The organism is Vibrio sp. A1-b2 (genome assembly GCF_021726015.1).
Classification (GTDB): Bacteria; Pseudomonadota; Gammaproteobacteria; order Enterobacterales; family Vibrionaceae; genus Vibrio; species Vibrio diazotrophicus.
This window is the reverse complement of record NZ_JAKKCI010000007.1, coordinates 173015-227358: the sequence shown is the minus strand read 5'-3', so window position 1 is coordinate 227358 and position 54344 is coordinate 173015. Positions and strand designations below refer to the sequence as shown.

50 protein-coding genes, 2 tRNA genes and 1 riboswitch are annotated in these 54344 nt (G+C 45.4%); of the genes, 32 read left to right on the top strand and 20 right to left on the bottom strand.

The genetic code is table 11. From position 1 onward, the window contains the following. Window positions 1-48: 48 nt before the first annotated feature. The 11 genes from L3V23_RS15965 (at window position 49) to thiH (ending at window position 10231) form a co-directional block, all read left to right on the top strand. Window positions 49-125, top strand: a tRNA-Asp gene (locus tag L3V23_RS15965). Between the two features lie 64 nt (window positions 126-189). Then, window positions 190-266 (top strand) — tRNA-Trp (locus L3V23_RS15960). Window positions 267-936: 670 nt separating this feature from the next. Then, complete coding sequence (locus L3V23_RS15955) at window positions 937-1905, top strand: GGDEF domain-containing protein (protein WP_237292494.1); 969 nt, start codon at window positions 937-939, stop codon at window positions 1903-1905. A gap of 94 nt (window positions 1906-1999) precedes the next feature. Further along, window positions 2000-3376 (top strand): multicopper oxidase family protein, encoded by a 1377-nt coding sequence (locus L3V23_RS15950; RefSeq protein WP_102966503.1) that lies wholly within the window; start codon window positions 2000-2002, stop codon window positions 3374-3376. Window positions 3377-3514: 138 nt separating this feature from the next. Further along, entirely contained in the window at window positions 3515-3898 is a 384-nt protein-coding gene (gene crcB / locus L3V23_RS15945) for a fluoride efflux transporter CrcB (protein ID WP_102954552.1), read from the top strand. A gap of 52 nt (window positions 3899-3950) precedes the next feature. Next, window positions 3951-4049, top strand: a riboswitch (TPP riboswitch). 110 nt (window positions 4050-4159) lie between these two features. After that, complete coding sequence (gene thiC / locus L3V23_RS15940) at window positions 4160-6127, top strand: phosphomethylpyrimidine synthase ThiC (protein ID WP_102966502.1); 1968 nt, start codon at window positions 4160-4162, stop codon at window positions 6125-6127. A gap of 3 nt (window positions 6128-6130) precedes the next feature. Then, window positions 6131-7333, top strand: a complete 1203-nt coding sequence (gene thiE, locus L3V23_RS15935; RefSeq protein WP_102966501.1) for a thiamine phosphate synthase — start codon at window positions 6131-6133, stop codon at window positions 7331-7333. Further along, a complete protein-coding gene (locus L3V23_RS15930) occupies window positions 7323-8126 on the top strand; it encodes a HesA/MoeB/ThiF family protein (protein ID WP_102966500.1) in 804 nt (267 codons plus the stop codon). The genes thiE and L3V23_RS15930 overlap by 11 nt, the downstream gene beginning before the upstream one ends. After that, window positions 8111-8317, top strand: a complete 207-nt coding sequence (gene thiS / locus L3V23_RS15925; protein ID WP_102963061.1) for a sulfur carrier protein ThiS — start codon at window positions 8111-8113, stop codon at window positions 8315-8317. Before L3V23_RS15930 ends, thiS begins: the two co-directional genes overlap by 16 nt. Before the next feature lie 4 nt (window positions 8318-8321). Then, the gene (locus L3V23_RS15920) at window positions 8322-9119 is read left to right on the top strand and encodes a thiazole synthase (protein WP_102966499.1); all 798 of its coding nucleotides are present in this window, start codon (window positions 8322-8324) and stop codon (window positions 9117-9119) included. Next, window positions 9119-10231: a 2-iminoacetate synthase ThiH gene (gene thiH, locus L3V23_RS15915; RefSeq protein WP_102966498.1), complete on the top strand. Its 1113-nt coding sequence runs from the start codon at window positions 9119-9121 to the stop codon at window positions 10229-10231. Before L3V23_RS15920 ends, thiH begins: the two co-directional genes overlap by 1 nt. A gap of 139 nt (window positions 10232-10370) precedes the next feature. Here the strand turns inward: thiH and choV are convergent, their stop codons facing one another. From choV to L3V23_RS15875, 8 genes are all read right to left on the bottom strand, one after another. Beyond that, entirely contained in the window at window positions 10371-11555 is a 1185-nt protein-coding gene (gene choV, locus L3V23_RS15910) for a choline ABC transporter ATP-binding protein (RefSeq protein ID WP_102966497.1), read from the bottom strand. Next, window positions 11555-12400 carry a choline ABC transporter permease subunit gene (gene choW, locus L3V23_RS15905; RefSeq protein WP_042490103.1) on the bottom strand — a complete coding sequence of 282 codons (846 nt, stop codon included), beginning with the start codon at window positions 12398-12400 and terminating at the stop codon, window positions 11555-11557. Before choW ends, choV begins: the two co-directional genes overlap by 1 nt. Before the next feature lie 48 nt (window positions 12401-12448). Next, a complete protein-coding gene (locus L3V23_RS15900; RefSeq protein WP_042490101.1) occupies window positions 12449-13378 on the bottom strand; it encodes a choline ABC transporter substrate-binding protein in 930 nt (309 codons plus the stop codon). A gap of 11 nt (window positions 13379-13389) precedes the next feature. After that, a complete protein-coding gene (betA, locus tag L3V23_RS15895) occupies window positions 13390-15111 on the bottom strand; it encodes a choline dehydrogenase (protein WP_102966496.1) in 1722 nt (573 codons plus the stop codon). Between the two features lie 9 nt (window positions 15112-15120). Continuing rightward, a complete protein-coding gene (gene betB / locus L3V23_RS15890; protein ID WP_102966495.1) occupies window positions 15121-16581 on the bottom strand; it encodes a betaine-aldehyde dehydrogenase in 1461 nt (486 codons plus the stop codon). An 8-nt stretch (window positions 16582-16589) separates the two neighbouring features. Then, window positions 16590-17192 (bottom strand): transcriptional regulator BetI, encoded by a 603-nt coding sequence (gene betI, locus L3V23_RS15885; RefSeq protein WP_042490095.1) that lies wholly within the window; start codon window positions 17190-17192, stop codon window positions 16590-16592. Between the two features lie 265 nt (window positions 17193-17457). Continuing rightward, on the bottom strand, window positions 17458-19245 hold the full coding sequence (locus L3V23_RS15880) for an aminopeptidase P family protein (RefSeq protein ID WP_102966494.1): 1788 nt from the start codon (window positions 19243-19245) through the stop codon (window positions 17458-17460). A gap of 179 nt (window positions 19246-19424) precedes the next feature. Continuing rightward, entirely contained in the window at window positions 19425-20366 is a 942-nt protein-coding gene (locus L3V23_RS15875) for a LysR substrate-binding domain-containing protein (RefSeq protein WP_102941469.1), read from the bottom strand. Between the two features lie 157 nt (window positions 20367-20523). Between L3V23_RS15875 and L3V23_RS15870 the strand changes: the two genes are divergently transcribed. Both L3V23_RS15870 and L3V23_RS15865 read left to right on the top strand, forming a co-directional pair. Then, on the top strand, window positions 20524-21681 hold the full coding sequence (locus L3V23_RS15870) for a multidrug effflux MFS transporter (RefSeq protein ID WP_102966509.1): 1158 nt from the start codon (window positions 20524-20526) through the stop codon (window positions 21679-21681). Between the two features lie 164 nt (window positions 21682-21845). Next, window positions 21846-22127: a hypothetical protein gene (locus L3V23_RS15865; protein WP_042490086.1), complete on the top strand. Its 282-nt coding sequence runs from the start codon at window positions 21846-21848 to the stop codon at window positions 22125-22127. An 84-nt stretch (window positions 22128-22211) separates the two neighbouring features. On the opposite strand, the gene asnC is transcribed toward L3V23_RS15865, so the two are convergent. Further along, complete coding sequence (gene asnC / locus L3V23_RS15860) at window positions 22212-22676, bottom strand: transcriptional regulator AsnC (protein WP_042490084.1); 465 nt, start codon at window positions 22674-22676, stop codon at window positions 22212-22214. Between the two features lie 124 nt (window positions 22677-22800). Between asnC and L3V23_RS15855 the strand changes: the two genes are divergently transcribed. Continuing rightward, window positions 22801-23589: a class I SAM-dependent methyltransferase gene (locus tag L3V23_RS15855; protein ID WP_102954565.1), complete on the top strand. Its 789-nt coding sequence runs from the start codon at window positions 22801-22803 to the stop codon at window positions 23587-23589. A gap of 96 nt (window positions 23590-23685) precedes the next feature. Next, window positions 23686-24081 (top strand): hypothetical protein, encoded by a 396-nt coding sequence (locus L3V23_RS15850; RefSeq protein ID WP_102966493.1) that lies wholly within the window; start codon window positions 23686-23688, stop codon window positions 24079-24081. 84 nt (window positions 24082-24165) lie between these two features. On the opposite strand, the gene L3V23_RS15845 is transcribed toward L3V23_RS15850, so the two are convergent. Together L3V23_RS15845 and uspA are read right to left on the bottom strand one after the other, a co-directional pair. After that, window positions 24166-25053 (bottom strand): carboxylate/amino acid/amine transporter, encoded by an 888-nt coding sequence (locus L3V23_RS15845; RefSeq protein ID WP_102941472.1) that lies wholly within the window; start codon window positions 25051-25053, stop codon window positions 24166-24168. Window positions 25054-25120: 67 nt separating this feature from the next. Next, window positions 25121-25546, bottom strand: a complete 426-nt coding sequence (uspA, locus tag L3V23_RS15840; protein WP_042490075.1) for a universal stress protein UspA — start codon at window positions 25544-25546, stop codon at window positions 25121-25123. 179 nt (window positions 25547-25725) lie between these two features. On the opposite strand from uspA, the gene ftnA reads away from it, so the two are divergent. The 3 genes from ftnA (at window position 25726) to L3V23_RS15825 (ending at window position 28031) form a co-directional block, all read left to right on the top strand. After that, window positions 25726-26253: a non-heme ferritin gene (gene ftnA, locus L3V23_RS15835; protein WP_042490073.1), complete on the top strand. Its 528-nt coding sequence runs from the start codon at window positions 25726-25728 to the stop codon at window positions 26251-26253. Between the two features lie 76 nt (window positions 26254-26329). Then, window positions 26330-26653 carry a universal stress protein UspB gene (uspB, locus tag L3V23_RS15830; protein WP_102941474.1) on the top strand — a complete coding sequence of 108 codons (324 nt, stop codon included), beginning with the start codon at window positions 26330-26332 and terminating at the stop codon, window positions 26651-26653. A gap of 190 nt (window positions 26654-26843) precedes the next feature. Continuing rightward, window positions 26844-28031, top strand: coding sequence for an NAD(P)/FAD-dependent oxidoreductase (locus tag L3V23_RS15825; RefSeq protein ID WP_102966492.1), 1188 nt, complete (start codon window positions 26844-26846; stop codon window positions 28029-28031). A 55-nt stretch (window positions 28032-28086) separates the two neighbouring features. Here L3V23_RS15825 and L3V23_RS15820 read toward each other — a convergent pair whose 3' ends face one another. Further along, window positions 28087-28455, bottom strand: coding sequence for a PilZ domain-containing protein (locus L3V23_RS15820; RefSeq protein ID WP_102966491.1), 369 nt, complete (start codon window positions 28453-28455; stop codon window positions 28087-28089). Between the two features lie 321 nt (window positions 28456-28776). Here L3V23_RS15820 and L3V23_RS15815 point away from each other — a divergent pair, with 321 nt between their 5' ends. Continuing rightward, a complete protein-coding gene (locus L3V23_RS15815) occupies window positions 28777-31134 on the top strand; it encodes a fatty acid cis/trans isomerase (protein WP_102966490.1) in 2358 nt (785 codons plus the stop codon). A gap of 82 nt (window positions 31135-31216) precedes the next feature. Here L3V23_RS15815 and yjfF read toward each other — a convergent pair whose 3' ends face one another. The 7 genes from yjfF to L3V23_RS15780 form a co-directional block, all read right to left on the bottom strand. Next, window positions 31217-32221, bottom strand: coding sequence for a galactofuranose ABC transporter, permease protein YjfF (gene yjfF, locus L3V23_RS15810; RefSeq protein ID WP_102966489.1), 1005 nt, complete (start codon window positions 32219-32221; stop codon window positions 31217-31219). 3 nt (window positions 32222-32224) lie between these two features. Next, window positions 32225-33241 carry a galactofuranose ABC transporter, ATP-binding protein YtfT gene (ytfT, locus tag L3V23_RS15805; protein WP_042487872.1) on the bottom strand — a complete coding sequence of 339 codons (1017 nt, stop codon included), beginning with the start codon at window positions 33239-33241 and terminating at the stop codon, window positions 32225-32227. A 7-nt stretch (window positions 33242-33248) separates the two neighbouring features. Then, window positions 33249-34769, bottom strand: coding sequence for a galactofuranose ABC transporter, ATP-binding protein YtfR (gene ytfR / locus L3V23_RS15800; RefSeq protein WP_237292492.1), 1521 nt, complete (start codon window positions 34767-34769; stop codon window positions 33249-33251). Window positions 34770-34826: 57 nt separating this feature from the next. After that, the gene (gene ytfQ, locus L3V23_RS15795; protein ID WP_042487879.1) at window positions 34827-35786 is read right to left on the bottom strand and encodes a galactofuranose ABC transporter, galactofuranose-binding protein YtfQ; all 960 of its coding nucleotides are present in this window, start codon (window positions 35784-35786) and stop codon (window positions 34827-34829) included. A 566-nt stretch (window positions 35787-36352) separates the two neighbouring features. Beyond that, a complete protein-coding gene (gene araH, locus L3V23_RS15790) occupies window positions 36353-37339 on the bottom strand; it encodes an L-arabinose ABC transporter permease AraH (protein WP_042487882.1) in 987 nt (328 codons plus the stop codon). Window positions 37340-37356: 17 nt separating this feature from the next. Continuing rightward, a complete protein-coding gene (gene araG / locus L3V23_RS15785; RefSeq protein ID WP_237292490.1) occupies window positions 37357-38871 on the bottom strand; it encodes an L-arabinose ABC transporter ATP-binding protein AraG in 1515 nt (504 codons plus the stop codon). A gap of 60 nt (window positions 38872-38931) precedes the next feature. Continuing rightward, window positions 38932-39930 carry an arabinose ABC transporter substrate-binding protein gene (locus L3V23_RS15780; protein ID WP_042487890.1) on the bottom strand — a complete coding sequence of 333 codons (999 nt, stop codon included), beginning with the start codon at window positions 39928-39930 and terminating at the stop codon, window positions 38932-38934. 363 nt (window positions 39931-40293) lie between these two features. Between L3V23_RS15780 and L3V23_RS15775 the strand changes: the two genes are divergently transcribed. From L3V23_RS15775 to L3V23_RS15750, 6 genes are all read left to right on the top strand, one after another. After that, entirely contained in the window at window positions 40294-41997 is a 1704-nt protein-coding gene (locus tag L3V23_RS15775) for a ribulokinase (protein ID WP_102966486.1), read from the top strand. After that, a complete protein-coding gene (locus L3V23_RS15770) occupies window positions 41990-42721 on the top strand; it encodes an L-ribulose-5-phosphate 4-epimerase (RefSeq protein WP_269350081.1) in 732 nt (243 codons plus the stop codon). Before L3V23_RS15775 ends, L3V23_RS15770 begins: the two co-directional genes overlap by 8 nt. 3 nt (window positions 42722-42724) lie before the next feature. Beyond that, on the top strand, window positions 42725-44227 hold the full coding sequence (gene araA / locus L3V23_RS15765; RefSeq protein ID WP_042487899.1) for an L-arabinose isomerase: 1503 nt from the start codon (window positions 42725-42727) through the stop codon (window positions 44225-44227). A 57-nt stretch (window positions 44228-44284) separates the two neighbouring features. Further along, the gene (locus L3V23_RS15760; RefSeq protein ID WP_102954574.1) at window positions 44285-44815 is read left to right on the top strand and encodes a hypothetical protein; all 531 of its coding nucleotides are present in this window, start codon (window positions 44285-44287) and stop codon (window positions 44813-44815) included. 65 nt (window positions 44816-44880) lie between these two features. Further along, complete coding sequence (araC, locus tag L3V23_RS15755) at window positions 44881-45720, top strand: arabinose operon transcriptional regulator AraC (protein WP_042487905.1); 840 nt, start codon at window positions 44881-44883, stop codon at window positions 45718-45720. Between the two features lie 181 nt (window positions 45721-45901). Beyond that, the gene (locus tag L3V23_RS15750; protein WP_042487908.1) at window positions 45902-46726 is read left to right on the top strand and encodes an HDOD domain-containing protein; all 825 of its coding nucleotides are present in this window, start codon (window positions 45902-45904) and stop codon (window positions 46724-46726) included. Between the two features lie 55 nt (window positions 46727-46781). Here L3V23_RS15750 and L3V23_RS15745 read toward each other — a convergent pair whose 3' ends face one another. Next, on the bottom strand, window positions 46782-47681 hold the full coding sequence (locus L3V23_RS15745) for a DMT family transporter (protein ID WP_237292488.1): 900 nt from the start codon (window positions 47679-47681) through the stop codon (window positions 46782-46784). 142 nt (window positions 47682-47823) lie between these two features. On the opposite strand from L3V23_RS15745, the gene rmuC reads away from it, so the two are divergent. From rmuC to tatC, 7 genes are all read left to right on the top strand, one after another. Continuing rightward, window positions 47824-49356, top strand: a complete 1533-nt coding sequence (gene rmuC, locus L3V23_RS15740) for a DNA recombination protein RmuC (protein WP_237292502.1) — start codon at window positions 47824-47826, stop codon at window positions 49354-49356. A gap of 282 nt (window positions 49357-49638) precedes the next feature. Beyond that, window positions 49639-50424, top strand: coding sequence for a bifunctional demethylmenaquinone methyltransferase/2-methoxy-6-polyprenyl-1,4-benzoquinol methylase UbiE (ubiE, locus tag L3V23_RS15735; RefSeq protein WP_042487914.1), 786 nt, complete (start codon window positions 49639-49641; stop codon window positions 50422-50424). Window positions 50425-50433: 9 nt separating this feature from the next. Beyond that, window positions 50434-51066 carry an SCP2 domain-containing protein gene (locus L3V23_RS15730; protein WP_102966483.1) on the top strand — a complete coding sequence of 211 codons (633 nt, stop codon included), beginning with the start codon at window positions 50434-50436 and terminating at the stop codon, window positions 51064-51066. A gap of 3 nt (window positions 51067-51069) precedes the next feature. Next, window positions 51070-52704: a ubiquinone biosynthesis regulatory protein kinase UbiB gene (ubiB, locus tag L3V23_RS15725; protein WP_102954578.1), complete on the top strand. Its 1635-nt coding sequence runs from the start codon at window positions 51070-51072 to the stop codon at window positions 52702-52704. Window positions 52705-52754: 50 nt separating this feature from the next. Beyond that, complete coding sequence (tatA, locus tag L3V23_RS15720; RefSeq protein WP_042487922.1) at window positions 52755-52994, top strand: Sec-independent protein translocase subunit TatA; 240 nt, start codon at window positions 52755-52757, stop codon at window positions 52992-52994. Between the two features lie 3 nt (window positions 52995-52997). Beyond that, on the top strand, window positions 52998-53453 hold the full coding sequence (gene tatB, locus L3V23_RS15715) for a Sec-independent protein translocase protein TatB (RefSeq protein WP_102966482.1): 456 nt from the start codon (window positions 52998-53000) through the stop codon (window positions 53451-53453). Window positions 53454-53533: 80 nt separating this feature from the next. Further along, window positions 53534-54283, top strand: a complete 750-nt coding sequence (gene tatC / locus L3V23_RS15710; protein WP_102966481.1) for a twin-arginine translocase subunit TatC — start codon at window positions 53534-53536, stop codon at window positions 54281-54283. Window positions 54284-54344: the final 61 nt, after the last annotated feature.

Here is a 54344-nt window from a genome sequence, read left to right as displayed (position 1 = left end):
AGTAGGACATCGCCAGGCTTTTATTTAGCACCAAGCGCTAACCAATGCGGAGCGGTAGTTCAGTTGGTTAGAATACCGGCCTGTCACGCCGGGGGTCGCGGGTTCGAGTCCCGTCCGCTCCGCCACTTATTTAAAGAACCTCAGCTGAAAAGCTGAGGTTTTTGCAAATCTAGAGAATAGAAATTCTGCAGGGGTGTAGCTCCAATTGGCAGAGCAGCGGATTCCAAATCCGCGTGTTGGGAGTTCGAATCTCTCCACCCCTGCCATTATTTAAGAAGCCTCAGTCGACAGACTGGGGCTTTTTTACATCTGTCGTTTGGATAGTTGCTGTAATGCTCAATTGGCAGAGCCGCGGATTCCGCCAACACCAAAAATCAGCGCGTGTTAGGTGTTCGAATCTCTCCACCCCTGCCATTATTAGAAGCCTCAGTCGAAAGACTGGGGCTTTTTCACATCAGTCGTTTAGCTAGTTGTTGTAATGCACAATTGGCAGAGCAGCGGATTCCGCCAATGCCAAAAATCAGCGCGTGTTGGGAGTTCAAATCTCTCCACCCCTGCCATTATCAGCCTCAGTCGAAATACTAGGGGGTTCTCACACTGTCATTTGGATAATAGGGATTTCTTGACTAGTAGGTGAGATTAGCCAGTGGAGCGTAGGCTTCTACAACAGTAATGAAAATATGCTTACCTAATTGGTTGCTTTGTTATCATTAATATCGGTGATATTATCGCCCCACTTGCTTATATAAACGCCATACCGTGATTTACTCAGCCTCTGATCTTATTATCTTTGCTAGCGTCTTAAACAATATTCTCTGCAGTGTTGTTGGATGTTTGTTCTTATTACAAATTCGTAGTGGTTTGTCTGGCTATCAGCGACTCTCAGCGTCGTATTTTTTCCTATTTTTTCTGTTGTTAGGTTCTGCTTTTTTTGCAATGGCTATCCGCTCTTGGGTTCCTCTTGGCTATTCTGTATTAATTAATAATGCACTCTATATGAGCGTGGCTTATTTGCTCTTATTTGGCACTCTAAGCTGGTATAAGAAACCAATAAAGTATTGGCTATGGAAGCTTGCTGTTATTCATGTTCTTGCTTACACGGCTGTTCAGTACGTAATTTACTATAACTGGCCCGGAACCCTTCAGTTCAGAGTTCAGTTAGCTTTTTTTAACTTTATTCTGGTTTATCTAGCAGCATGCTGGGTCTGTTATAAGAATCGACATCTGAACGGAAGAGGTGAGCGCATGTTGGCGCTCTCTGCTGTGGTTTGTATGGTTGCCGCTAGCTTTCCAACTATCGCTTTGGGGATAACTAACAGTCCTGATTACTATCGTGTGGCAGTCGTTGTAACTCAGAACATTGTATGTTTCTTTTTGCTTGGTTCATTATTGTCGCTGTTTTTGTTTAAGCAGATCGATTGGCATTACGAGCGCTCTATCCGTGATGAACTGACGGGGTTGTACAATAGGCGCTATATCAATGAACGTATTTCTAAATCTTTATCCAATTCTGGCTCTCGAGGCGTCATCGCGGTTGTTGATATCGACCATTTCAAGAAGGTAAATGACTCTTTTGGGCACGATGTTGGTGACAATACGCTTATTGCAGTCTCTAACATCCTTAAATCATTTATGGGACAGCAAGATCTGATTGGTCGTTACGGTGGCGAAGAGTTTGTTCTTTTTCTTTCTCAGAGAGATTCTGAGAGTGTTAAAACGCTTTTAGAAGAGATGAGTAGGGCTGTTGAAACCAAAGCATCTGTAATGCTTCCTAACCCCGTTACTATCAGTGTCGGCTACAGCGAAGTGAGCAACGAAGACACGCTACATAGTTTATTCAGTAAAGCGGATTCAGCGTTGTATATGGCGAAGCGCAACGGCAGAAACTGCATCATTAAAAAATAGGTGTGTGATAGCAATTTAGTTACCACTATTGTTTACATTGTGATGAGAATAAGTTTTATTAACGCTTTGTTGTGTTGCTTTACCTGAGGCAGAAATGGATATTACTCGTCGTCGCTTTCTTTCAGTTAGTTCAGCTCTTGGGCTATCTACGTTATTACCTGCCTGTTCATTGATCCGGACTGATCAGGAAAGATATGTTTATGAACTTACAGCGGAAGCTTCTTCTGCTGAGATCGTTCCGGGTTATGTCACTCCTGTTCTTGGCTTTAATGGTTCAATACCCGCTCCGACAATACGCTGTCGTCAGGGGGAAAAAGTGACCATTCGCTTTACCAACAAACTTGACGAACCGACAACAATCCATTGGCATGGCTTGCGTATTCCTATTGGTATGGATGGTGTTCCATTTCTAAGCCAGAAGCCGATTATGCCTGGTGAGACGTTCGTTTATGAGTTTACTCCACCGGATGCGGGCACCTTCTGGTATCACCCTCATATGAACAGCGTAAAACAACTGGGTATGGGACTGGTTGGACTTATCGTGGTGGAAGAAGCGCAACCAGTCACTTTCGATGAAGAACATGAGTTAGTTCTTAAACATTGGCATCTTGATAAAAAAGGCCAATGGAAGGACTTGATGATTCCACGCTACAGCGCTCGCATGGGTACTCCGGGGGAGTGGGGAACGGTAAACGGTATTCACAATCCTAGTTACGATGTGCAGAAAAATGCCAGTGTCAGATTGAGAATCGCTAATGTCGACAACACGATTACTTATCCAATTGCTGTTGAAGGTGCTGAAGCGTGGGTAGTGGCTATTGATGGTAATCCGATTAAAACGCCTTATCCTTTAAAAGAGCACAAGATAGGGCCGGGAATGAGAGTGGACATCGCTTTTATTGCGCCTAAGGCTGGAAATGTGGTTTACGTGCGCCAGATGAAAGGAAAATTCCCGTTCCCACTGTGCGAATTTAAATGCCAGCAATCAAAGTTACCCGAAGGCTCCGAGATCCCAGCTTTGCCTCTCAATCCAATTCCTAAGATTGATTTAGCCAATTCTCAATCCATCGACTTCGTTTTTGAGTGGGAAGGTGCCGTTTCTCCTGCTGATGAAAGTGGTCATGCGGTACCTAATTTTTGGCTGATGAACAAACGAGCTTGGGAAGGAATGAGCGCCAATAATATTCCTGCACCACTCGCTAGTTTAGAACTCGGCAAAACGTATATTTTTAATCTCAAAAATGTCACGCAGTATCATCATCCTATTCACTTGCATGGACATACGTTTACCGTGTTAGAGTTGGATGGAAAACCTGTCGATGCTCCTTTTCATACTGATACAGTATTGCTTGGAAAAAATGGCTCGGCGAAGGCTGCGTTCGTTGCCGACAACCCAGGGCGATGGATGTATCACTGTCATGTGATTGAACACATGAAAACGGGTTTGATGGGATACATCGAAGTTGCTTAAAGTGACTCCTGTAACTTTTTAAAACTATTCAGTTATAGAGGGTAATTCCTCTTATTTTGAGAACATTATTTTCATCATTTTTGACTCTTTTGTGCTCAATAAATCAGTACAATGGCTGAAATGATTTTGGGAGGGTACATGGGGCAATTTTCAATTCTGGGTCTTATTGCGATCGGTGGTGCGATCGGTGCGTGTTCTCGATACTTAGTATCAGAAATGTGTGTCACCTTATTCGGACGATCTTTTCCATATGGCACGCTAACTGTTAACGTGGTCGGCTCATTTATTATGGGGCTGCTGATCGCAGCAGTAGAAAATGAGTGGTTGGCTCCTTATCCGTGGCGACAAATTATCGGTTTAGGTTTCCTTGGGGCACTGACCACGTTTTCGACTTTCTCAATGGATAACGTACTTCTTATGCAGCAAGGTGCATTTGTGAAAATGGGTTTTAACGTGCTACTTAATGTACTGTTGAGCATTTCAGCTGCCTGGCTTGCTTATCAATGGTTAATAAAAGGTTGATTAAAAACTCTACTTTTGTTCTTGGTTAACTAAGTTTCTTTATCTATAATCGTTTCACTTGTCGGAGTGCCATAAGGCTGAGACCGTTTATTCGGGATCCGTTGAACCTGATCTGGTTAATACCAGCGAAGGGAACAAGAGAAGAGCCTCTTTCTAGATTGGTTGGCGATAAGCCCCAAACCTAAGATCCGTCTACTCATCTCTTATTGACACATTTTTCCGCCAAGCATTTATCCCTAAAAACAATACAAGGAAAATGCTATGTCGAGTCGCAAACAAGCGAGACTGGAAGCAAAACAGTTTATCGAGAACCTCTCCGTTCAACCTTATCCAAATTCTACTAAGACTTATGTCGTTGGCTCTCGTGCCGATTTACGCGTACCGATGCGTGAGATTTCACTTGCTGATAGCTTAATCGGCGGAAGCAAAGAAGCTCCGATATTTGAGCCTAACGAACCAATTTGTGTTTATGATACTTCTGGTGTTTATACCGATCCTGAACATGAAATAGATTTATATAGCGGGTTACCTAAACTAAGAGCTGGCTGGGTTGAAGAGCGAAACGATACTGAAGTTCTGCAATCGATGAGTTCTGAATACGCTCAAGAGCGTCTATCTGATGAAACATTGGACGAGCTGCGCTATGGCAATTTGCCTTCGATTCGTCGTGCCAAAGAAGGAAAACGCGTTACTCAGCTGCATTATGCTCGTCAGGGTATTATTACTCCTGAAATGGAGTTTATCGCGCTGCGAGAGAACATGGGTAATCGCCGTTACCAAGATGAACAACTCAACCAGCAGCATTCAGGACAGAGTTTTGGTGCAAATCTTCCAAAAGACATCACTCCAGAGTTTGTGCGCAAAGAAGTGGCTGAAGGGCGCGCGGTGATTCCATGCAATATCAACCACCCAGAAGCAGAACCTATGATTATAGGCCGTAACTTCTTAGTGAAAGTAAACGCCAATATTGGTAATTCGTCTGTGAGCTCTTCAATTGAAGAAGAAGTAGAAAAGCTAGTATGGGCGACGCGTTGGGGTGCTGATACGGTTATGGACCTTTCTACTGGCAGAAATATTCACGAAACACGTGAGTGGATATTACGTAACAGCCCGGTTCCGATTGGTACTGTTCCTATGTATCAAGCTCTGGAAAAGGTAAACGGTGTAGCTGAAAACCTGACTTGGGAAGTGATGCGCGATACCTTACTTGAACAAGCGGAGCAGGGGGTCGATTACTTCACAATTCATGCTGGTTTGCTTCTTCGATACGTACCTATGACTGCTAAACGCGTAACCGGTATTGTCTCTCGTGGCGGCTCAATCATAGCTAAATGGTGTCTGGCTCATCATCAGGAAAATTTCCTTTATACCCACTTCAGAGAGATCTGCGAAATCTGTGCGAAGTATGATGTTTCGCTTTCGTTAGGTGATGGTTTACGTCCGGGCTCGGTTGCTGATGCGAATGATGAAGCTCAGTTTGCTGAGTTAAGAACACTTGGCGAGTTAACCAAAATCGCTTGGGAATATGATGTTCAGGTTATTATCGAAGGCCCGGGTCATGTTCCGATGCATATGATTAAAGAGAACATGGAAGAGCAGTTGAAGCATTGCCACGAAGCGCCTTTCTATACTCTTGGTCCTCTGACGACAGATATTGCACCCGGCTATGATCATATTACGTCTGGTATCGGCGCTGCCATGATTGGTTGGTATGGTTGTGCCATGCTTTGCTATGTGACGCCAAAAGAGCATTTAGGACTTCCTAACAAAGAAGATGTAAAAACAGGGCTTATTACTTATAAGCTTGCTGCTCACGCTGCTGATCTTGCTAAAGGGCATCCAGGTGCTCAAGTCCGTGATAACGCTTTGTCAAAAGCACGTTTCGAATTCCGTTGGGAAGACCAGTTCAACCTGTCTCTCGATCCAGTTACCGCACGTGCCTTCCATGACGAAACACTTCCTCAAGAGTCAGGAAAAGTTGCCCATTTCTGTTCTATGTGTGGTCCTAAGTTCTGCTCAATGAAGATCTCACAAGAGGTTAGGGAATACGCGAATAACAAAGAGCAAGTTGCCGCTGACCAAGCCATCGAAATCAAAATGCTGGATGACCCACTGCTATTTGAACAAGTGGATCAAGGTATGCGTCAAAAATCTCAGGAGTTTTTGCAGTCAGGTTCTGAGCTTTACCATCCAGTAGTTAAACAGAACTCTGTCGTTACGGAGGAGTAACTTGTGAAGATACTTATCCCATCTCATTGCCTTGAGTTTACGGGAGAAGTTCAACAAGTTTTGCTGCTCGCAACTGAGCAGGGTTTCAATATCAGTCACATTGAGTTGGGCGTAAGCCCGACCCAATGTATTGAACTTGTTGATACAGAGACGTCTCGTTTACACAGCAATTTATTTGAATCAAGTGGCGACGGTGATCTAGAGAGAGAACTGACGTTTCTCTACGGGGGGCAACCTCAAGAGATTTGTCTACCTAATGTTGTTCAAATTGGCGTTTCTTATGATGAACGTCTGGTAGATAGCTGGCTTCATCTAGATGAAACAACGCTCTTGATTCATAGTCAGACCTTATCTTTGAATCAATCTTGGCATCATTTTTCCTGGGTTGTAGCTTCTCTCGCTCTCGATTTTCCTCTGGAAGATGCCCTTGTTTTGAGTCGGGCTGCAATGAATGTTTCACGTGAAACATGGCCGACACAGTTCCAACATTTTCCGTTTATTGAGCAACCTGCAGTTTCTATTGCTCAAACAGGTTTTACCACTCTAGGTAAACAATCATTGGGTCTATACCCAGTCGTTGACAATGTTGAATGGATTGAAAGATTGCTTAAGTTGGGAATTAAAACCATACAATTACGGATTAAAGACCCAAATGAGCCAAGTTTAGAACAACAAATCGTTAAAGCTATTCGACTGGGTAGAGAAAACAAGGCACAAGTGTTTATTAATGACTATTGGCAGTTGGCTTTGAAGCACAAAGCTTTTGGTGTTCATCTTGGTCAAGAAGATGTATTAGACGCGGATTTGGAGCTTATCGCAGATAGTGGAATGGCATTGGGGTTATCCACTCATGGCTATTTTGAGTTGCTACGTATCCATCAGCTATCACCGAGCTACATCGCCCTTGGACATATATTTCCTACCACTACTAAGCAAATGCCATCAAAACCACAAGGCTTAGTACGATTGGGTCTTTATCAAAAGCTGCTTGATAGTATGCCTTATGGCAAATCCATCGGAGTACCAAGTGTCGCGATTGGCGGTATTGATTTAGACAATATTCAGCAAGTGCTCGATCAAGGTGTTTCAAGCATTGCTGTGGTCAGAGCTATTACCGAAGCAAAAAATGTGGAAGCAAACGTAAAAGAGTTGCAGTCAAAGTTTAGCCGCACCTCGAATAGACAGGAGGTGTTCGATGTTATCTGACAATGCCTTTTTACGATATCAACGCCAAGTATGCTTACCTGAGATCGGTGAATCAGGGCAACAAAAACTGTGCGACTCTTCTGTACTAATCATCGGCTGTGGAGGCTTAGGTAACTCGGCTGCTCTATACCTAGCTGCTGCAGGAGTCGGAAAGCTGGTTCTTTGTGATGATGATGAGGTAGAAGTTTCTAACTTATCTCGTCAAATCGCATTTCGTAATCATCATGTATCAACACCAAAAGTCGAAGCATTGGCGCAACAGCTACGAGCTTTAAATCCAGAGTGTCATATTCGAACGGTACAACGACGAGCTGATAAGAATCTGTTGCCTTTGGAAGTGTCGATGGCGGATGTGGTGTTGGATTGTTCGGATAACCTAGAGACTCGACATCTCATTAATCAGGTGTGCTTTGAGTGTCAGCTTCCACTTATATTAGGCGCTGCTATTGGTTGGAGTGGTCAGGTTATCGCTTTTGATTTTGCCGCACCAAACAAAGCAACTGGCTGCTATGCCTGTATGGTTCCTCGCGACTATACCGATCAACTGGGGAAATGCAGTGACCTTGGGATTATCGGTCCGGTAGTCGGAACTATTGGCAACCTACAAGCCTTGTTGGCTATTCAATATTTGGCTGAGCTGCCTGAGTTTAAAACTCATCAGTTAATGACATTCGACGCTAAACACCTAGATTGGCAAAAGTGGCAGTTGATGGCAGATCCTGATTGTGAAATCTGCGCAGCCAAAGAAGCCAATACCAATAACAATGGGGGGGTGATATGTCCATCACTGTAACCGTTAATGGCATTGTTCAGCAGATCAATCAGCAAACCACGCTTACTTCTTTGCAACAGCAATTAGATTTACCCGCAGTTGGTTGTGTCTTTGCCATCAATGATCAAATTATCCCTAAAGGCTTGTGGTCATCTCAGGTGCTCAATGAAGGGGACCGAATCTCTCTTTTTCAAGCGATAGCAGGAGGCTAACGTTATGTCGAACAACAGTCTTTCAGGTCAAAATTTACTAACAATTGCGGATAAAACATTTCGCTCAAGGCTACTCACAGGTACTGGCAAGTTTTCTAACCGCGATACTATGGCGAAAGCTATTCAAGCTTGCGAATCTGAATTGGTTACTATGGCCCTCAAGCGAGTGAATCTTGAGACTCGTGACGATGATATTTTGTCTCCGCTAGTAGAAGCTGGCGTGAATCTATTGCCAAATACATCAGGTGCAAAATCAGCAAAAGACGCCATTTTTGCGGCGCATTTGGCTCGTGAAGCACTTGGCACAAATTGGCTTAAATTGGAGATTCATCCAGATCCAAAGTATCTGATGCCAGACCCAATAGAAACGTTGTTGGCAGCCGAGCAGTTAGTAAAAGATGGCTTTATCGTATTGCCATATTGTCATGCAGATCCTGTTCTGTGTAAAAGGTTGGAAGAGGTTGGTTGTGCTGCCGTTATGCCGTTGGGTGCGCCTATCGGTACCAACAAGGGATTGGTATCCCGTGAGTTCCTCGAAATTATCATCGACCAGGCGAATGTTCCTATCATAGTTGATGCTGGAATTGGCGCACCGTCAGATGCTGCATTAGCAATGGAACTAGGGGCGGACGCAGTATTGGTGAATACCGCAATTGCTACTGCAGGTGATCCGATTGCTATGGCCAAAGCATTTAAGCTGGCGGTAGAGGCGGGGCGAATTGCTTTTGAAAGTGGATTGGCTGGTCAGGTAAATCACGCTGTAGCGTCAAGTCCGTTTACAGAGTTTCTGGGAGGCGCATGATGAGCTTTCTGGAGCGATTTAAACAACTCGACTGGGATGATATTAAGCTCTCTATATATAGTAAGACTTCTCAGGATGTCGAACTGGCGTTAAGCAAGTCAAAGCGAAATCTTGAAGATTTTAAAGCGCTAATCTCTCCTGCTGCAGAGTCGTACTTAGAGCTAATGGCACAACAGTCTTACCTGAAAACTCGCCAGCGTTTTGGTAATACGATGTCGTTCTATGTTCCGCTCTATCTATCAAATTTATGTTCTAACGATTGTACCTATTGTGGGTTTTCAATGGGCAATCGTATCAAACGTAAAACCTTAACTGATGAGGAGATAGAGGCTGAAGTAGAAGCAATTAAAAAAATGGGATTTGATAGTGTTTTGCTGGTCACTGGCGAACATGAAACCAAAGTAGGAATGGATTATTTTCGAAGAACCGTTCCTCTGATTAAGTCTTCATTTAACTATCTGGCTATGGAAGTTCAGCCCCTAGATCAAGCGGAGTATGCGGAACTAAAAACGTTAGGTTTAGATGCAGTCATGGTTTATCAAGAGACCTATCATCCGTCGACTTATAGCAAGCATCATTTACGTGGTAAGAAGATGGACTTTCAATATCGCCTAGACACACCGGAGCGGTTAGCCAAAGCGGGTATCGATAAAATTGGGTTAGGGGCGTTGATTGGTTTGGAAGATTGGCGAACGGATTGCTTCCATGTAGCCGCTCATATCGACTATCTGGAAAAAACGTATTGGCAAAGCCGATACTCGATTTCCTTTCCACGATTAAGACCGTGTGCCGGAGCCATGCAGCCCAAATCTGTCATGAGTGATAAACAGCTTGTACAGCTCATTTGCGCTTATCGCTTATGGAATGGAGAAGTAGAACTCTCTCTATCGACACGTGAGTCTGCTAGTTTTAGAGACAACGTTTCAGTACTCGGTATCACTAGTATTTCTGCGGCTTCGAAAACTCAACCCGGTGGTTACGCGAATTCGAATGTTGAGCTGGAACAGTTTGCGATTAGTGACGAACGCTCTGCAAATGATGTGGCGCTGGCGATGAAGAGCAAAGGGCTGGAAGCAGTGTGGCAAGATTGGCATTTTGCCTATTCAGGATAAAAGCCACCAGCTGACTATTCGATTTGGGCGATTGAGATCTTGAGATAGAGAGAAGAATAGAGACAAAAGATGTTTCACGTGAAACATAAAAAAGGCGACCGTGAAGTCGCCTTTTTCTTATCGAACTAAATCTACTAATCTAAGCAGCTTGCTCTTGCTGGTACTTACCAAGTAGGGCGTGGTAGAAGTCATGGTCACTTAACGTTCCGACTAACTCTCCATTCTCTATCAGCACAATAGGGTTACCAGTATGGTAGCGAATTTCGATGGCATCACGCATTTCAATATCTGGCGAAGCTACTACAAGTGAATCACTGGTTAATTCCTCGAATTTAGTTTGTTCGTTCCATTCAATCAGCTTCAGTTTTGGCGAAGATGAAACATGCCATTTGTTGTCACTTTTCTCTATCCAAACATCCGCTTGTTGGCATATCTGCCAGCGACCAGATTCTTGCTTAAGTTCATCACAACTGTTCATTAAAGAGCGTCCTTTAAGAACATTTAATGGGTTGGTATGAGACACGAAGTCTTGGACGTATTGAGTCTTCGGCTTGAGAACGATCTCTTCTGGCTTACCATATTGGATCAGCTTTCCTGATTCCATAATGGCGATACGAGACCCAATTTTCAGTGCTTCGTCTAAATCGTGGCTAACAAACACAATGGTTTTGTTTAGGCGTTTTTGTAGGCTGAGTAGCTCATCCTGAAGTTGCGATCGAATCAATGGATCAAGCGCTGAGAAGGGTTCATCCATTAACAGAATATCGCTATCCATAGCGAACGCTCGTGCTAAGCCTACGCGTTGTTGCATGCCGCCAGACAGCTCATGTGGAAGCTTCTCTTCCCATTCTGCAAGTCCAACCATTTCCAGTTTTTCACGTGCGCGAGCTCGGCGTTCCTTTTTAGCTAGTCCCTGCATTTCAAGACCAAAGGCAACATTGTCCAAGACACTTAGCCAAGGCATGAGCGCAAACTTCTGGAACACCATAGAGACTTTATTGGTGCGTAGTTCTCGCAGAGTTGTTTCATTACATGTAGCTAAATCGATGCTTTGCTCTTTGTCCTGAACCACTAGAGAGCCACGAGTAATTGGGTTAAGCCCGTTAATTGCTCGTAGTAAGCTCGATTTGCCGGAACCCGATAAACCCATAAGAACACAGATTTCACCTTGGTTTACATCAAGGCTTACATTATCGACGCCAACAACTAACCCTGTCGCATCGATAATTTCCTGACGAGTTTTACCTTGATCCAGTAGCTCTGTTGCAGCGGCTGTTTGGTCACCAAACACGACGTCCAGATTTTCGATATTAATGGTTTTCATTATGATACCTCTTTGCTGTTTGGTGCTTTACACAGTCGGTCCAGAATGATGGCGACGAGTACAATCGCTAAACCCGCTTCGAAACCTTGCGAAATGTTTACCGTGTTTAATGCGCGAACGACTGGCTTACCTAAACCATCTGCGCCGACTAGTGCAGCAATCACGACCATCGACAGTGATAACATGATGCATTGGGTAATACCCGCCATGATGCTTGGCAGAGCGGCTGGAAGTTCGACTTTGTAGAGCAGTTTTGTACGGTTAGCACCAAACGCTTTACCGGCTTCAATCAGCTCTTCTGGTACACGGGTAACACCCAAGTAAGTCAAACGAATCGGCGCTGCAATGGCAAAGATGATGGTAGATATCAGCCCCGGAACGACACCTAAACCGAACAATACCAGTGTAGGGATCAGATAGACGAAAGTAGGAACTGTCTGCATCAAATCCAAAATAGGACGCATCAGGGTGTAAACCCATGGACGATGTGCCGCCATGATTCCGAGTGGGACGCCAATTAATACGGAAATCGTTGTCGCGGAGAAAACCATAACAAAGGTTTCCAGCATTTCTTGCCAGTAGCCAAGGTTTAAGATCAGCAACAGGGCTGCGATGATAAACACAACTAACGAAACACTGCGGTGCAACCACCACGCAATAGCGGCGGTTAAAAGAATAGGAGCGGCTGGTGGCATCCATTTAAAGACATCAACCAACAACATAATGATGCTTTCAAGTAAGAATGAAATGGTATCAAAGAAACCAGAGGCATTAATGGTGAGCCAGTCGACCCCGGTTTCCATCCAACTTCCTAATGGGATTTTATGCTCAGTAATAATGTTCACGAGAATTCCTTATTTAGTGGCAGGGCATTTAGCCCCGCCAACCGCTTGTTAAGCGTCTTTGTTCAAATATGCGGTTACCGCTTCTATCGCTGGTTTACCGTCTTTAGTAGTGACTTTCTGTAACCACTGCTCGATAGCTTCTGGGTTAGCACGCAGCCATTCCTGAGCCGCTTTTGATGGCTGTTTCTTTTCATTAAGAATGGCTTCCATCAGAACGTTTTCCATATCAAGGCTGAATGACAGGTTGTTAAGTAACTGACCCACGTTCGGGCACTGTGCTACGTAGTCTTTGCGTACGTTGGTATAAACGTTCGCACCGCCGTAGTTAGGGCCGAAGTAGTCATCACCACCCGCCAGATATTCCATCTCAACATTGCTGTTCATTGGGTGTGGCGCCCAACCGAGGAATGCAATCCATTCGTTGCGGCGAACGGCACGCTTAACCTGAGAAACCATACCCGCTTCACTCGACTCAACCAGTTTGAAACCTTTAAGGTCGAATGCGTTGCTATCAATCATTGATTGAATGAGTCGGTTACCATCGTTACCAGGTTCGATACCGTAAATGCGGTCTTTGAATTGATCAGCATGCTTTGCAATGTCAGCAAATGACGTTACGCCTGCGTCATAAACATATTTAGGGACGGCTAGGGTGTATTTCGCGCCTTCAAGGTTGGCGCGAATAGTTTCGACCGTTCCTGCATCACGATATTTGGCAATATCGCCTTCCATTGTTGGCATCCAGTTACCTAGAAAAACGTCGATATCGCCATTGGCCATAGAGGAGTAGGTAACCGGTACTGAAAGTAGGTCAGTTTTGGTTTGGTAGCCCAAGCCTTTTAACAGTTCGGTTGTGACAGCGGTAGTTGCTGTGATGTCTGTCCAGCCGACATCAGCGAAACGAACCGTTTCACAAGTGTTTGCATAGGTGTTGAACGACAGCATAGTTGCTGCTGCAAGAGTGATGACTTTACGCATGTTTTATTTCCTTATTGATCTTTCATTTCCGAAGATTGAAGTGAGTCCAATGAGCGTCGTGGTGCGTTTTCGCGCTGGTCTTTTTGCCAGTTTTCTGCGATCCACACAGGTGCTTGCTCACGAGGAAGAAGAGTTTTACCTAAGATGATGTCTGCCGCTCGCTCAGCAACCATGATGGTTGGAGCGTTAAGGTTACCGTTAGGAATGGTTGGGAAAATCGATGAGTCCACCACTCGCAGTGATTGCACACCGCGTACGCGACATTCGTTGTCGAGCACTGCCATTGGGTCGTCGTCTGCGCCCATTTTACAGCTACAAGAGGGGTGGTAAGCACTTTCTACATTCTGCTTAACCCACGCATCGATCTCTTCATCTGAAGAGATATGGAACCCCGGTTGAATTTCATCACCACGGTATTTATCTAACGCAGGTTGAGCCAAGATCTCGCGGGTTAAGCGGATACAGTCACGCCAATCCTGAATATCTTGCTGCTCTGATAAATAACGGAACAAAATGCCTGGTTTGTCTGCTGGGTCATTTGAACGAATCCAGACCTGACCGCGACTCAGTGGTTTGTTAGGACCAACGTGTACTTGGAAACCGTGTCCGTCAAACGCTGTACGGCCGTCATACCGCATGGCTGCTGGTAAGAAGTGGTATTGAATGTTTGGCCACTTTAAGCCTACGCGAGAGCGTATGAACGCACAAGATTCGAAATGATTTGTCGCACCTAGGCCGCGCTTGGTAAGCAGCCATTCAGCGCCTATCATCCCTTTACTGATAAGGCCTAGCTTGCTGTTTAATGTGATAGGCTCTTCGCAGCGATACTGGAAGTAGACTTCCAAGTGATCCTGCAGATTCTGACCTACACCGGGTAGTTCATGTTTTACTTCGACACCCGCGTTTTCCAGCACATCGCGCGGGCCAATACCAGATAACTGTAACAACTGTACTGATCCAATAGAGCCAGCACTAGAAATCACTTCTTTGTTTGAAAATACGGTTTGGATCTGACCTTTATGTTCAAACTCCACACCTATTGCTTTGCCGTTTTCGATAACAATTTTACGTGTCAGCACATTCTTAAGCAGAGTCAGGTTCGGGCGTTTCAACGCTCGGCGCAGGTAAGCGTTCGAAGTCGAAGCTCGTACGCCTTTATCCACCGTCATATGCATCGGGCCGAAGCCTTCTTGCTGGTAACCGTTGTAATCGTTTGTCGTTGGATAACCGGCTTCTTCTCCGGCATCAATAAATGCCTGATAGAGCGGGTTCAATTCCATATCGTTACCATTACAAGTGGCTAACGGGCCTTGATCGCCACGGTACTGATCGCCGCCATGAATCCAGCTTTCAGCTTTCTTGAAGTAAGGTAAGCAAGACGCGTAATCCCAGCCGTTAGCTCCGTGTTGTTGCCATTCATCAAAGTCGCAAGCATGCCCACGAACGTAAACCATACCGTTGATTGATGAACTACCACCGAGCACTTTTCCTCGAGGGCAGTGCAGTTGGCGGCCATCTAATCCCGGTTCTTCTACAGATTCAAATTGCCATGCATACTTAGGTGTATTCATAGGGTATGAGAGAGCAGTTGGCATTTGGATGAAAATGCTTTTATCGCTGCCTCCGGCTTCCAGTAACAAAACAGAATGCTCGCCACTTTCAGTTAGGCGATCAGCCAAAACACAGCCTGCTGAACCAGCACCGATAACAATATAATCAAAGTGTTGTTTCATCATTCTTCCTTACTCGTAAGCTCCAACATAGTCATCCAGCTCAATCAGGATGCTTTTTGTTTGTGTGTAGTGGCTTAAGGTTTCAATACCGTTCTCACGGCCAACGCCAGAGAGTTTGTAGCCACCTACAGGCATAGGAGCAGGAGAATCACCCCAAGTGTTAATCCAGCAGATACCCGCTTGCAGCTGGTGGATTACTCGGTGTGCGCGGGAGATATTCTGTGTAAATACGCCAGCGGCAAGACCATAGTTGGTCGCATTGGCTCGCTTAATCGCTTCGTCTTCATCGCTAAACTTAATCACAGCCATGACCGGACCAAAGATTTCCTTCTGGACGAAATTCATGTCGTCTTGGCAATCAACAAACACGGTGGGAGCAACAAAGTTACCTTTGGCTAACTCTCCCTCAGTGACTTGATAGCCGCCGGTTAGCAATTTAGCTCCGCTGTTTTTTGCGCTTTCGATGGCTTCAAGAACCTTCGCTAAATGCTCTTTAGAGATAAGAGCACCCACTTGAGTATTCGGATCTTGGGGATCGCCTACGATCAGTTTTTCCGTGCGGGCTTTTAGTTGAGCGATGAAGTCGCCATAGATATTTTCATGAACGAAAACACGAGTACCGTTAGTACACACTTCGCCTTGGGTGTAGAAGTTAGCGGTCATTGCACCTGATACGGCTTGGTCTAACTTTGCGTCGTCAAAAATAATCAGGGGAGATTTGCCGCCCAGTTCCATAGTGACGGATTTCAGACTTTGGGCGCTGGCAGACATTACCGCTTTGCCAGTACCCGTTTCACCGGTGAATGATACTTTTGCGATGTCTGGGTGAGCTGTCAGCATTTGGCCAACACGACCATCACCTTGAACAACGTTAAATACGCCATCAGGTACGCCCGCTTCAGTAAAGATTTCAGCCAGCTTGAGTGCGGTCAGCGGTGTCTCTTCTGAAGGTTTGAATATCATAGCGTTACCTGCAGCAAGAGCGGGCGCTGACTTCCACATGGCAATCTGAATTGGGTAGTTCCAAGCGCCGATACCAGCACAAATGCCTAGTGGTTCTTTACGTGTATAAAAGAACTGGCTTTCGGAAAGCGATTGTTGTTCGCCCTGAAGAGCAGGTGCAAGACCAGCAAAGTATTCAATAACATCTGCGCCAGTCACAATATCAACGCAATTGGCTTCTTGGATTGGTTTACCGGTATCCAATACTTCTAGAAGTGCCAGTTCATCGTTTCGTTCTCTAAGGATTGCCACCGCTTTTAGCAGAATTCTGCTTCGTTCTACGGCTGTCATTGCCGACCAAACAGCAAAACCACGCTTGGCAGAATCTACCGCCGCCTGAACATCTTGTTCACTAGCCTGACCAAGAGTGGCCAAAGGTTCACCGGTTGCAGGGTTATAGCTAATAAAAGTTTCGCCCGATGACGCCTGTTGATAGCGACCATCGATATAAAGTGATGCTTTTTCCATTTGAAGACCTAACGAGTTGTTAGCGCGTGTTGCGCCAGTTGTAGTTCTAAGTAATCGCCAATTAATGCACGCGCCTGTTGAGCGTTGATACCTTCTTGGTTCATTGCGCCGCGTAGCCAAAGACCGTCAATCAGTGCGGCAATACCTTGTGCAACCTGCTTAACCTGTTGATGAGGTAATAGGGCTTTGAGTTCGATTGTGAGGTGAGAAAGGAGTCGCTTTTCGTTCACGCGTTGCAAGCGGTGAAGTTGCGAGTCATGCATTGAGTAAGACCAGAATGCCAACCATGTTTTTGCAACCTTGTTGGATGCTTGGAAATCGGAGAAGTTGGCTTCAACAATTGCATGGATACGCTTTTGATGTTGGTGCTTAGGAATCGCGGACAGCAATTGCATTACCGTTTCAGAGTGCTCGCGCAAGATTGCTCGCATGGTTTCTTCAAGCAAGCCATGTTTACCGCCAAAGTAGTGATTGATGATGCCTGTGGATACACCTGCTTCGCGACTAATTAATGCGATGCTTGCTGCGTGTAAACCGACACGTTCAATCACTGTCATAGTGGCATTGACGAGTTGTGGTTTGCGTATGCTAGGCATTCCAACTTTAGGCACAATCACTCCTTAATTTTTTTAATTGAACGATTAGTTAAATATAAGTTAAACAAAATAATCGTTAGATCTCAAATTAAATTACGGGGGTTTTTGTATGGTTTTGTTTTGGTTTTGTGTTTAATTTAATTAAAATCAGTTGTTTATATGATTTAAAAAATTATTAAATGATTAGAGTAGGATTGTTTTGTTGATTAACGAGTTAGAAATAAAAAATCCCTTAGTGATTTCTCACTAAGGGATTGATTTAAAAGTAAATGAATTGTTATTAATGGGCGATTGGCTGAGTTGCCTGTTTTAGCCACTGCTTAACATCACCTTCAACTAGAGGGCTAACGTCGTCCCACACTTTTTGGTGGTAGTCATTCAGCCAGTTAAGTTCAGGTTTTGTCAGCATGTTGACATTGATAGCGCGAACATCAATAGGGCAGCGAGTGAGTGATTCGAAGCCATGAACATGGAAGTCGCCTTGGGTTTCGACTTCTACAACCAATTCTAAGTTTTCGATACGAATACCAAAGCCGTCAGCTCGGTAGTAACCCGGTTCGTTCGACAACACCATGCCAGGTAGCAAGGCAACGTTGTTAAACACTTTACTAATACGTTGAGGCCCTTCGTGAACACTGAGGAAGTGACCAACACCGTGACCTGTACCGTGATCATAATCGTAGCCGTTTGCCCATAAATGTTGGCGGGCTAAAACATCAAGTTGGTGGCCACAAGTGCCTTTCGGGAATCGAGCTTTAGCCAAAGCAATATGACCTTTTAGAACCAAGGTGAACTGTTGCTTCATTTCGTCACTGACTTCACCAATCGCAATGGTACGGGTGATGTCGGTTGTACCATCAGTATATTGGCCACCTGAATCAACAAGGTAAAGCGTGTTCATTTCTAGCTTACCTGGCTCTGGTTGGTTCATGTGGTTGTAGTGACACATAGCTGCATTCGTGGTTGCTGCTGAAATGGTGTCAAAGCTCAGGTCTGCTAATGTTGGGTCAAGCTCGCGGAATGCTTGAAGCTTATCAGCCAGTTGCGCTTCGTTATGCAGTTTGCCAGCCGCCACTTCGCTGTCTAGCCAAGATAGGAATTTTGCCATTGCAGCACCATCGCGAACATGACACGCTTTCATGCCTTTAATTTCGGTCGCGTTTTTTGCGGCTTTTGGTAACAAGCAAGGATCGGCGTCTTTAATGAGTTCAGCGTTGACATTCTGCAGTGTCAGTGTGAACCAAGCGTTGCTGGTGGCTGGGTCTACAATCACTTTCTTACCTGAAAGTTTCTCCAGTTCTGTTTGCAGCGTATCTGGATGATGAACTCGTACACCTGCACCAACGTGATTCTCAAAGCCTTCGGCTAATCGAGCTGGGTCGAGGAAGAAGTCGACACTTGCGTCAGCATGAACAATCGCGTGCGATAGCAATACCGGTAAGCGTGATACGTCTAGACCACGAATATTCAGCAGCCAACAGATAGAATCTAATTCTGTCAGCACTGCGCTATCTGCTTTTTTAGAACGCAAGATGTCTGCAATACGCTGACGTTTTGTCGCGCTGTTTACACCAACCAGCTCATCACTCATTAAACGCATATCAGAGACAACAGGAGCAGGGCGATCATGCCATAGTTGGTCAATAGCATTGCCTTCGGTTGTAACTAATTCTAGTTCACCGGCAAGTTTGCTTTGAGTCGCAGTCAACCAACTCGCACGGTGCATTCTTGGGTCGTAGCCCACTTTGCTACCTGTAGGCAAATGACTTTGTAGCCAATCTAAATACGGTTCTTCAATCAGGTGACGGTACTCAAACAGTTCTTGTGGAACCTGCTTGCGAACCTGAACGGTATAGCGGCCATCAACAAAAATGGCTGCCGAGGTTTGAGTAATCACAGCGGCACCCGCTGAACCAGTAAATCCAGTTAACCAATGTAATCGTTCGTTGTGTTCTGGTACGTATTCGCCAAGATACTCATCTTCATGAGGAATAATGAGTGCGTCTAAACCGTTACGTGTTAACCAGTTGCGAAGTTCTGTTACACGCTGGGAGATGGATTGGTACATCTTGCTATTCTCCTAATAATTGTCCTTTTGTTCAGCTGATGCCGATATATCCGTTCTCTTGATATACCCACTTTGCCTATCTATGTAGTGCAGGACGTGAACCGATAAGCTACTCGTTTTGTAGTGAGTGTGCAAATGTGCTGAACTTAATCTTATCAATAGTGTTATAGGGCATTTGTTTAACGCAAATGTAAGGTTTTCGTCTGAATGATTTGCCTTAACCAAGAGAGTGCCGGGTCGTTTTCTCTGTCTCTGTGCCAGAACAGCGTATAAGCCATTGGAGGGAACTCAAGAGGCAGTGGCAGCACCACCAAATCGAGATGTTTGGCGACCAGATGCGTGAAATGGCTAGGCGCGGTAAACACAAAGTCTGTGTAGCTGCATAAACTGGCGGCACTGTTAAAGTCGGGGACGGTAATCGCAATATCACGCTGATAGCCTAAGTCAGCCAAGCGGTAGTCCAACAGCCAGCGGTCACTGCCATCACAGCGAACTTGTACATGTCGAAGGGTTAGATAGCGTTCCAAATTCCATGGCTGTTTTAGAACAGGGTGATCTCGTCGAACGACACACATTTGTGAATCGCGATAGATCTCTTGCTCGCAGATATCCTTTGGTGGAAGCATGGTTAACTTAGCATCGTTGATGTCGATGTCTTTGCCTGTGATACCAATATCGAGCTCGCCCATTTGCAGCTTTTTGAAGGTTTGGTCTGTCCAAGAGTGGGTACTGATATTGAGATTTGGGCCCTGCATGAATATCGCTGGCAAAAAGTGGGGCAGGATTAATGGGTAGACACTTTCGACAGCCGCAATATGGAATCGGTATTCACTCGACTGAGGCGAAAACTGCTCTGGCTGAGTAATCAGCTCTAGCTGATCAACCAAGGTTTCCAATTTAGGCTTTAAAAACAACATTTTTGGTGTCGGTTTTAGGCCATGGGAGGTTCGGATGAAAAGTGGATCATCGAATTGTTCGCGTAGTTTCGCCAGCGACTTACTGACCGCAGACTGACTCAGATGCAGCCGGCTCGAAGCGCGTGTAACGCTAAGTTCCTCTCCAAGAACTTGTAAACAAACAAGCAAGTTAAGATCTATTCGCGCTAATTTATCAATGTTCATGTGATTTTCCATTGAGGAATATTACTGATGATTATAAGCCATTTGTTCGAATAACAGCATTCTTCTATCATGCACGCTCTTTGTTATTCAATTTTTGGAACCTATTTTGAGCGTAACTTCTTCTGTGAAAGAGTCTTCTGTGCAAAGCAAACAGCAAATGATTCTGCTGACTTTGTTGGTACTGTTTAGCCCGTTGGCAATCGATATTTACTTGCCTGCGTTGCCACAAATCTCGCAAGCGTTTCACGTGGAACATGCCTTAGCTCAAGATACGATTACTTGGTTCTTATTTGCTATGGGTGTCGGGCAACTGTTTGCTGGCCCTTTGGCGGATAAACTCGGACGTCGAACTGTTGCATTGGCTGGCGTTAGCATCTACATCTTGAGCGCTTTATTGGCGTGGGGCGCTCAGAGTATTGAGTGGATGTTAATGTCTCGTTTGCTACAAGGATTGGGTGCGTGTGCAACGTCTGTAGCAGCCTTTGCGACAGTTCGCGATATCTTTGGCCCTGAGCGCAGTGGCAAGATGATCAGCTACCTTAATGGTGCTATTTGCTTTATTCCGGCGTTAGCGCCTATTCTGGGAAGCTGGTTAACACAGCAATTTGGCTGGCGTTCTAACTTTAGCTTTATGGCAGGCTTTGGTGTATTCGTTGGATTCTGGTTGTTGATTCGTATGAAAGAGACCAATCCAAGTACTGAAAAGCAAGCCGTGTTTAAGCTGGCGCGTTATTGGTCTGTGTTAAAAGTCCCTTCATTTTTGTTCCATGCTTCGCTTTGTATGCTGGCGATGGCGGTTATCTTGGCTTATGTCACTTCAGCCCCTGTGGTTTTGATGGAAAACTTAGGCTTAACCATGAATGAGTTTACTTTCTGGTTTGGCATTAACGCTGTGGTTAACATCGCGGCTTGTTTGTCTGCTCCTAAGTTGATGGACAAATGGGGAACACATAAAATTCTGTTCTCTGGAATCGTGATGTTATTAGTGGCTGGTGGTCTGATGGTAGGAATGAAGTCTCAAGGCACGGCTTTAGCCTTTATGCTGCCAATCTTCTTCTCATCGGTAGGTTTTGCTTGGATTCTGGGTTCAGCTGCGGGTAAAGCACTGGCTCCGTTTGGCGACAAAGCGGGCACAGCCGCGGCACTGTTGGGTTTGTTCCAGATGAGTGGTGCTGGTCTTGTTGTAGGTACGCTACAACGTTTAGAGCTTGAACCGCAGATGATGATTGCACTTCAAATGTTGATTATTGCCCCTGCGCTGATTATTTTGCTGTCTAAAGCGGGCAAAGAGTGGCATCGCTTAGCATTTCAGTGATGTGGTTGGCAGGAATAGGAAATAGCAACGTCGTTCACTCAAAGAAATAGTGAAGAGTTACAAGGTTTTGTAAATAGTCTGACGTGCTATTTTCTAATCAGGGTAACAGGTGTATATTATTTCGCTCACTATCATTAGAAATAGCGTCTTGGAATCGAAATACAGTGTCCCTAACTACCTATGAAATGGCTCGTATTCTCGAGCAGTTAGAAGAATCACCTGAAAAAGTGATGTTTGGTAAGTTACTTAATGAGTTAGGTAATCAAAGCAGTGAACGTGTACGTAGTGCTGCTAAACAAGTCCCACTACCAGTTCTGCGCGATCTCGTTTATCAATTTCAACAAGTGATAGATTCGCGTAAAGGCGAGCAAGTCGATTTGCTGGCTAAGCAATTAGCGCAACAAGGTATCTCAGCAGAAGAGCTGATGAACTACCTGAAAAAATAATTGATGCTATAACAAGAACCCAAGTTTGAAACTTGGGTTTTTTGTCTTTTCTGCTTTTTGAACTTGCTAGCTTTTAGCGTCGATTTAAGGAATCACATTACGGTTGATCGGGTTTTGTAGCGAGATCAGCGTTTCTGTTGACTGAACTTCGTCAATCGCCTGCAACTTGTCGATCAATACAAACTGCAGTTCTTCAATTGAACGGCACATCAACTTAACGAAAATACTGTAAGCACCGGTGGTGTAGTAAGCTTCAACCACTTCATCAAGAGCATTGAGCTTTTCCAGTGCAGAATGGTAATCACGCGCGGCTTTCAGGTTAATACCAATAAAACAGCACACGTCATAGCCGAGCTTTTTGGTATTCACGACAACTTCAGTGCCTTGAATGATATCCGCAGCTTTCATTTTTTCGATGCGTACGTGAATAGTGGCAGGGCTGACATTAAATTGCTTCGCCATTTCTGCATAGGGCGTACGTGCATCATCCATTAAGATTTTCAGAATAGCGCGATCAAGCTCGTCGAGCTTTGTAGAGGCGACTTGCATACAGGTTCCTAGTTCACTTATTCAACGAAGATTCTTCCGCATCTTATCACACTGAAACCTTAGGTTTCTGATGAAAATCCGCTACACTGGCAGCGATTTTTGAAACTCATTATGGAATGACACTTTGCAGCTACAACTGATTTGTGAAGCCCCTGAACGCGCTTCTGAGCTTGATGAAATAGCAACACGCTGGAAGCTTACACACAGTGATGAAAGCGTTTTTGCGCTGGTACTCACCAGCGAGCAATTAGAACTGCGTAAAGTCGATGAACCTAAGCTGGGAGCCATCTTCGTTGATTGGGTCACCGGGGCGGTGGCGCATCGTCGTAAGTTTGGTGGCGGTAAAGGTCAATCCATTGCAAAAGCTGCAGGGCTCAATAAAGGTGCCACACCTACGGTGCTGGATGGGACGGCTGGTTTAGGCCGAGATGCATTTGTTTTAGCCTCTTTGGGCTGCAAAGTACAAATGGTGGAGCGTCATCCTGTGGTTGCGGCATTGTTGGATGATGGATTAAATCGAGCCAAGCAGGACAGTGAAATTGGTGGTTGGGTATCAGAGCGCGTGACGCTACTGCACGCATCCAGTCACGATGCTCTCAATAAATTAGCCAATGACGAAAGCTTCGTTCGCCCAGATGTGGTGTATCTCGATCCTATGTATCCGCATCCTGAGAACAAAAAGAAAAGCGCTTTGGTTAAGAAAGAGATGCGCGTATTCCAATCTCTTGTTGGCGCAGATAACGACGCTGACGCGCTATTAGAACCCGCATTGCAACTTGCGACTAAACGAGTGGTGGTGAAGCGTCCTGATTACGCAAATTGGCTGGCAGAGCAAAAGCCAAGTATGGCAATAGAAACCAAAAAGAACCGCTTTGATGTTTATGTGATTGCAGCGATGACGGGCGAAAAATAACAGGCGAAGACATCTGACGAATAGTAGGCTTGCCTTTTTATTAGCAGAGGGTTATATATAACCAAGAATCATTATCATTTTTGTTTGGTTGTATTTATGGCTCAGCGTTTATGTAAATTAAGTCGTCACGATATCACTGCTTCGTTGTCAGATATTCATCGAATCGTTGCTGCACCTAAGTACTTATGTCGCTCGTGCGCTCGTTCATCTTCCGACAAAAAGAGATTGTGCAAACCTCAGGCTTTTTCTGTGAATGCTCCGGTTGCGAAAGAAAGTACTACCGTTGACAAGAGTGTTGATAAGAGCAGCAAAGCGGCGTTAAAAGTTGCTAAGAAAACGCTAAAAGCGCAGAAAAAGTATCAAAAGAAACTGGAAAAAGTGCTGAAGAAACAACGCAAGCTTGCCAAGAAACAGCAAGCTCTGCAGTTGAAATTTGCCAAGTTAAATCAGGCAACAAGCAGTGAGTATTCACTTACTTCCCAGTATCACTAACGGCTACTTAAAGCCTCAAATACAAAAACGCCCATCGGCTTAACCTGATGGGCGTTTTGCTATGCGATTCTTTCTTACCTGTGATTAAGCGCTTTCGGCTTCTTTGTAGCTTTGAGCAACTTTACGTTTCACCCAAGTTTCGTTAACCCACAGTGAGAACAAAATGATGATGCCGCCAATAGTCAGACGAGCGACATCCACATCGCGGTTCCAAATAACGATATTGACGATTAAACCTGCTGGAACCAAAGCGTTATTCATGATCGCCAATGCACCCGCATTAACCAAACACGCGCCCTTGTTCCACACGAAATAACCCAGACCAGATGCAATCACACCAAGGTAAATCAGAATGCCCCATTGTAGTGAGGTAGTTGGTAGCTTCGCTGGGTTACCTAACAGCGCGAACGCTACGGTTGCCACAACCAGTGCGCCTAAGTAGAAATAACCAAACACCGTGCGCTGAGGAAGCTCTACGCTTTGGTTTTCCATAACATATTTATAAGCCACCTGACCGATTGCAAAACAGAGGTTGGCACCTTGTACAACAAAGAAGCCAATCACGAAGTTCTCATTGATGCCAGCAAACTTAATGAACACCGCACCCGCTACTGCGATAGCGGCTGTAACCAGATACCACGGAGAGAAACGTGCTTTAAGCAAATCGTAAATCAAAGTGACGTAAATAGGTGTGAATACGGTAAACAGTAATACTTCTGGAACAGAGAGCAGTAAAAACGATTGGTAATAGAAGCAATACATCAATCCAAGTTGGATACCACCGATAGACATTAGCTGAACAATCAGTTTTTTTGGTACTTGCTTGAATTTCAAAAACGGCAGGAAGACAACGCTTGCCAGTGCAACGCGCATGAACACTGAGAACCAAGAGTCAACCTGACCCGCCAGATAAACGCCGATCAGGCTAAATGAAAATGCCCAAAGTAGGGTAACTGCAGATAAATAAAACATAATCCCGGATATTTCTATAAGTGGATGTTGGAAATTATCCGCAGTCTATCTGATTTATTATTGCTCGTCAGTCATTAAGTGGTACTACCAACATGTCGACAGGTGAACAATTTATGAGCTGTCTTGTTGAGGAGAGTAACTTGCTCCAAAAATCTTGGTGATGGCCACAAACCACAAGGTCAATATTGAACTCATTGATGGTGTCACAAAGCTCATTACTCAAGTCTCCACTGCCTACTAAAGTGTGGTTAATCGGGTAATTGGCATGATCTGCCAGTTCTTTTAACTGAGTTTGCGATGCTTCCATTGCGTGATGCTGAGTTTCCGCCAAATTGATATCAATTAGTCCGGTATACAGTTCGGCATAGTTGACGTCGATATGGATAAACGAGACAGCAGCATTGAGAGGTGTCGCGAGTGCAACGGCTTTTTCTACCAGCAATTTGCTATCTTCAGATAGGTCAACAGCTACTAAGATGTGTTTATAGCTCATGATGCCTTCTCCATTTAATTGTCCTCAAGTTAGGTTAATTAAACTTTAGCACCTAGTTAGAAACATTTTTGCCATGATGATCTCATATCCATATTGAATGAGAGGGTGGCTCAAACTAACAAATACTAATGATCGTGTTATAGTGACTTCCAGTTTGCACAATGATTTAGGAGCGTTTTATGCTTTCACAAACGATGGTTGATCAATTGAATGATCAAATTAACCTCGAATTTTTCTCATCCAATCTATACTTACAAATGAGTGCTTGGTGTGAAGATAAAGGATTCGAAGGAGCAGCTGAGTTTTTAAGAGTTCATGCAGCTGAAGAAATGCAGCACATGCAAAGACTGTTTACTTATGTCAGCGAAACAGGCTCACTGCCGATTTTAGGCGCGATTGAGGCTCCTCGACATAACTTTGCAAGCTTAGGTGATGTGTTCCGTGAAACCTACGAACATGAGCAAATGATTACAGAAAAAATCAACAAATTGGCTCATGCGGCATTCACATCGCAAGACTACTCAACATTTAACTTCCTTCAGTGGTACGTTGCGGAGCAACATGAAGAAGAGAAGTTGTTTAAAGGGATTTTAGACAAGCTAGAACTGGTTGGTGAAGATGGTAAAGCGTTGTTCTTTATCGACAAAGATCTAGCTGCTTTGGCACAAAAAGGCTCATCTTCGGTAATGGATGCCCCTGCTGCTTAATTGCAGTAAAAAGACTCTGAACACGATCGTCTTTTTCTCCGGGTAGCCCTCTTACTTTGGATGTAGGGAGGAAAAGATGATCAGTGGAGATACCATTCTACTAGCGCTAATGATTGTTACTGGTATTAACGTAGCAAGATACCTTACCGCGCTGCGAGCTCTGATTTATATCATGCGAGAAGCTCACCCGTTGCTTTACCAACAAGTCGATGGACGGGGGTTTTTCACCACACATGGCAACATGTCTAAGCAGGTTCGCCTATATCACTACTTGAAAAGTAAAGAGTACCTTCATCACCACGATGAAGTGTTTACTGGCAAGTGTGATCGTGTGCGTGAGCTTTTCATTCTCTCTTCGTCTCTCGTGGTGTTTACCTCTGTGGTTGCGTTTATGCTCTAGGAGAACTTCTGTGCTTTTTTGAAGAATAGGAGTATTGGATAAACGCATTGGTAAGAGTGAACGTTTACCGTTAAAATGCCGCTTCAAGTGAGTGAGGACGTACCGCTGTACGTCCTTTTTTATTGCCTGTTCTTGCTAATAACATAGTTCTAGACGGGTAGAGTTCTGATTACTGGCATTGGTATGAGTCATGAGTGAAAAAGTAGATGTTGTCATCATAGGCGCCGGAGCGGCTGGCCTAATGTGTGCTGCTCAAGCCGGAAAACGTGGACGCCGTGTGATGGTGATTGATCATGCGAAAAAACCAGGACGTAAGATTCTTATCTCCGGTGGTGGTCGCTGCAACTTCACCAACTACGATGTCTCGGCTCAAAACTACCTTTGCCGCAATCCGCACTTCGTGAAATCGGCGCTTTCGCAGTATACCAACTGGGATTTCATCTCGATGGTGAGTAAGTATGGTATTGAGTTTGAAGAGCGATCTCATGGCCAACTTTTCTGTTTAGACTCAGCGAAAGACATCGTAAAAATGCTGCTTGAAGAGTGCGACCTTCCGAACATTAGTCAGCGCTATCAAGTCGAGACGCTCGATATTCAAAAAACCGAACAAGGTTTCTTGTTGCACACCACACAGGGCGACATTGAGTGTGAGTCTTTGGTTGTGGCAACCGGTGGTCTTTCAATGCCAAAGCTAGGAGCCACACCGTTTGGCTACAAGATTGCTGAGCAGTTTGGTTTGCCAGTTATTTCAACTACAGCAGGCTTAGTACCATTTACCCTGCATGTTGAAGACAAAGACGCATTAGCGGAGCTTTCGGGTATCGCTGTTCCTGCTGAAATTCAGGCAGAATGCGGGAAAAGCTTTAAAGAAGCGCTGCTGTTTACCCATCGCGGCTTATCTGGCCCTTCGGTGTTGCAGGTTTCTTCGTACTGGAAGCCGGGACAAGCGGTTACCATTAACTTAGTGCCTGAAGTCGATGTTGATGAACTATTAACTCGTTCCCGAGAAAAGCACCCGAACCAGACACTCAAAAACACCTTAGCTCGCGTCCTGCCTAAGCGTTTAGTGGAAGTGTTTATCGAACGTAAGTTGCTGGTAGACAAACCTCTCAAACAGTTCAATCCGAAAGAGCTGGAAGCAATAAGAGAGACTTTAGAACAGTGGCGTGTGGTACCAAACGGAACAGAAGGCTATCGAACAGCTGAAGTGACTCTTGGCGGCGTGGACACCGATGTTCTTTCTTCTAAAACGATGGAATGCAAAGACATTAAAGGTCTGTATTTCGTTGGTGAAGTGATGGATGTGACTGGCTGGCTCGGTGGTTATAACTTCCAATGGGCATGGTCAAGCGGCTATGTTGCTGGGCTGAACGTATAAAATCGCTGTTGAAATATTTAAACCCCGCAGAGTGTTATTCAGTGAATTGCGGGGTTTATTTGTTCTCTACCAGTTGAGAGTTCTTGGGAAACACGTTGGGATGGTGCTTACGCATATACCTTTGCTCGCCAATCATTTCTTTGAATGACAGGCCTTCCGATAGCAGGAAAATCACTTCATTACCGACCGTTCTCAGTACTTTACCTTTAACTGGAATATTGGTGTCGAAGGCATTGAGAAGAATTTCACCTTCAACAGTGTCGTTGGGACTAAACAATGAAGTATCACGCACAATCACACGCATGCCCTGTTCCGAAATTTCGCTGACTTTAAATTCTTTGCTTTGAACTCGGAATGTAGGCATGGCGACTTTGGTCTTGTAACTTAGACGAAAATATTGTCTTTGCTCAGTGTGATTCGTCATCTTAGTTAATTTGGCTTTAGCCACTCTTCAAAATTAGGTAAAGACGCAGCAGAACATTTTTCTCTGCTCAGTTAGTTAAAGTTTATCTACTTTTCCTGATTTTTCGAAGCGAGTTCTCTATCAATCAGTCGTTATTTAGGATGTTTGACAACATCGCGAATGATTATTTCATTCAATTGCCTTAAGTAAAAATGATTTGTGTAATAAATAGCGACAGAGCGTAGTCAGAAAGATAGATTTCACATGGTATTTTCGTTTGTATATTGAAAATATAGTACTCTCTACTTTAATTAACGTTGGTTTACATAAACATATAACTATATGAATTTACGAAAACTCTTTTTTGTCTTTTTGGTATTAGTTTTCTCTGGTTGTGCCACTTATGCTGGGCTTAACTACGATGAACTGTTTGGTGCACCTGAAGTTCGAGAGCGTCAGGTGGCTTTAGACTCGCCTCAAGCTCAGTATTTTATGCAAGAGGTGAAACCCATCATCGATAACCGCTGTGTGGTTTGTCATGCCTGCTATGACGCACCTTGTCAGTTGAAACTCTCATCGGTGGAAGGGATTGATCGCGGTGCAAGTAAAACCCAAGTTTATGAAGGGACGCGTTTAAGCGCGGCAACGCCAACTCGCCTGTTTGAAGATGCTCAAACAACCCAAGAGTGGCGTGATTTGGGCTTTCATCCTGTGCTGAATGAACGAGACCAAATCACACGGGCAAACCTTGAAGCGGGTTTGGTGGCAAGACTACTAAAACAAAAAGAGTTACACCCTCAGCAGCAGCAAGATCAGCTGGAAGGGTTCGATTTTTCGATTTATCGAGAGCAGCAATGTCCGACATTAGAAGAGCATGAAGCTTACCAGCAGGATTACCCTGACTGGGGAATGCCTTTTGGCATGCCAAACCTCAATAAGAGTGAGTACAACAAGCTGATGGCATGGTTGGAAAACGGCGCTCAGATGAATGAACACATACCGCTGACAACATCGCAACAGACCCTAGTTGATAACTACGAAACACTGTTAAATGCCGACGGTAAGAAGAACCAGTTAGCGGCTCGCTATATCTATGAGCATTTGTTCTTATTCCATTTATATTTCTCTGATCTGAATGAGAAAACTCCGCGTTTCTTTACGCTTGTTCGTTCTGCAACTCCGCCGGGTGAGCCTGTTAAACGCATTGCAACTCGTCGTCCATATGATGATCCCCAAGTTGACCGCGTTTACTATCGTATTATCCCTGAGCAAGGCACAATCGTTGATAAAACCCATATGCCTTACGCCTTGAATAAGAAGCGTATCCACGATTGGAAAGCTTGGTTTATCGATGCGGACTACAAGATTAACGAACTGCCAAGTTACGAGCCTTCGGTTGCGGCTAATCCGATGACGGCCTTTATCGATTTACCCGTCAATGCTCGTTATCGTTTCTTATTGGATAACGCTCAGAATACCGTCATGGCGTTTATTAAAGGTCCGGTCTGCCGAGGCCAACTGGCGCTAAACGTTATCAATGATGATTTTTGGATCTTCTTCTTAGACCCAGACAAAGCCGACATTACTGAGGTCAACGAGTTTTACCGTTCTCAAGCGGATAACTTAAAACTACCGGCGGAGCGTGAGGACACCATCAACCCAATTTCTACTTGGATTAGCTATGCCAAGCAGCAAGCTCGTTATCTGGAAGAGAAATCTGAGTTCACTGCTAAGCAATTTAAAGATGGCCGCTACGTGACGACGGATTTGATTTGGTCTGGTGATGGTACTAACCCCAATGCTGCGTTAACCATTTTCCGTCACTTTGACAGTGCCTCTGTGGCGCAAGGTTTGGTAGGGCGAAAACCAAAAACCGCTTGGGTGCTAGATTACGCTTTGCTTGAGCGCATTCATTATTTGCTGGTGGCGGGCTTTGATGTCTATGGAAACTTCGGTCATCAGCTCGTGACCCGTATGTTCATGGATTTCTTGCGCTTAGAAGGTGAAAGCAACTTCGTTACCTTACTGCCACAGAAAACACGACACGAGGAACTGTCGAGCTGGTATCAGGATCAAAGTGCGTATTTCACCGAGTTTCTATTGCGTAACGTGAAGCCATTTGATGAGCCGAGTAATATCGAGTACACCACGGATGACCCGAAATCAGAGCTGTTTGATAAGCTACGCGAACATGTCCAGCCAGTACTTAGCCAGCGATATGACATCGTTGATACTGGGTTTACCGCTGATCATGAATATGCACTTAACAGCATCAATTATATTAAGGGAGAGGGCATCCTACCGATCCCTCAGTTAATGATGCTGATGATTGAATCCAAGTCGGGCGAGTCGCAACTGTTTACTCTGATCCACAACAACGCTCACAGCAATATTTCCAGCTTGTTTGATGAAGAGAACAACCGAGTTCCAGAAAACGATACGTTAACCTTGGTAAGAGGTGTTCTGGGCAGTTATCCGGCAGCCTATCTGTCGCTTAAAGAAACGGAAATTCCTGAGCTGGTGGCACGTTTGAAAACACTGGATGGTGAAGAGAGTTATGTTCAGCTACTGGATCGGTTTGCGGTTCGTCGTAGTTCACCAGATTTCTGGTCGTTCAGTGATAAAGTTCATCAGTGGTATAAGCAAGATCAGCCGATTGAATTTGGCTTACTGGATTACAACCGGTTTGAGAACCGATAATCCACAACGAAAGGAAGCCAGTCATACGACTGGCTTCTTTGCTTTTAACTCTGGGATAAAGATGCTTCTAAGTCGAAGATAACTAAGAATCTCCGGTTGCCAGTGAGCCTATCCGGCTGGTATTCACCACTTTGCGGCGTTCGCTCATGATGATCAGCAGACGTTGCAGAGCGATAAAGCTGAACAGCAAAATACCGACGATGATTTTGGTCCACCAAGAGCTCAACGTGCCGTCGAAAGTAATGTAGGTTTGGATAAGTCCTTGGATAAGCACGCCAAATAACGAGCCAAACACAGTGCCGACACCGCCGGATAGCAAAGTGCCACCGATAACCACAGCAGCAATGGCATCCAGCTCAACACCGACAGCAGCGAGCGGATAGCCCGCAGAGGTGTAGATAGAGAACACAATGCCTGCACAGGTGGCTAAGAAAGTGGAAAGCATGTAGATACCGATTGTGGTGCGTTTCACCGGAATCCCCATCAAACCCGCAGAAGTCGCATTACCGCCAATCGCGTACACGTTGTTACCAAAACGGGTGCGGTGAGCCACAAGCATCCCGATCGCAACGACGACAAGCATCACCACGGCCAACAAGCTTAATCGACCACCGCCGATGATGTGCCATGAAAATCGAGACATCTCACGATAGATAGGGTGCTCAATTGGAATGGATTGCTCTGAGATTAAAAAGCTCACTCCGCGCAGAAAGAACATACCAGCCAGAGTGACGATAAAGGCTGGTATTTTTAAGGTATCGATAATCCAGCCCATTAAACCGCCAAACAATGAGCCCATCACCAATACCATGATAATGGCTGTGAAAGGGTGAACGCCCCATTCACCTATCACCGTGGCGAGGAAGATACCGGTAAACGCGACTACCGAACCCACTGACAGGTCAATACCACCAGAGAGGATGACGAAAGTCATACCAACGGCGAGTATGCCTAAGAAGGCATTATCCGTCAGAATGTTACAAATCACCCGAGTGCTAATGAAGGCAGGGAACTCTACCATGCAAAACGCGTAGCCAATCAGGAACACTGCGATGGTGATAAACAGAGGAAAGTTACGTTTTACCATGATCTATTTCCTCTTAATCAATTGAATAACTGTCGGGGATTGCAGTATCAACACGGTTAACACCACAAGCGATTTCACAATGTGGTTCCATTGCGGCTGATAACCTGACAACAGAATACCAGTGTTGATACTTTGGATGATAAAAGCGCCAACCAATGCGAGTAACAGATTAAAACGGCCACCCATCAGAGATGTTCCACCAATAACCACCGCTAAAATGGCGTCCATTTCTAACCATAAACCGGCGTTGTTGGCATCAGCGCCTTTGATATCTGCTGCGACAATGATCCCTGCGATAGACGCCATCACACCACTGATGACATACACAGACATCACAATTGCTGGGGTGTTAATACCTGCGTTTTTGGCAGCTTTGATATTGATACCCACAGACTCGATAAAGAGCCCCAATGCTGTTTTCTTGGTGAGTGCCCAAACAATCAATAAGGCACACGCCAACAACAGGATTGGGGTAGGGAAATAGAACAGTGAACCACTACCAAACCAAGACAAAGTGTCATTGTTAAAGGTGATGATTTGTCCTTCTGTGATGAGCTGTGCGACACCGCGCCCTGCGACCATCAAAATCAAGGTGGCGACAATGGGTTGGATTTTACACACCGCAACAAGGAAGCCGTTCCATAAACCACATGCCACCCCCGCTAGCACTGAACAAAGCAAAATGGTCGCTGGCGCGTAGCCTTGCTCTGCCATACTAGCCAGCACAGCTCCGCTTATCGCCATCACCGCACCGACGGAAAGGTCGATACCGCCCGTTGCGATAACCAGTGTCATCCCGATGGTAAGCAGTGCAACAGGTGCACCGCGGTTAAAAATATCGATGACACTGCCAAACAAACGGTCATCTTGAATGTGAATAGAGAAAAAGTTATCAGCAATCAAACTGTTCACAATGAACAGCAGAATAAGAGCAGCAAGCTGTGGCGTGCCTTTTGGCAGTGTAAATCTATTGCGCTGCTCGGGCTTCTTGACTGACTGCAGTGGATTGAGCGTATTCATAATCACCTCAACTCGCAATCGCTTGCATTATGGCTGGTACGGAAAGTTCTTCAGTGGGAATCTCTGCTACCGATTTTCTGTCTCGTAACACGATGACGCGGTCGGCGTAACCAACCAGTTCTTCGAGTTCGGAAGAGATAACCAACAGAGCAAGCCCGTTAGCACAAAGACTTTCAATCAGACGAATGATCTCGGCATGTGCGCCGACGTCGATACCTCGTGTGGGTTCATCGAGAATCAGGAACTTCGGCTTAGTAAGCAACCATCGAGCAAGTAGAACCTTTTGCTGATTACCGCCAGAGAGGAACTCTACAGGTTGGTCAAGGCTCGGAGTTTTGATGGCTAGCTGGTCGATATAGCGTTGTGCCACCGCTTCCTGCTCTTTACGAGAGATGGGTTTAAACCAGCCGCGTTGTGCCTGTAAAGCCAGAATAATATTTTCACGAACAGAAGCCGCGCCAATGATGCCATCGGTTTTGCGATCTTCAGGGCAGTATCCAAAGCCCAGATGGGAGGCTTGACGAGCTGATCGAACCTGAATAGGGCGCCCCTTCAGAGAGCAGGTGCCGGAATCGCTTGGATCAATACCAAAAATCACTTTCGCAGTTTCGGTACGGCCGGAACCTAATAACCCAGCCAAACCTACAATTTCTCCCGCATGAACTTCGAGATTGAAGGGGTGGATGGTGCCTTTTTTGCCATAGTTAGTGAAGGACACCATCGGCTCATTGTGTTTACGCGTTTTACCCGCACGTTTTAGAGCCGTATCTTCCAGCTCGCGGCCGAGCATCATTTTAACCAGCTCAATTTGTGGTAGTTCACGAGTTTCTTTGGTGCCAACCAACTGACCGTTGCGTAATACGGTAATGCGATCACTGACTTCATAAACTTGATCAAGAAAGTGAGTGATGAAAATCAGGCTCACACCTTTCTCTTTGAGCCCCAGCATTATGTTAAATAACATTTTCACTTCGTTGTTATCAAGGCTGGCTGTCGGCTCATCAAGAATCAGTATTTTGGCCGACAGTGAAATCGCTCTGGCAATCGCAACCACTTGCTGAATCGCAACGGAGAACTGGTTGAGAGGCTGAGTCACATCAATATCTAAGCCATAGCTAGTGACGATTCTACGTGCTTTTTCAGCCATGGTTTTACGGTCAACAAAGCCCCATTTTTTAGGTTCATTGCCGATGAAAAGGTTGTCCATCACGGACATGTTCGGTAGCAGGTTGACTTCCTGATAAACCGTGCCGATTCCAAGATGTTGTGCATGAGCGGTATTCTGTGGAGAGATGGATTGACCATCGAGAGTAATTTCGCCGCCATCACGTTGATACACACCCGTTAAGGTTTTCACTAACGTTGATTTACCTGCGCCATTTTCCCCCAATAACGCCATGATTTCGCCTTTTCTCAGGCTGAAATCGACATTTTCTAGCGCTTTAACGCCAGGGAAATATTTGCAGATCCCTTTGGCGTTCAACACAATATTTTGTTGATTGGTATCTTGCTGATTGTTTAACGGCATAATAACTCCAACAATCTAAACCCTCCCTCCCGAATGGGAGGGAGGGGGATAATAAAATTAATAACCTAAGTCTTTTTTCATTTCTAACTGAGCTTTTGCATCAGCTGGTAAATATAAATTGGACTCGGTAACAATTTTCTTCGGTGGAATTGTGCCTTTATCTTTATAAGCCATTAGTGCATCTAGAGCAGGGCCAGCCATATTTGGAGTAAGTTCAACGGTCGCATTCGCTTCACCGTTCATCATCGCTTTAAATATATCTGGAACCGCATCAATAGAGACAATTAAAATATCGCTGCCCGGTTTTAAACCTGCTTCTTTAATTGCTTGGATTGCACCGATTGCCATATCATCGTTATGGGCGAATACCGCACAAATATTTTTGCCGTTATTCTCTGCTTTAATAAAGCTTTCCATAACTTCTTTACCTTTACTGCGGGTAAATTCGCCTGACTGAGTACGCACAATCTTAATATTGTCGACGGTATCTACAGTGTCGCTGAAGCCTTTTTTACGGTCGATAGCCACACTCGCACCCACGGTGCCTTGCAGTTCAACCACGTTACATGGTTTGCCAGCTACTTTGTCGATTAGCCATTTACCCGCTACAGCGCCTTCCAGCACGTTATCAGCGGTGACCGCAGTCATATAAAGCGAGTCATCTTCTACTGTGATACCACGGTCTAGCAGAAACACGGGAATGCCGTAATCTTTTGCTTCTTCAAGCACTGGTCCCCAACCGGTTTGTACTACAGGTGCGATAAAGATTGCGTCTACACCTTGTGCGATGAAAGAGCGTACCGCTTTGATTTGGTTCTCTTGCTTTTGTTGTGCATCAGAAATTTTCAGTGTTACACCGCGTTTTTCAGCTTCAACTTTGGATACTGCTGTTTCAGCTGCTCGCCAGCCTGATTCAGATCCAATTTGAGAGAAACCAACGGTTAATGAGGCAGCCATTAGTGAACCAGACATTAGGATGGTACTGACAGCAGTTGCTAAAGTGAGTTTTTTTAACATGATTAAATCCCTATCTTGTTTAACTCTCTCTCCGTTCAAGAAACGACAGCGTTTTTATGAATGTACTTACTCCGCAACATAGATGTCATTACATCGGTTCTACGCTAAGGATACCTGTTCACTTTTGCTTGACTGACATTTCAAAGACCTTGAGAAATTCTTGTTTCACGTATTGCTCATTATTAAAAATTATTAAAATAGCCATGAGCAATGAAATATTAAGACGCATAAATTATCGGTGGTTAGATTTTAATCACATAAAAAATTTGGTAGCAAAATAGTCCATTTTATTAGCAACTTATTCCCAAAAAACTAATACCTAAGTGCAATCAAAATATTGCATTTAATTGAGTAGCGATTACGAGCTTTATTTTCTTGAATAAAAAAAGCCCTCTTATAACAGAGGGCAACATGAGAAAGGTATATAAATGGAGGTTTTATTTATCCTTTCTATTTGATATTGTAGTCGTAATGGCTTTCTTTGTTTGCCCAATCACAGAGATTTCTATGATTAATCGGCTCACGCAGATACTTATCTGCAATGCCAAATAGTTTGGTAAATATTTTTACTGAGATTTCTGTTTGTAACGGTCAAAAATAACCGCAGCAAGCAGAATAGCACCGCGAACAACATATTGAGCAAATGGAGACATGTTCAACAAGTTCATCGCGTTTTCTACCGTACCGAGGATTAGGACACCTGCGATAACGTAAGAAACTTTACCAATACCGCCTTTCAGTGAAACCCCACCCAAAACACACGCTGAGATAACCACTAGCTCGAAACCAACAGAAGTCATTGGCTGACCTGAAGTCATACGTGCTGCGAGGATGACGCCCGCCAGTGCAGAGATAAAACCAGAGATGGTGAAAATCATCATCTTGGTTTTGACTACATTCACACCCGCCAGACGTGCCGCTTCTTCATTACCACCAATCGCCAGTGTGTTGCGGCCATATACGGTGCGGTTGAGAAGGAAAGCAAACACACCGAAAGTGATCAGCGTTAACCAGATTGGAGTCGGGATACCCAGAATAGAAGAGTTGCCAAGAGTGAAGAAGCTCTCTTCAGTGATACCCACTGCTTTACCGTCAGAGATGATATAGCCTAAACCACGGGCAATTTGCATCGTTGCCAGAGTCGTGATCAGCGCGTTGATTTGCAGTTTGGCGATAACGAAGCCGTTTAGCAGACCAAATACCACACCAGAAAGCAGGCCAGCACCGATACCGAGAACTACGCTGCTGGTGGCGTTGATAGCCACTGCGGTTACAACGCCAGAGCAGGCAATAATAGAGGCAACGGAAAGGTCCAAGTCGCCACAAGCCAGGCAGAACAACATGGCACACGCTACCATGCCGCTCATTGAAATCGCCAAGCCTAGGCCTTTCATATTGATGAAGGTTGCGAAGTAAGGAACAAACAGTGCGCAAAGCAGAAACAGACCTGCAAACACCATCAGCATTCCAAATTTGTCCCAGATTTTAGAGAAGTGAAATCCGCCGGATTTCTCCTCTGATGCCATCGCTTTAGTAGGGCTAGATAAAGACATAATGATATTCCTCAGGTTTAAGCTGCCGCCGATTCTTTGTCGAGCATTGCAAGACGAAGAGCGGTTTGTTCGTTAAATTCATCTCGTTGAAGTTCGCCCGTTACTGCGCCATCTTTCATGACAAGTATGCGGTCAGATATCCCCAACACTTCAGGTAAATCGCTGGAAACGACCAATACGGTGACTCCGTTTTCCGCCAGCTTAAAAATCAATTCGTAAATTTCAGATTTTGCACCCACATCGATACCGCGTGTTGGTTCATCCAGTAAGATCACGCTCATTGCGGTAGACAGCCAACGACCAAGAATCACTTTTTGTTGGTTACCGCCAGACAGTTTGCCGATAGGCTGTTCAAGTGATGCTGCCTTAACATTCAATGCTTTTTTTTGCTTGGTTGCGTTCTCTTTTTCCCAACCGAAATCGATCAGGCTGTTAAATTTAAGGTGCCATGGACGTGCACTGATGTTGGTGTTTTCTTGCACCGACATGATTGGCACAATGCCATGCGCTTTTCGGTCTTCAGAGCAAAGAGTTATGCCTGCACGAATCGCATCTTGTGGTGTTTTAATGCCAATTTTTACATCGTGAAGATAAATATCTCCTGCCGTTTTACGTTCCGCACCAAACACCAATCGGGTCAGTTCGGTACGTCCCGCGCCGACAAGACCAAACAAGCCAAGAATTTCACCTTGTTTAATATCCAATGAAACCGGAGCAGAAAGCCCTGGACCTTGAATGTTTTCTAGGCGTAAGCCACTTTTGCCCAGTTCTCTTGAGCGGTAGTTGTAGATGTCGTTAATTTCGCGGCCAACCATCAGTTCTACGAGACGATCGTGAGTCAGTTCCGACATGTCTTCAAATGAACGAACGTGTTGACCATCTTTGAAGATGGTAATGGCATCACAGAGATCGAAAATCTCTTCCATACGGTGAGAGACATACATGATGACTTTGCCAGCATCTCTTAACTCACGGATAACCTTGAACAGGTTTTGGATCTCACGCTGAGACAAGCTACTGGTCGGTTCATCGAACGCGATAATTTGCGCGTTGCGGCTAAGGGCTTTGGCGATTTCCACCATTTGCCATTGGCCGATAGATAATTCTTTTAGTTGGCATGCAGGGTCGAAAGTTTCACCGAGACGCTCTAACTGCACACGTGCATTTTTGTTTAGCGTTTCGGTATCCACTCGGCCACCTTTGGTTGGAAGCTGCCCAAGATAAATATTTTCAGCAACGGTTAGCTCAGGAACTAAGTTCAGTTCTTGGTAGATAATTGCGATACCGTGCTCAAGTGCATCGTTGGTTGAGGTAAGGTTGATTTCTTTACCGTCAATCGCGATATGACCTTCTGTTGGCTGGTGGAACCCACTCAAGGTTTTAAGCAGAGTTGATTTTCCTGCACCGTTTTCTCCCATTAAAGCATGAACACTGCCTGCGCTTGCGCGGAAACTGACGTTGTTCAGTGCTTTTACACCTGGGAAGTGCTTCGAAATATTACAAAACTCTATGTAAGAAGGGGACTTCGCCATGACATTCTCTCCGTTAAATCAAGAGGGTGACGGCCAAAGTAGCCGTCACCGAAATTGAGCTTATAGCCCTTTTTTCGCTAGTTCGTCTTTGAAGTTGTCACGAGTGATAAGAACTACGTCAGTAACTTCAACGAATTTACTTGGTTCAACGCCGTCTTTTACCCATTTGTAAAGTGATTCAATACTCTTGTAGCCGTGTACGTCTGGGCTTGGAAGTAGAGAGCCGTAGAAGCCAGTAGCATTTGCTTTAGCCAGTTCGTTCACCGCATCTACACCGTTGATACCAATACCGATAATGTTGTCAGCACCGAAGCCTTGACCTTCAGTCGCACGGATGCCACCAAGAACTGTGTTGTCGTTCATACCAACCACAAGCCATTGCTTAACATTTGGGTATTGAACAAGTAGCGAGTTCGCTGCGTCCAGCGCTCCTGGGATGTCGTTAGTTTTGGTTGGTACGCGATAGATTTGACCTTCTGGGAAACCTGCTTGTTTTAGAGCAGAGATAGAACCATCAACACGACGACGTGCAGTGTCTAGCTCATCAGCAGTGATTGCCATTACACCTGTTGTTGAAACGTCCCAGTTGCGTTTTGTCATTTCTTTATAAAGTTCAGAACCTTGGCGCTCACCGATAGCGGTTGCTGCCATCATAACCAAAGGTACGTCAACCATAGGCTCGCCTTTAGCGTTTAGGAATTGGTCATCAACGGTCACGACTTTAAGATCATAGCTTTTTGCTTTCGCCATGATTGCTGGACCTAATTTAGGGTCAGGAGTACAGATAACGAAACCCTTCGCGCCTTGAGCGGCAAGAGTATCGATAGCGTTCAATGTTTTTTCACCATCTGGCACAGCCATTTTTACCACTTCAAAACCTAAGTCTTTGCCGGCTTTCTCTGCAAATGACCATTCCGTTTGGAACCATGGTTCTTCTGGCTGTTTAACTAGGTAGCCTAGTCGCATGTCGTCGCTTGAACCAAAAAATGCATTGGCAGAAGCGCTAAGTAGAGTCAGCCCTGATAAGGCTGTTGCTGTTATTAAGGTTTTTAGTTTCATTGTTATTCCATCCGCTGGGTAGGGGGTTTGTTTCACCGACATCTTTGAAGATTTAATTTGAAGTTGAAGTGATGGAAATCACACCAAAAAAATGTAGCAATTTTGTCCATTCATTTAGCGGAGGTGAACATGATGGTGATCTCAAATGTTACGTTTTAGTGCATTTCTGATTACTTTTGGGGCAAGTGTAATCATTTACACCCGCGATTTGGCCTTATTTATAAAGGGTTAGAACGTTTTTTAAACAGCTGCACAGAAATATGTATTTGGCGAATTTGTCCATACATCTAGCAGGCAATGTCATGGCTGAATCATCCATGCAGGGGTATAACAAACAAAAATATCACCCTACATGGAGTTGTTATGAAGCATTTAGCGACACAACCTGCACACGTAATTGGTCTGGACTTTGGTTCGGATTCGGTGCGTGCATTATTGGTCAACGCTGTTAGTGGTGAGGAGGTGGCATCTGGTGTCACTTACTACCCACGTTGGATGGAAGGCCAGTATAACGAGCCTGAGCAATCTCAGTTTCGTCACCACCCGAAAGACTACATAGAAGCGATGACTCAAGCGATACGTGAAGCGCTTGAACAAGTTCCTGCGGACATTGCTCAGTCTGTAGTGGGTATCGGTGTCGATACAACTGGCTCTACGCCAGCCCCCGTTGATGCGCAAGGTAATGTCTTAGCGTTGTTACCTGAATTTGCAGAAAACCCGAACGCGATGTTCATTTTGTGGAAAGACCATACTTCAGTATCCAAAGCGGATTTGATTAATGAACTGGCTCACGGTGGCGAGTTCATCGACTACACCAAATACATTGGTGGCATTTACTCATCAGAATGGTTCTGGGCAAAAGCGGCTTGGGTCAGTGAACAAGATGAGCAAGTGGCGAAAATGGCTCATAGTTGGGTGGAACTGTGTGACTGGATCCCAGCGCTGCTGTCTGGCAACGAACACCCAAGCAAGTTCCGCCACGGTATCTGTGCTGCTGGTCATAAAGCGATGTGGCATGACAGTTGGGGTGGTCTGCCGGATCAAAAATTCCTCTCTGCAATCTCGCCAACCCTTGATGGTATTCGTGAGCGTATGTTTGATGAGGTTTATACCTCTGAGGATGTAGCAGGTTACTTAACTTCAGAGTGGGCTGAAACACTGGGCTTGCCTGCTGGTTTAGCCATTGCGGTCGGTGAGTTCGACTGTCATATGGGCGCTGTCGGTGCCGGTGCTGGCAAACATGACTTGGTAAAAGTGATTGGTACCTCTACGTGCGACATTTTAATGGTTGATGCAGACCAAGTTGGCGATCGCACCATTCACGGTATTTGTGGTCAGGTTAAAGGCAGTGCGCTGCCAAGTTTGATGGCACTGGAAGCTGGTCAGTCGGCATTCGGCGATGTTTACGCTTGGTATAAGCGCGTGCTGATGTGGCCAATTCAAGCATTAGCGAAAACCAATCCAGAAGCGGCAAAAGTGATGGAGCAGTTGGATAAAGCGATTATTCCAATGCTTGCGGATTCTGCGCAGCAATATGGATTCAACGACAACTCGCCACTGGCAATGGACTGGCACAATGGTCGTCGTACTCCTTACGCCAACCAACGCCTCAAAGGCGCAGTTACCGATTTGAACTTAGGTTCAACCGCACCAGCGATGTTTGCCGCTCTGGTTGAATCAACCGCACACGGCGCGAAAGCGATTGTTGATTGCTTTGTTGACCAAGGCATGGACGTAGAGCGCGTTATCGCTATCGGCGGTATTTCGCAAAAGTCGCCTTACGTGATGCAGATGTGTGCAGACGTTATCGGCCGCGATATTGCGGTAGCAAGCTCTGAGCAATGTTGTGCCTTGGGTGCTGCTATTTTCGCCGCGGTTGCCGCAGGTATTTACGACGATGCTCAGCAAGCACAGAAAGCGATGGCTAGCCCAATCAGCCAAGTTTACAAGCCGAATGCGGCAGCAAAAGTGCTACGTGAACAACGTTACTCTGCTTACCGTGAACTGGGCCAACACCTAGAGCAAATCTCTGAAGCAAAACATGCTCAGGAGCGTAATCATGGGTGATTTGTTGAATCAACAAGAGCGCCTGAACAAGCTTCGCCATGATGTGTGGCAAGCGAACTTGGATCTCGAACGTCACAAGTTAGTGACGTTCACCTGGGGCAATGTGTCAGCGATCGACCGTGAATCTGGTTTAGTGGTCATTAAGCCAAGCGGTGTGGCTTACGAAGATTTAAGCGCCGAAAACATGGTGGTGGTCGATCTGCAAGGCAATGTGGTGGAAGGCGAGCTGAATCCGTCTTCTGATACCGCAACGCACCTCGTTCTCTACCGTACCTACGCCAAAATCGGTGGTGTGGTTCATACCCATTCACCACAAGCAACCGCTTGGGCGCAAGCGGGTAAAGCGATTCCTGCTTTAGGCACCACTCATGCGGATTACTTCTACGGCAGCATTCCATGTACTCGTGCGCTCACCAATCAAGAGATCGCTTCCGATTATGAATTGAATACAGGTCTGGTGATCGCAGAAACCATCGGCGACAACGACCCAATTGCTATTCCGGGAATTCTCGTCAAAGAACACGCGCCGTTTTGTTGGGGGAAAGATGCCCATCAAGCGGTGCACAACGCAGTGGTGACAGAGGTTGTTGCCGGTATGGCCATGCAAACTCTGCAGATCAATCCTGCGGTGGAATATATCAATCAAGCATTGCTCGACAAGCATTATCTACGTAAACACGGAGCGAATGCTTATTACGGTCAGTCAGCTAAGAATAAAGGGTAAGTCATGAAAGTATTTAATGAAAAACAAGTTTGGTTTGTCACTGGTTCACAAACGCTATACGGACCAAAAGTGTTAGAAAATGTCGCGCAAGACAGCGCGCAGATCGTTGCCAGCTTTAATCAAAGCAACGCTATCTCAGTACCTATGCTAGATAAAGGTACGGTGAAGTCTCCTGATGAAATCTTAAATGTGTGCCGTGCGGCGAACAACGATCCTGACTGTGTTGGTTTGGTGCTATGGATGCACACCTTCTCTCCAGCGAAAATGTGGATTGCGGGTCTATCTCAACTGAACAAACCATTCCTTCATCTGCATACTCAGTTCAATGCGGCACTTCCTTGGGACGACATCGATATGAACTACATGAACACTCACCAAAGTGCGCATGGTTGTCGTGAGTTTGGCTTTATCGGCACACGTATGGGGATTGACCGTAAAGTGGTGGTTGGTCACTGGCAGAATCCCAATGTTCACGCTGAAATTGATGACTGGTGCCGTGCTGCTATCGGTATTAACGCTGGTCAGAATCTAAAAGTGGCGCGTTTTGGTGACAACATGCGCCAAGTTGCGGTCACCGAAGGCAACAAAGTTTCTGCTCAAATCCAGTTTGGCTATGAAGTGAACGCCTACGGCTTAGGTGAACTGACTGAAGCGGTTCAATCGGTTTCGGATGCGGATGTCTCTCGTCTGCTTGATGAATACGCATCGACTTATGAAATGAAGCCAGAGCTGCTGACAGATGCCGCTCTGCTAAAACTGATGCAACACGAAGCACGTCTAGAAATGGGTATGGAACGTTTCTTAACTGACGTAGGTGCCAGCGCATTTACTAACACCTTCGAAAACCTAACCGGTTTGGGTTCTCTGCCAGGCCTTGCAACACAACGTCTAATGGCGAAAGGCTTTGGTTACGGCGGTGAAGGTGACTGGAAGACTTCTGCAATGGTTCACATCATGAAGCAGATGGGTAAAGGTCGCCAAGGTGGTACTTCATTTATGGAAGACTACACCTATAACTTCGGTGCCACTGACCAAGCATTAGGCGCGCACATGCTAGAAGTGTGTCCGTCAATTGCGGCAGCCAAACCTCGTCTCGAAATCCACCGTCATACCATTGGATTGAAGTGTGATGTTCCTCGTTTGCTGTTCAGCGGTAAAGAAGGCAATGCGCTAAACGTGTCTGTGATTGACCTTGGGAATCGCTTCCGCATGGTAGTGAACACGTTGAAAACCGTTGCTCCACCGCAAAGCATGCCTCATCTTCCAGTTGCACACGCGTTATGGGAACCAATGCCAAACCTACAAGTGGCTGCGGCGACTTGGATTCACGCGGGTGGCGCGCACCACAGTGCGTACAGCCAACAGGTGAGTGTGGATATGTTGGCGGATTATGCGGACATTCTGGGAATGGAAATGGTTGTGATCGACGAAAGCACTGAGACTCGTAAGTTCAAGCAAGAGCTGAAAACCAACAGCTTGTACTACCGTCTAGCTTCAGGTGTTTAATCGATAGATTCTCCCTCACAGTGACATGGCTGTGAGGGAGAGGTTGTAGAGGTATTTATGGCGGTTGACGAATCTAAAACAGAGCAGGGCTTCGATGTTCACAGTCCGCTTGATATTAACTACCACCAGTGGACGCTGCGAGTCGCAGGCCAGAATCCGGAGAAGTTTGAACTTCTGTATGCGGATAAGGTGTTGTATCAAGGTAAGCTGGAACTGATTAACAATGGTGAGCCGTTGGATGTTTCTGAGGCTCAGTGGAAGTTTCGTCATCGCCATGATCGAATAGAGCAGTGGTGTCAGTTGCACCATGTCGACAAGCTATCCGTCAACATGAACTACTACTTTCACGATAAAGCAGTGGTGATTGAGTATTTGGCGCGCAATAGTATTCCTACACGTTTAGACATTAGACATGAGATAGTGCCGCTAGATAGCGTGGAGAATGATCAACCGCCACAATCAGAACAACCGGATTGGCAGCGCTGTCGTCATGGTCTTCCTAGTGAATCTATTCGTCACTCCATTAAACCAGACCTGTTTCGCGAAGCTTTTTCCGCGACTCAATGGATCGTATTAGATAAAATGTGATGTCGAAAATCGCAATACTTCCGGGCTCAACATACACTAGAAAAAATTCTAATGATTGTTGGTCTATGCAAAACACAGATCCACTCAAGCCGGGGTATGACTTTGATGCGCATTTAGTCGCGGGTCTCACACCCATTATCGAAGGTGACGAGCTCGACTACACCATTGATCGTCCAAACGGCATGAAAGGGTACATCATCAATATCACCAGCAAAGGTGAAGGCACCATTTTTTCCGGTGAACATGAGTTTCATGTTAAAGCTGGAGACTTACTCTTGTTTCCCCCTAGCGCCGCCCATTATTACCGCCGCAAAGAAGACAACGCTTCATGGTTTCACCGTTGGGTGTATTTCCGGCCGCGTGCATTTTGGAATGACTGGTTAAACTGGCAGGAAGAGCGTAATGGTGTTTATGTCACCAGCGGCTTGTCTGCTCAGGACATCGAACACATTGAAAGCTTGTTTGTTGATATCGAATATACGGCTAAATCGGACCTTCCATATCGGGATGATTTAGCAATCAACTTACTTGAGCAGTTACTGATCCGTTGTAAATCAGTACAACCGGATGTGGTCTGCAAACCGCTTGATCCGCGAATCATTCAAGCGATTAACTATATGACGCAAAACCTCAATCAGGATTTCACTCTTGAGGAAATTGCTGCGCATACCTGCTTGTCGCCATCTCGTTTAGGACACTTGTTCCGTGACGAAATGAAGATGACCATTACCCAATGGCGTGATGATCAGCGAATTAGCCGCGCGAAGCAATTGTTAGTGACTACTCACTATTCGGTTAACCATATTGGTCGAATAGTAGGCTATTCCGATCCCCTCTATTTCTCTCGCGTATTCAAGCGCAAAGCGGGCGTCAGCCCGAAACTGTATCGAGAGAAAATTACCTGATAAATTATCTAAAACAAAGCTGGAGACCTTCTCCGGCTTTGTTTTTACTGGCTAAATAACAATGATGAGAGCAAGTATCTTGAGCTAGATTCCAGCTTTAGCTGTAAAGCGCATGGCATTTTCAACAATGATTATTTCTAAACTATAGTTGATTTGTTGGTTGGCAAAAGGAGTAGCCAGAATGAATCAAGAAGCCTTGCTCTCTCGTTTTAATGAATTACCTCGTATTGAAAGTATTCAACAAGAGCTACTGAACATGGTGAACAGTGAGAACCTCAACTTCAGTGAGCTTTCGCGTAAGATGTCGATGGACCAAGTGCTTAGTGCCCGAGTTTTGCGGATGGCAAATTCAGCCCAGTTTGGTGGCGCGCATGGTGTTTCAACGATTAACGAAGCGATTATTCGTGTCGGCAGCGGTGCGGTGCGAACGCTGATCTCTTCTTCGGTTGTGTCTGGTGTTTTCCCTAAACTCGCCACCCTCAATATCAAAGACTATTGGGCCAATACTTTTGAAATTGCCATGATAGCCAGCAAGCTGGCGCGAGCCGCACGCTTAGACCCGAATGAAGCCTTTACGACCGGAGTGCTACACAATATCGGTGAACTTATGATTCATGCATTAGAGCCAGATATTGCATCACAAATAAAATACCGCGTTGATCATGGTGAGGAGTTGATAGCGGTGCAAAAAGAGCTGCTCGATACTGATGCGCAGGAGCTTGGTGCAAGGCTAGCTCGCGAGTGGCAGTTTCCTTCAGATATGGCGGATGCGATAGAAAATGTGAATCATCCGGGCAAGGCAACGGAAGCTAAACGTCTGGCCTGTGTGCTGTTTTTAGCGCGCGAAATCCATAAAAGATGGGACTCACTGTTTGATGAACGAGAAAAACGTGCGTTTCTCACTCGTCACCCAGCCGCGAAGGCATTGGCGTTATCATCCGATGTTTATATTGAAATTGACCAAGTTAGGGGGCATGGGGTGGAGCTTGCTCACCAATTGTTTTAAGTCGTAAGCAGTAGTCAGTTCGCCCATGCAGAAGCGTGGGCTTTGATGTCAGCGTTTAAGTTGACGGTGAGAGCTTGTTTGAAAACTTCAGCTGTTGCACAACAAGACCAATGATGATCATCACTAAGCCGATTAAGGTTGAAGGATGAATCTCCTCGCCAATGATCGTTGCCAGCAGTATTAGAGAGATAAACGGTGAGGCAAAAATCAGGTTACTGATTCGTGCGGTGTTGTTGGTGCTTTTCAACGCGCCGAGCCAGAGCACAAAGGTAATGCCCATTTCAAATAGCCCTACGTAGGTTACTGCCACCCAACCGTTAAAGGTTATCTGGTTCCAAGGAGCGCTTTCATAAAGGTTCAAACCGATAGTAAACGGAATGGCCACAAGGAACCCAAGTAATACACCGACGACAGGCTCTGCCTGGTTTTTAGTGTTGAGAATCCAGTATCCGGCCCAAAGCAATGTGGAAAGCAGCGCTAAACCGACGCCAAGTGGGCTGTCAAATTTCAAACCCAGTACATCGCCTTTGGTGGCAATGACAATAACGCCTAAGTAGCTGAGAATACAGGCTAGCCAATCTTGCTTTCTGATAGTTTGACCCAAGAAAACCGCTGCCATCAACGTTAAGGTGATTGCCCAGCTATAATTAATGGACTGAGCTTGCGAAGCTGGAAGTAAAGCATACGCTTTAAATAAAATTAAATAGTAAGCCAGAGGGTTAATCAGCCCTAGAAGCAAGTAGTACCAAGGGTTAGCAAAAAAGGTGCTGGCGATCAGATTTAGATGACCTCTTAGGGCGCAAATAATGAATAAAGCCAGTGCTGAGACAATACTTGCGATAGTGAGCATTTGAATCGGCGTGAATTCTGCCAGAGTGAGTTTGAAAGCTGTGGCAACGGTGGACCAAAGCAGAACTGCGGACAGTCCTAGCCCTAATGCGCGACGCTCGTTCATTGGTTTTCCCTAACTTTATTTGACGTTATTTGGCTAGTCTAACGGTGGAATAAATGCGCCACAAACTGGACATTTATCCAGTATGGAAATACCATTTTTGTCAACAGACTTAAGTCACGACTAGACGAAGTAAATCTTTATGATGCAATGGATTATCAACAACATACTGCTTTGGGCTCCTGCACTTGCGAGTGCGATAATATCTGGGGGCGTGATTGGGCTTTGGGTTAAGCAAAAAATGCAAGTCAGAACCCAGCTGCTCGATCAGCAAATTATTAATGATGCTCGCTGGTATCAACAGCAAATCGAGCAACTGAAGGTAAGCTTGAACAACAGTTTGGGTGAGCTGGAAGAGCTGGATCAAGAGCGTGATAAAGCTGAGTTCGAGCTAAAACAACTGCACGGCAAACTGATGGCTGCTATGGAAAAACTGCGCTATTTCGATGCCGTGAAGCTTGAACGAGATCAGTACAACGATGAGTTGAACCACTTACGCGAGCTAAAAGCGCAGCTTGATGTCCAATTGCGTGAGCAAGAAGCGCGTCATCAACAGCAGCTTGAATCGAACTCAGAGAAATTACGTTTACTGGAAACCGCCGAAGAACGTTTGAAACAGCAATTTGAACACCTTGCTAACCAAGTGTTTGAAGATAAAGCGGCAAAAGTGGATCAACAGAACAAACAGAGCCTTGATGGTTTGTTGAGTCCGCTAAAAGAGCAGTTAGAAGGTTTCCGTAAACAGGTGAATGACAACTTCAACAACGAAGCCAAAGAGCGTCACACCTTGGTGCACGAGCTGCGTAATTTGCAAAACCTCAATGAACAGATGGCAAAAGAGGCGTTGAACCTTACTCAGGCACTAAAAGGCGACAACAAGCAGCAGGGTAACTGGGGAGAGGTCGTACTGGCTCGCGTGCTGGCAGAATCAGGCTTGCGTGAAGGCCATGAGTACGAAACACAGGTTAGTTTGCAAAATGATATGGGCAAGCGTTATCAGCCGGATGTGATTGTTCATCTGCCACAAGATAAACAAGTGGTGGTGGATTCGAAAATGGCGCTGGTCGCTTATGAGCGATACTTCCATGCTGAAACCGATGAAGAGCGTGATGCTGCGCTGCGCGATCATTTGCTTGCACTTCGTAATCACATCAAAGGCTTAAGCCAGAAAGACTACCATCAGCTTCGCGGCATTGAGAGCCTCGATTATGTGCTGATGTTTATTCCGGTGGAACCTGCATTCCAAGTCGCGATTCAGGCTGATCCAAGCTTGGTGAAAGATGCGATGGAGCAAAATATTATCCTTGTCAGTCCAACCACATTGCTGGTGGCGCTGCGCACCATTGACAACCTTTGGCGTAATGATCGCCAGAACCAAAATGCTCGTCTCATTGCCGAGCGTGCCAGCAAGCTTTACGACAAGCTACGCCTGTTCGTTGATGATATGGAAGGATTGGGTTCTGCGTTAGACAGAGCCAACCAAAATTATCAGGGTGCGATGAACAAGCTTGTCACTGGTCGCGGAAATGCTATCAGTCAGGCAGAAAGCTTTAAGCAGCTTGGGGTTGAAGTGAAACGTTCTATCCATTCTCAGTGGGCGGAAAAGGCACAAATTGGCGAAGATTTTGAAAATGCCCCTTTAGTAGAAAGACATCAAGGAGAGGATAAAGTAAACTGATTGCCCGCGGCAGTTTAGTCACTTTTTTGAACGCTTTTTTCAAAAGGAAAGTACTTAAACAAAGAGTGCGCTGCATAGCAACCAAATTGAAAAGAAACGAATGATGGCGGGCGCAATATACTCAAACTACTTGGAGTTGCAGGTAGGCGGCAAGTGAGTGAATCCCCATGAGCATAGATAACTATGTGATTGGGGTGACCGAACGTAGCCCCTATACCAAAACATAAAGCGCTGCAGCTTCAAGTAGGAAGAATATAGCGACCACGATGACGGATAGAAACGATGACGGACAGTAGTAGCGTGCAAACGAATACAGCAATGACAGATCAAGACACAACGCATTTCGGTTTCGAAACCGTTCGTAAAGAAGAAAAAGCAACCAAAGTCGCTCAGGTATTTCACTCTGTAGCAGCGAAATACGACATCATGAATGACTTAATGTCGGGTGGTGTTCATCGACTATGGAAGCGTTTTACGATTGATTGCTCAGGCGCACGTCCGGGACAAAAAATTCTCGATCTTGGTGGCGGTACTGGTGACCTGGCTGCGAAGTTTTCTCGTATTGTTGGCGATAAAGGCCACGTTATTCTGGCGGACATCAATAACTCAATGCTTAACGTAGGTCGCGATAAACTGCGTGACCGCGGCATTGTCGGCAACATTGATTTCGTACAAGCGAACGCGGAAGAACTGCCGTTCCCAGATAACCATTTTGACTGCATTACTATCAGCTTCTGTCTGCGTAACGTAACAGATAAAGATAAAGCACTGCGCTCTATGTACCGCGTTTTAAAACCGGGTGGTCGTCTGTTAGTGCTTGAGTTTTCTAAGCCTGTTTTAGATCCGCTTTCTAAAATTTATGATGCCTATTCGTTCCACATTCTGCCAAAAATGGGTGAACTGATTGCTAACGATGCAGACAGCTACCGTTATTTAGCAGAATCAATTCGTATGCACCCAGACCAAGAAACCTTAAAAGGTATGATGGTTGAAGCAGGCTTCGAGCAAGCAAGCTACTACAACCTAACAGGTGGTATCGTAGCACTGCACCGCGGTTACAAATTCTAAGGACCGCTTATGCCGTTTGAACCTCTCGTCACCGCGGTGATTGAAACCTCTCTAAATACCCTGATTAAAGACGATCCTAACTTGGGTCGTCGTCTTGCTCGCCTTAAAGGGCAAGTGATTCAAGTGCATCTCAAAGAACTGAATAAGACTCTAACGTTTGTTTTCAGCCAACAGATCGATGTACTGGCAAATTATGAAGGCAAGCCAGACTGTTACTTGTCACTGCATCTGTCTGTACTGCCTGAACTGCGTGAACAAGCCAATATCACTAAACTCATCAAACAAGATAAGTTGGTGCTGGAAGGTGATATCCAACTGGCTCAGAAATTTTCTCAGTTGATGACAGATTGCAAACCTGACATTGAAGAATGGCTATCACGAGTCACTGGTGATGTGGTTGCTCATACAGTGGTTCAGGGGGCGAAGAACGTCGGCTCTTTGCTGACGTCTCAGTTTAATAAGCATCAGAACCATCTGGCTCAAGTGCTGACTGAAGAGTGGCGCGTTGCACCCGCTCCGTTAGAGATCGCCTATTTCTGCGATCAAGTCGATGACGTGAAAAGTCAGGCTGCACGTTTAGAAGCAAAGCTAGTGGCACTGCTAGAGAAAATAAGCAAGGAAAACGCTGAGGTTGCCAAATAACTTATGACGCCTTCAGAACTTAAGCGCCTATATAGAATTATCAAAGTTCAGCTCGAATATGGGCTGGATGAATTCCTTCCTGATCATCAGTTAGCAAAAGCACCACGCTTGTTGCGTAAGTCGCTGTTTTGGATTCGTAATCAGCACAGTGATAAGCCGTTAGGTGAACGTCTGCGTCTTGCGCTGCAAGAGTTGGGACCAGTGTGGATTAAGTTTGGTCAGATGATGTCGACTCGTCGCGATTTGTTCCCGCCACATATCGCTGATCAGCTTGCGCTGCTGCAAGACAAGGTTGCGCCATTTGACGGCAAGCAGGCAAAACAGCAGATGGAAAAAGCGCTCGGCGGCAGCTTAGAAACTTGGTTTGACGATTTTGATATCGAACCGCTGGCGTCAGCTTCAATTGCTCAGGTGCACACTGCGAAACTAAAAGAAAACGGCCGCGAGATCGTTTTAAAAGTGATTCGTCCTGATATTCGCCCTGTGATTGATGCCGATATTAAGTTGATGTATCGCATGGCGCGGATTGTTGCCAAAGCGACTCCGGAGACGAAGCGTCTCAAGCCCGTCGAAGTGGTACGAGAGTACGAAAAAACGCTGATCGATGAGCTGGATCTGCGCAGAGAAGCGGCCAACGCGATTCGCTTGCGTCGTAACTTCGAAGACAGTGAAGAACTTTACGTTCCTGAAATAATTAGCGATTTGAGTAATGAAACTGTCATGGTTTCTGAGCGAATATACGGCATTCAGGTTTCAGACGTAGAACGTTTGCGAGCAAACGGCACCAATATGAAGCTGTTAGCTGAACGCGGAGTGAGCGTGTTTTTCACTCAGGTGTTCCGCGATAGTTTCTTCCATGCCGACATGCATCCGGGCAACGTGTTTGTGAACCCTGAACATCCAGAAAATCCACAGTGGATTGGCTTGGACTGTGGCATCGTAGGCACACTCAACAGCGAAGATAAACGTTATTTAGCCGAAAACTTCTTGGCATTCTTTAACCGAGATTACCGCAAAGTCGCTGAGCTGCACGTCGATTCTGGCTGGGTACCCCACGATACCAATATTGATGAGTTTGAAGTCGCAATTCGTATCGTCTGTGAACCTATTTTTGCAAAACCTCTTTGTGAAATTTCCTTTGGTCACGTGCTCTTGAATCTGTTCAATACCGCACGCCGATTCAATATGGAAGTTCAGCCACAATTGGTATTGCTGCAGAAAACTCTGCTTTATGTTGAAGGGCTTGGTCGCCAGCTTTATCCGCAACTCGATTTGTGGCAAACGGCGAAACCTTTCCTAGAAAAATGGATGATGAACCAAGTGGGGCCGCAAGCTGTCATCAATGCAGTGAAAGAGCGTGCGCCATTCTGGGCAGAAAAATTACCTGAATTACCAGAGCTGCTATACGACAGTTTGCGCCAAGGTAAAGTGATGAATCAGCGTATTGATCAGCTTTACCAAGGGTATCGAGAAACAAAGCGTCAGCAGGCTACAGGCAAGTTTTTATTTGGTATTGGCGCCACATTAGTCGTATGCTCGGCAATACTGGTCGCCAGTCACTTTGAGCAGTTAGCTGTGGGCAGTGCGGTTGCAGGCTTCACATTTTGGCTGTTTAGTTGGCGGGCTTATCGTCGTTAAGCGATAAACTTCAGAAATCATTATGAGTAAATAACCCCGAGGTAGAAATAATGGGTGGTATCAGTATTTGGCAACTTCTTATCATTGCTGTGATCGTAGTTCTATTGTTTGGTACAAAGAAATTACGTGGCATCGGCGGTGATCTTGGTGGCGCAGTAAAAGGTTTCAAAAAGGCGATGGCTGAAGAAGAGAAGCCAGAAGAAAAAGACGCTGACTTTGAACCAAAGAACTTGGAGCAACAGAAAACAGCTGCTTCAACTGAAACCAAAAAAGACAAAGAGCAGGCGTAAAGAGTGTTCGATATCGGTTTTTGGGAGCTGGTATTAATCTCTGTTGTTGCTTTAGTGGTATTAGGTCCTGAACGTTTGCCACATGCTATTCGCAGCGTGACCAAGTTTATTGGTGCGGCGAAAAGCATGGCGAACAGTGTGAAAGATGAGTTGGCTCATGAGCTGAAAGTGCAAGAGTTACAAGAAAACTTGCGCAAAGCTGAGCAAATGGGCATGAAGAATCTTTCACCTGAACTTCAAGAATCGGTCGATAAGCTAAAGCAAGCGGCGCAAGATGTTCAGCGTCCTTATGCTGCATCGAACAATACGCAAACAGCGGATAATTCAGCCGCAACGAGCGCAGAAACTATGGAGGTTTCAGAATCAATCAAGGGTTCAGAAACGATAAATGTTACTGCGCAAGCTCAAACTCAGCCAACTGAGGACGAGTCTAAATCGGCAGAAAAGAAAGCCGAATAAGCCATCAAATGAAGAGCACACGTTGCTCTTCATTTTCTGTTTTATGATCTCAGTTATATGAGCTGTCACATGAGGTTCCAATGTCTTCTGTAGAACAGACGCAGCCTTTAATTAGTCACCTTCTTGAGCTACGCAACCGCTTATTGCACAGTATCGCGGGCGTGCTGGTTGTGTTTCTTGCTTTGATCTATTTCTCCGGTGACATTTACGAGTTTGTCTCCAAGCCGCTGGTGGAACGTCTGCCGGAAGGCGCGACGATGATTGCAACCGATGTTGCTTCACCGTTCTTTACGCCACTTAAGCTGACTCTGATTGTTGCTGTGTTTCTTTCTGTGCCTTATATCCTTTATCAGGTATGGGCGTTTGTGGCTCCGGGTTTGTATAAACATGAGCGCCGCTTAATTTTCCCTTTGCTGTTCTCTAGCTCACTGCTGTTTTACTGCGGTGTCGCTTTCGCTTACTTCGTGGTATTCCCGCTGGTGTTTGGTTTCTTTACCGCTATTGCATTGGGTGGTGTGGAAATCGCAACTGACATTGCCAGTTATCTTGATTTCGTCTTAGCGCTTTTCTTGGCGTTTGGTATCGCTTTTGAAGTACCTGTCGCTATCTGCTTGCTTTGCTGGACAGGGGCAACCACACCGAAGTCTTTGGCAACTAAGCGCCCGTATATCATAGTGGCAGCCTTTATTGTCGGCATGCTGCTTACGCCGCCGGATATGATTTCACAGACCTTACTGGCTGTGCCTATGTGCTTGCTGTTTGAAGTCGGACTTATCTTTGCTCGTTTCTATACCAAGAAAGAAACGGATGAAGAGGAAGTGGAAGAATAGGCCAATAAGCCACAGTGAACATCGAGAAAAAAAGGAGCTTTGGCTCCTTTTTTTGTGCCCG

Excerpts from the sequence above, each read along its gene's own strand:
- L3V23_RS15955 (WP_237292494.1), top strand. The coding sequence starts at position 937 with ATGGCTATCCGCTCTTGGGTTCCTCTTGGCTATTCTGTATTAATTAAT.
- L3V23_RS15950 (WP_102966503.1), top strand. The coding sequence starts at position 2,000 with ATGGATATTACTCGTCGTCGCTTTCTTTCAGTTAGTTCAGCTCTTGGG.
- crcB (WP_102954552.1), top strand. The coding sequence starts at position 3,515 with ATGGGGCAATTTTCAATTCTGGGTCTTATTGCGATCGGTGGTGCGATC.
- thiC (WP_102966502.1), top strand. The coding sequence starts at position 4,160 with ATGTCGAGTCGCAAACAAGCGAGACTGGAAGCAAAACAGTTTATCGAG.
- L3V23_RS15930 (WP_102966500.1), top strand. The coding sequence starts at position 7,323 with ATGTTATCTGACAATGCCTTTTTACGATATCAACGCCAAGTATGCTTA.
- thiS (WP_102963061.1), top strand. The coding sequence starts at position 8,111 with ATGTCCATCACTGTAACCGTTAATGGCATTGTTCAGCAGATCAATCAG.
- L3V23_RS15920 (WP_102966499.1), top strand. The coding sequence starts at position 8,322 with ATGTCGAACAACAGTCTTTCAGGTCAAAATTTACTAACAATTGCGGAT.
- thiH (WP_102966498.1), top strand. The coding sequence starts at position 9,119 with ATGAGCTTTCTGGAGCGATTTAAACAACTCGACTGGGATGATATTAAG.
- choV (WP_102966497.1), bottom strand. The coding sequence starts at position 11,555 with ATGAAAACCATTAATATCGAAAATCTGGACGTCGTGTTTGGTGACCAA.
- L3V23_RS15900 (WP_042490101.1), bottom strand. The coding sequence starts at position 13,378 with ATGCGTAAAGTCATCACTCTTGCAGCAGCAACTATGCTGTCGTTCAAC.
- betA (WP_102966496.1), bottom strand. The coding sequence starts at position 15,111 with ATGAAACAACACTTTGATTATATTGTTATCGGTGCTGGTTCAGCAGGC.
- betB (WP_102966495.1), bottom strand. The coding sequence starts at position 16,581 with ATGGAAAAAGCATCACTTTATATCGATGGTCGCTATCAACAGGCGTCA.
- L3V23_RS15880 (WP_102966494.1), bottom strand. The coding sequence starts at position 19,245 with ATGTACCAATCCATCTCCCAGCGTGTAACAGAACTTCGCAACTGGTTA.
- L3V23_RS15875 (WP_102941469.1), bottom strand. The coding sequence starts at position 20,366 with ATGAACATTGATAAATTAGCGCGAATAGATCTTAACTTGCTTGTTTGT.
- L3V23_RS15870 (WP_102966509.1), top strand. The coding sequence starts at position 20,524 with ATGATTCTGCTGACTTTGTTGGTACTGTTTAGCCCGTTGGCAATCGAT.
- asnC (WP_042490084.1), bottom strand. The coding sequence starts at position 22,676 with ATGCAAGTCGCCTCTACAAAGCTCGACGAGCTTGATCGCGCTATTCTG.
- L3V23_RS15850 (WP_102966493.1), top strand. The coding sequence starts at position 23,686 with ATGGCTCAGCGTTTATGTAAATTAAGTCGTCACGATATCACTGCTTCG.
- L3V23_RS15845 (WP_102941472.1), bottom strand. The coding sequence starts at position 25,053 with ATGTTTTATTTATCTGCAGTTACCCTACTTTGGGCATTTTCATTTAGC.
- uspA (WP_042490075.1), bottom strand. The coding sequence starts at position 25,546 with ATGAGCTATAAACACATCTTAGTAGCTGTTGACCTATCTGAAGATAGC.
- ftnA (WP_042490073.1), top strand. The coding sequence starts at position 25,726 with ATGCTTTCACAAACGATGGTTGATCAATTGAATGATCAAATTAACCTC.
- uspB (WP_102941474.1), top strand. The coding sequence starts at position 26,330 with ATGATCAGTGGAGATACCATTCTACTAGCGCTAATGATTGTTACTGGT.
- L3V23_RS15825 (WP_102966492.1), top strand. The coding sequence starts at position 26,844 with ATGAGTGAAAAAGTAGATGTTGTCATCATAGGCGCCGGAGCGGCTGGC.
- L3V23_RS15820 (WP_102966491.1), bottom strand. The coding sequence starts at position 28,455 with ATGACGAATCACACTGAGCAAAGACAATATTTTCGTCTAAGTTACAAG.
- L3V23_RS15815 (WP_102966490.1), top strand. The coding sequence starts at position 28,777 with ATGAATTTACGAAAACTCTTTTTTGTCTTTTTGGTATTAGTTTTCTCT.
- yjfF (WP_102966489.1), bottom strand. The coding sequence starts at position 32,221 with ATGGTAAAACGTAACTTTCCTCTGTTTATCACCATCGCAGTGTTCCTG.
- ytfT (WP_042487872.1), bottom strand. The coding sequence starts at position 33,241 with ATGAATACGCTCAATCCACTGCAGTCAGTCAAGAAGCCCGAGCAGCGC.
- ytfR (WP_237292492.1), bottom strand. The coding sequence starts at position 34,769 with ATGCCGTTAAACAATCAGCAAGATACCAATCAACAAAATATTGTGTTG.
- ytfQ (WP_042487879.1), bottom strand. The coding sequence starts at position 35,786 with ATGTTAAAAAAACTCACTTTAGCAACTGCTGTCAGTACCATCCTAATG.
- araH (WP_042487882.1), bottom strand. The coding sequence starts at position 37,339 with ATGTCTTTATCTAGCCCTACTAAAGCGATGGCATCAGAGGAGAAATCC.
- araG (WP_237292490.1), bottom strand. The coding sequence starts at position 38,871 with ATGGCGAAGTCCCCTTCTTACATAGAGTTTTGTAATATTTCGAAGCAC.
- L3V23_RS15780 (WP_042487890.1), bottom strand. The coding sequence starts at position 39,930 with ATGAAACTAAAAACCTTAATAACAGCAACAGCCTTATCAGGGCTGACT.
- L3V23_RS15775 (WP_102966486.1), top strand. The coding sequence starts at position 40,294 with ATGAAGCATTTAGCGACACAACCTGCACACGTAATTGGTCTGGACTTT.
- L3V23_RS15770 (WP_269350081.1), top strand. The coding sequence starts at position 41,990 with ATGGGTGATTTGTTGAATCAACAAGAGCGCCTGAACAAGCTTCGCCAT.
- araA (WP_042487899.1), top strand. The coding sequence starts at position 42,725 with ATGAAAGTATTTAATGAAAAACAAGTTTGGTTTGTCACTGGTTCACAA.
- L3V23_RS15760 (WP_102954574.1), top strand. The coding sequence starts at position 44,285 with ATGGCGGTTGACGAATCTAAAACAGAGCAGGGCTTCGATGTTCACAGT.
- araC (WP_042487905.1), top strand. The coding sequence starts at position 44,881 with ATGCAAAACACAGATCCACTCAAGCCGGGGTATGACTTTGATGCGCAT.
- L3V23_RS15750 (WP_042487908.1), top strand. The coding sequence starts at position 45,902 with ATGAATCAAGAAGCCTTGCTCTCTCGTTTTAATGAATTACCTCGTATT.
- L3V23_RS15745 (WP_237292488.1), bottom strand. The coding sequence starts at position 47,681 with ATGAACGAGCGTCGCGCATTAGGGCTAGGACTGTCCGCAGTTCTGCTT.
- rmuC (WP_237292502.1), top strand. The coding sequence starts at position 47,824 with ATGCAATGGATTATCAACAACATACTGCTTTGGGCTCCTGCACTTGCG.
- ubiE (WP_042487914.1), top strand. The coding sequence starts at position 49,639 with ATGACGGACAGTAGTAGCGTGCAAACGAATACAGCAATGACAGATCAA.
- L3V23_RS15730 (WP_102966483.1), top strand. The coding sequence starts at position 50,434 with ATGCCGTTTGAACCTCTCGTCACCGCGGTGATTGAAACCTCTCTAAAT.
- ubiB (WP_102954578.1), top strand. The coding sequence starts at position 51,070 with ATGACGCCTTCAGAACTTAAGCGCCTATATAGAATTATCAAAGTTCAG.
- tatA (WP_042487922.1), top strand. The coding sequence starts at position 52,755 with ATGGGTGGTATCAGTATTTGGCAACTTCTTATCATTGCTGTGATCGTA.
- tatC (WP_102966481.1), top strand. The coding sequence starts at position 53,534 with ATGTCTTCTGTAGAACAGACGCAGCCTTTAATTAGTCACCTTCTTGAG.